The following is a 57671-nucleotide window of genomic DNA, read 5'->3' as shown; positions in this document are numbered from 1 at the left end:
CGAGCGGCGCCGTTGCCCCGGCCAGCACCGACAGGAGCACCAGGGCCACGAGCATCTCGAGGAGCGAGAAGCCCAGGACACGCCGCGCGCGCAGATCAGACCTCACTGAGCTCTCCCATCGCCTGGTAGAGCGGAGCGAAGATCGACAGGGCGATCGTCACGAGCGCGGCGCCCAGCGCGAGCAGCGCCACCATGTTGAAGACGGCGATCGCGCGTTCGACGATCGCCGGAACCTCCCGGTCGTAGTAGCTGGCCACCCGTTCGAGGGATTCGTCGAGACGTCCGGAGACCTCGCCCACCGACAGCATCCGCATCACCAGCGGCGGCAGGATGTCACTGCGACCGAGCGCGTCCGTCAGCGTGGCGCCTTGCTCGACCCGATCGCGGCCCCGCGCCAACGCGTCGCGGATCGCGCGGTTCGAGACCACGTCCTCGACCATCGCCAGGGCACGCAAGATCGGCATCCCCGATGCGAGGAGCGTCCCCAGATTGTGCGCGAAGCGCGACATATCGATCATCAACGCGAGCTTCCCGAGCAGGGGCAGGCGCAGCACGGTCTGGTCGAAGCGGTGGCGAATCACCGGATTCTTGAGCGCGAGCCACCCGCCGAAGCCCAGACCGGCGAGCCCCCCGAAGGCCAGCCACCAGTAGTCGCGAAAGAACGCGTGGAGGAAGACCAGCGCCCGCGTGGTGGGCGGCAGGGTCGCGCCGAGCTCGTCGAAGATCTTCAGGAACTGGGGCAGCACGAAGGCGCCCAGCACGAAACCGAGCCCGCAGATCCCGACGACCACGAGCGCGGGGTACATCGAGGCGACGCGGATCTGCCGCGCCAGGTCCTCGCGCCACTCCAGGTGCTTCGCGAGGTCGTGAAGGACGCGGTCCAGCGTTCCGCTCTCTTCGCCCGCGCGCACGAGACCCACCATCAGCTCGGGGAACTCGGCGGGGTGCTCGGCGAGTGAGGCCGAGAGGGTCTCGCCCGATTCGACCCGACGCGCGACGTCGGCGATCACCGTCTGCATCGGGTGATCGCCTTCCGAGAGATCGCGCAGCCCCTGGATCAGCGGGATCCCCGACTCGGAGACGATCGCGAGGTGGTAACAGAAGTCGATCAGGGCGCGCGTCGACGAACCCCGCCCTTCTCGCGCGGGTTTGTGAGTCGCCCGGATCAGCAGGAGATCGCTGTCGGCGAGCATCCGGTCGAGGGAGAGCTCGTCGGGCGCGAACTCGACGCCCCTCACCACGGCCCCTCCGGCACCGCGCGCTTCGAACTGGTACCGCGGCATCTCAGTACTCCGCCGTCACGCGAGCGACTTCTTCGAGGGGAAGTCGCCCGGCCAGGGCACTTCGCTGGGCCTGTTCGCGGAAGGTCACGAGACCCTCGCTCGACGCCACGCTCTCGAGTTCGTCGATGCGGCCGCCCGCGCCGATCACCGCAGCGACCGCAGGCGTCACGCGCAGCACCTCGAAGAGGGCCTCGCGTCCGCGCATGCCGGTTTCGTGGCAGCGATCACAGCCGGCGCCGCGCACGAAGGTGCCGGGCGTTCCCACCGGGATGCCGGCCGCCTCGAGCTCGTGCTCCTGGGGGACGTACTCCTCCTTGCAGTGACCGCAAACCAGGCGCACCAGACGCTGGGCGCTCACCGCCGCCAGACAGCTCGCGATCATGAACGGCGCGACGCCGATGTCGACGAGTCGCGACACGCTGCGCAGCGAGTCGTTGGTGTGGATCGTGGAGAGCACGAGGTGACCCGTCAGCGAGGCGCGGAACGCCATCTGGCAGGTCTCCTGGTCGCGCATCTCGCCGACCAGGATCACGTCCGGGTCGTGGCGCAGGATCGCCCGCAGACCCGACGCGAAGGTGAGCCCCGCCTTTTCGTTGATCTGGCACTGGGCCGACAGGGGCAGCTCGTACTCGACCGGATCTTCGAGGGTGACCACCTTCCGCGTCGCGGTATCCATCGCGCGCAGCAGCGCATAGAGCGTGGTCGTCTTGCCGCTGCCCGTAGGGCCCGCGGCGAGCACGAGTCCGTTCGGCCGTCGCGTCGCTTCCGTGAGCGTCTCCACCTGGGATTCGGACAGACCGATGTCGACGAGTCCGAGCTTCTGGCGGTTCCGATCGAGAATCCGGATCACCACGCTCTCGCCTTCGATGCACGGGAAGGTGGAGACACGCAGGTCGATCGAGCGGTTCTGATACGGGAAGCGGATCTTCCCGTCCTGGGGAAGCCGCTTCTCCGAGATGTCGAGGCCGGCCAGGATCTTGATCCGGGCGACGATGGGTTGGAGCAGGCTGGCCACCAGGGTCGGGCCCGGCACGAGCTCCCCGTCGATCCGGAAGCGCACGCGCACCACGTGGGTATCGGGCTCGAGATGGAGGTCGGTCGCCTCCTTCCGGAAGGAGATCGCGAGGATCTCCTCGACCAGGCCGATCACCCCGCCTTCGGAGGCCGCATCGTCGCTGTCATCGTGGTCGGCGGTCGCCCGCCGGATGGCGGCCTCGAGCGCCGACTCGTTGCGTGCACCACTCGAATAGACGCGGTCGAGGGCGCGCAGGATCTGGGAACGGCTCGCGGACGCCGACTCGACGTAGAGGTCGCTGGTCCGCTCGATCTCGTCGATCGCCATGATGTCGGCGGGATTCGCCATGGCGACGAGGAGCTTGTCCTTGTTCAGGCTGATCGGAACGAGGATGTGACGCCGCGCGACGCCCTCGGGAACACAGCGCACCGCCGCCGGCTCGAAGGTCACCCGCTCGAGGTCGTAGTGCTCGACCCCGTTCTGGGAAGCGACGGCCTGACTGATCGCCTCGTCGCTCGCGATCCCGAGATCGACCAGAATCTGGCCGAGCTTGCTCCCGGTCCGGGCCTGTTCGGCCAGAGCGATCTTGAGCTGGTCATCGGTGACCAACCCGGCCCCGACGAGGAGATCGCCGAGTCGCTGTGTCTTCTTCGGAGCCCCTTCTGCCACCGAAACGCACCACCCCTTCCGTACGCCGAGGGCTGGCGTTAGGAGCTGCATCGGCCATGAACCGGGCCCCCTGAACGCGACAGCGCTCGGTTTGCAACTCGAGATGCGCGCGGGTTGCGTCGTGCCGCCGTAGACGAGGGAAACGGCGAGAGACTCCCCGGGAAAGCGCGTACGCGTATGACGGTCGGGTGTAGATCTCGGCTCAATCCAGCTGGAGATGTCTCCGAAGGAAGCCCTGCAAGCAATCGTGCAGGATGGGGACATGGCGACAGAACCGTTGGCGAACTATCTCGACCGGGCTTCGGGCGATCTTCCGACCATTCCCAAGATCGCCTCGGAGGTGATCGAGGCGATCGAAGATCCGGAGGCGACCCTCGACGACGTGCGGGTCCTGATCGAACAGGACGCCGCCCTGTCGGCGCGAGTCCTCAAGGTGTCGAACTCGTCGCTCTACAGCTTCGCGACCGAGATCCGCGGCCTCGAGCAGGCGCTCTCGCTGCTGGGAAGCCGCACGGTCAAGAACCTGATCATGGCGTCGGCCATGCGCGCGGCGTACGCCGAGTTCGGAACGATGGAGCAGCTGCTCTGGACCCACTCGGCGGCGGCCGGGCCCGTGTGCTCCGCGCTGGCGAAGCAGGTCGGCGGCGTGGATCAGGACGAGGCGTTCACCGCGGGCCTCTTGCACGACATCGGCAAGGCCGCGCTCGCCAACAGTCACCGCGAAGAGTACGAGTCCGTCGTCACGCGGGTGCGCGAGGAGAACGCGCGGTTCTCGGTCGCCGAGCGCGAGCAGTTCGGTTTCGACCACACCGAGCTCGGGGCCGAGGTGGCACGGCGTTGGGAACTCCCCGAGAGCCTCGTCGCCGTGATCGCCCATCACCACGACCCGGAGCCGCCGGACGCCCCGGCCGCCGTGGTGCGGTTGACCGCACTGGTCAGCGTCACGACTGCCTGTCTGTCGCGGCTCGGCTCGGGCCGGCATACCCCCATCGAGGCGCTCGACCCCACCCAGATCTGGGGTTGGGAGGCACTCGCGCTCGATCCGGCACAGCTGGACGACATCCTCGCGATGTGTGAAGAGCGCATCGAGGCGTCCCAGTCGCTGTGTAGCTAGCGCCTCCCACGGATTCGCTTCGGGTGGTGCCCGCCTTCCGCTAGGCTGGGCGCCTTCGACACCTGCGGCGAGGCGTGCGCGATGGCGACAATCTTCTTGACTGGCGGCTCGGGCTTCATCGGCGGCGCCATCGCCGAGCGGCTGTCCCGCGAGCACCGCGTGATCGGACTGTCCCGCTCGGAGCGAAGCGACCGCAGCCTCGAAGCGCGCGGAGCCGAACCCTGCCGCGGCGATCTCGGCGATCCGGGCACGCTGCCCGAGCACGACGTCACGGTCCACTGCGCGGCCTATGTCGAGCCCTGGGGCTCTCGCGAGGATTTCTGGGAGGCGAACGTCGAGGGCACCACGCGGCTGCTCGCCGCCGCGTCCCGCGCCGGCGCGCGCCGCTTCGTGCACATGAGCACCGAGGCGGTGCTCTGGTACGGACAGGATCTCGTCGACGTCGACGAGACCCATCCCTACCCGGAACGCACGCCGATCCTCTACTCGGAAACCAAGGCAGAAGCCGAGCGCCGCGTGCTCGCCGCGAATACCGAGGCGTTCACGACCCTCGCACTGCGCCCGCGCTTCGTCTGGGGCCCCGGCGACACCACCCTCGTTCCATCGGTGAAGGAGATGGTCGAGAAGGGTGCGTTCACCTGGATCGACGGCGGGCAGGCCGAAACCTCCACCACCCACATCGCCAACCTCGTCCACGCCACAGAACTGGCGCTCGAACGCGGCGAAGGCGGCCGCGCCTACTTCGTGACCGACGGAGAGAACCACCGCTTCGCCGACTTCCTGCCGCGCCTGATGGCCACCGCGGGCGTCACGCTCCCGTCGCGGTCGGTTCCCGGTTGGCTCGTCGGTCCACTCGCCGCCGCGATCGAGTCGACCTGGCGCATCCTGGGCCTCTCCTCGGAACCTCCGCTCACCCGACACGCCGCCGGACTCCTCCGCTGCACCTGCACCCTGCGCGACGAGCGCGCCCGCAACGAGCTCGGCTACACGCCGGTCGTCGCCGTCGACGAGGCCCTCGAACAACTCGGAGCGAAGGAAGGAGCGCGATCCTGATGCGTGCCTGGCGTACCCATTCTTGGGGGCAACCCGAAGCGGTGTTGCAATGCGACGACATTCCCGTGCCCGATCCGGGACCGGGGGAACTGCTGGTCCGGACCCAGGCGCTCCCGCTCAACCTGAACGACATGGAGCGGATCACCGGCGGCAACATGATGGTGACGCCCGAGCTCCCGCTGGTGCCGGGAATGGAGGTCCAGGGCATCGTCGAGCGCGGAGGCGAGGGCGTCGAAGACTGGGCCGGCCGCCGCGTCGTCGCGATGACGAAGCAGGCGACCGGGGGCTGGGCCGAGTTCGCGATCTGCCCCGCCGTGTCCGCCTTCGATGTGCCCGACGCGATCGAAGGACCCGAGGCCGGCGCCTTCTTCTTCCCGTTCCACCTGGCGGGTCTCGGGCTCTGGGACCGCGCCGAGCTGCAGGCCGGCGAGACCGTCTTGATCCACGCGGCCGCCGGGGGGACGGGCGCGGCTGCCGTGCAGATCGCGAGGCAGGCGGGTGCCCGGGTGATCGCCACGGTGGGATCCGAGGCGAAGGCCGCGTTCGCAAAGCGCCTCGGTGCCGACGTGACCGTGCGTTACCGCGAGGAGGACTTCACCGAGGTCGTGCTCGCCGAAACGGCCGGACGCGGTGTCGACGTCGTCTTCGACGGCGTGGGCGAGGCCGTCCTGGATGGTTCGATGAAGAGTCTCGCCTACCACGGGCGCTACGTGATGATCGGGTTCGCCTCGGACAAGTCGGTCGCCGACGCCCCCTCCCTCGTGCCCCGGCGCATCGCCACCGGGAACTTCCGACTCTGCGGTGTCCTGCTCGCGTATGCGCCCGAGCCGCTGATCCCCGTGATGAAGAAAGGCATGGGTTGGAACTTCTGCCCGCGCTCGGTCGGAGACGGCATCCACGCGCGCATCCTCGAGGGGTTCGCGGCGGGCCAGCTCAACCCGGTACTCGGCAGGACCGCGGACTTCGACGCGATCCCGCGCGAGATCCAGGCCCTCTTCGACCGCGAGACGATGGGGCGCACCGTAGCCTGCTGGACCTAGGGACGTCCCCGGGCCGCCCGGGCCCGGAGATGCACATCGCTGCCCCCGGAGTTGCGCGCGGCTGAGCGACAGTTGCGGTTCGCTGTAGTGCGCGTGGGGTTCGCCCCCGCGGTGTACTGAAGAGCGCATTCGGGGCCACCGATAACTTGGATGCCCGCGTCGAGTCCGTCTCGGCGACGTGGCGTTCTTCCCCCTACCCCCGGACCGCCATTGCCCTCGGCCTCCCCTTCCCCGCCGCGCGTCCTGGCTCGCGCCTGCGCCCTGCTCGCCTGCGTGGCGCTCACCGCCCCCGCGTGCGCGGACGAGTGGCCCCGCTCGACCCCCGCCCAGCTCGAGCTGGACGCGCAGGGGCTCGATGCGCTGGTCCGCGATCTGCGCGAAGGCCGTCTCCCCTACGTTCGTTCGCTGCTGGTCGCGCGGCACGGCCGTCTCGCCGTCGAGGAATACGCGGCTGGGGTCTCGCCGGACGATCTCCAACACCTCCAATCGGTCACGAAGACGGTGACCTCGGCGCTGATCGGGATCGCCGTCGAACGTGGGCTCCTCTCCCTCGACGAATCCGTCGTGGACGTCCTCGAACCCTTCCACCCGACGCTCCGCTTCGACGATGCGCGCAAGCGCAGCATCACGATCGAGCATCTTCTGACGATGCGTAGCGGCACCGGCTACCACGAGCGGGGCTTCGACTCGCCCCACTCGCGACTCAACCAAATGGCCTCGGGCTGGCCCCGCTATTACCTCGACCTGCCGATGCTTCGCGATCCGGGCACCCACTTCCAGTACGACAGTGGCGGCGTGATTCTCTTGTCGAGCATTCTGCACGCGCGCAGCGGCCTGCACGCCGATGCGTTCGCCGAGAAGTACCTGTTCGGCCCGCTCGGGATCTCAAACGTGCGCTGGTTTCGCAACCGCGAGGGGCACCCGCACACGGGTGGAGGACTCTGGATGCGCCCCCGCGACGTCGCGAAGGTCGGCCAGCTCTACCTCCAAGGGGGCCGTTGGGAGGGTCGCCAGGTCGTCCCGGCTTCCTGGGTCGCGCGTTCCACGTCTCGCCAGGTCCGCCTCGAGCGCCCGACCGAGAGCGCATCCGGCTACGGCTACCTGTGGTGGATCCGATCCCTGGCGCCCGGCGACGCGCCGAACGGCGATGGCGTGATCTCCGCCGAGGGCTTCCAGGGCCAATACCTCTTCCTCGTCCCGAGCATGGATCTCGTCGTGGTGGTGACCTCGAAGGCGCCGGTCCCCGAACAGGATCGTCCGATCGAGTTCCTGTACACGCACATCCTCGGTCAGGGCTCGGTTCCCGCCGCTCCGGCTCCCTGAACGCGCTAGCCATCCGGTGTCGGCGCCAGCCCTGAGCTAGCCTGGCCGGCCTCGGAGGACCCGTGTCGAAAGAAGCCACCCGTGAGACCGTGGAACGCATGTGGGCCGCCCTGGGCCGCATGGACTGGGCGGAGATGAAGTCCTGTCTGCATCCCGAGATCTTCTACCAGGACGTTCCCACCGACGATCCGGGCGCGCGTGGCCCCGAGAACGTCGAGAAGCGGCTGCGCATCGCCTTCGATCACCTCGAACGGCAGGACCAGGTGTTGCACCACCTCGCCATCGATGGCGACGTCGTGTTCCTGGATCACACCGAAACCTGGACCTTCAAGACGGGCGAGACCGCGGCCCACAAGTTCGTGACGCTCCACGAGATGCGGGACGGCAAGATCTCGCTGTGGAGCGACTACTGGGACGTGAACAAGTTCGTGAGCCAGTACCCCCAGTGGTTTCTCGAGGTCATGGCAAAGCACAGCGCTTCCGACTTCGGGAACTGAACCGGGGTGGACCGCCTCACCGACCGCCGGGTGCTGGTCGTCGGTGCCTCGTCGGGACTGGGTCTCGCCGCGGCCCAGGCGATCGCGGCCGAGGGTGCGCACACCTGCTTTGCTGCACGCCGTCGTGACCGGATCGAGGCCGCGGCGCGGGCCGCCGGCGAGAAGCACCTCGCCGTCGTGTGCGACGTGCGCGACGAATCGTCCTGTCGCGCCGCCGTCGCGCGGACCGTCGAGGCCTTCGGGCGCCTCGACGCCGTGGTCTACGCGCCGGGGATCTCGTCCTTCTGTCCGATCGAGGAGATCGACGCCGCGACCTGGCGCGAAGTCCTCGACACCAATCTGATCGGTGCGTCCCTCGTCCTGAACTCGGCCATCGCCCACCTCGACGCGAGTGCGGGCAAAGCCGTCGTTATGTCCTCGATCGTGATCGACGATCGACCGCCACGACCCGAGCAGGCCACCTACGTCGTGAGCAAGGTGGCCCTCGAGACCCTCGTCCAGGCCTGGCAGGGCGAGCACCGACGCGTGTCGTTCACGACGATGGCGATCGGCGACGCGCTGAGCGAGTTCGGCGTCGGGCTCGACCCGGCGAAGCTCGCTCACATCGTCGAGCGCTGGAGCGCCGAGGGCTACATGTACGGGCGCATGATGGACGCCGAGAGCGTCGCCGCGGAAGTCGTGAACGCGCTCGCGTCGCGTGAGACGATCCGCCGGATCGCCATCACGCCGCGCTACCAGGAGAGCGAGTCCGCCGAGTAGCGCTCAGCCGGCGCGCAGCGCGCGGATCGCTTCGCGCGCGGCAGCGTCCTGGGCCGGATCCTCGGGAACCGGGAACAGGATGCGCTCGCAGGTGCCGCCGTACTGCGCGAGCACGCGATCGGCGATCTCGGCGTACGTTGCCGTCGGCACGAACGCTTCGACCACCTCCTCGGGCAGCACGCCATCCATCTCCGCCCAGCGCCCTTCGCGCGTGTAGTCGCGCAGGGTTTCGCCGACCGCCTTCCAGCCGTGGTGCTCGAGGGCCGGCCAGTACGCCGGCGTGCTCAAGGTGAAGACCAGCGTCTCGCGCGCCTTCCGACGTTCGCGCGCCACCGTATCGGCGTCCGGACCCGTCGCGATCAAGGGACCCGCCGCGATCTCGACGCGCTCGGCGCGGCCCGCGCGCTTCTGACCTTCGTCGAGCCGCGGGCGCATCACCTCGCGCAGGTAGCGCGCCTCGCTGTTGGTCGGGTGGGTCTGAATCGCGTCAGCGACCTCCCCCGCGGTGCGCGTCATGACCGGACCGACCGCACCGAGCAGGATCGCCGGCGGCCCACTCGGCAGGGGACCGGGGTTGAAGAAGGGCTGCAGCCGGTCGAGTCGATAGCTCTCGCTCTCGAATTGCAGGGGCGCGCCGTTCTGGAACGCGTCGAAGCAGGCGCGGACCGCCCCGACGAAGTCGCGCATGCGCGCGGCCGGCGCGCTCCACGGCATGCCGAAGCGCCCCTGGATGTTCGCCTTGATCTGGGTGCCGAGGCCGAGTTCGAAGCGCCCGCCGGAGCAGGCGTGGAGATCCCACGCGCCCTGGGCCACGAGCATCGGGCTGCGTGCGAAGGCCACGAGCACACCGGTCCCGATCTGGAGCGACTCGGTGGCCAGGAGCGCCGCATGACTGGCGAGCAGGCCATCGTGCCGTGCCTCGGGCACCGAGAGTCGATCGTATCCGAGGGCCTCGACGCGGCGGGCGTGGGCCGCGACGTCGGCCAGCGGCACGTCGGCACCCATCGTCGCAGTCACGTGCATGTGCGGAACTCCGTGAGCAGCCCATCCGATGCGGGACCGAGCGAGCTAGAAGAACAGACCGAGCGTGGGATAGCGGATCTCGGCCAGGTCGAGCACCACTTCGCGACGCGCGATCCGGTAGTCACTTTCGGCGTCGGCCACCAGCACGTCGCGGCGCTGACCGGCGTAGAGGAAGTCGGCGCTCCCTGGGCGGGTGTAATAGAGATGGAAGGCGCTCACGATCGAGAGCCGATCGCCTTCGCGTCCGAGGATCTCGACGTTTCCGACCAGCCGGCGCGTGCGCGCGGGCGGGTTCTCGGACCAGGCGTTGGGCTTGTAGCTGCGTTCGACGCGAAGCATCAGGTAGGGCAGCGTCTCGTCGCGGATCGGGAGCCCATCCGACTCGATGCCCTCGAGCTCGCGTTCCACCGAGAGCATCGACTCCTGCCCCTGCTCCGCGTTGTCGACCAGCGGGTTGCCGCGCCCCGGCACCACGTAGCGGATGTCCGGTGCGCACAGGGCGAGCCACTTCTGGTACTCGCGCCCGTCGAGGAGCCGGGCTTCCCGGTAGTACCACTGCTCCACGCGCAGCTGGAGCTCGGGGGTGACACCCTCAGCCGGCATCGCGGTCTCGCTCGGCTTCGCGATCTCGTTCGGCCTCGAGCAGGGCGTCCCGCCAGCGCAGGAAGAAGTGGCGCGCGTAGAACTCGTTCGCCGTCACGCTCACGAGCCCGGGCAGCTCGGGGTGGGGTTTCTCCTCGCCGAGGCCGAGCCCGTAGTAGTACGGCCGGTCCTCCGCGAAGTCGATGCGACTGCCGACGTACTGCTGCATCCAGGCCTCCGAGTCCTCCTGTTCGAGGATGCCGCCGGCGCCGAAGAACGCCGTGTGGTTGCCGCGCAGGATCTTCTTGAAGGCCTCGGGCGCGTCGGCCGGAACCACCGACCACGACCAGTACTCGACCCGCCCCGGTCCACGCGGGTGGGACACCTTGAAGGCCGTGTTCGACCACAGGAACGAGAGGTTGGGAAACACGCCGTAGGTCAGGCCCTTCATGCGCGCGCGCGCCGGGCCGACGCGCTCGGCGGCGCGCGCCTGGATCTCGCGCAGGTAGTCGTGCACCTCGGGTGCCAGCAGGGAGGCCATGCCCTCGAAGCCCCAGGCCACACTCTCGACCGGCGCGTCCTCGGGCATCCAGCGGAAGGTGGCCCCGTGTCCGGGCTCGGCAACGGCGCTGACGCCGCGCTCGAAGACCTCGGCGTTGGCCTCGGGCGGAATCACGGCGGCGTGGAGGAACGGCCCGTGATTGACGTCGCCGAGCTGGTTCTCGACCGGGAGCTTCCAGTTCGCGTCGATCACCCAGCGCTGGGGCGAGCCCACGAACTCGACGCCCTCCGCGAAGCGTCCGAAGAAGGCGTCGAGGTACCAGCGCATGTCGCCGAGGTAGTCCGCCAGCGACACCACCTCGGGGTCGAAACACCCGAACCACATCCCGTTCCAGCTCTCGAGACGCGGCACGGCCTTCAACCCGAGGGTGCTCTTGTCCGGCGCGTGCTGCAGATGTCGCGCCTGGGGAATCGCCTGGAGCTTGCCTTCGATCGAGTACGTCCAGTTGTGGTAGGGGCAGATGAACTTCGCCGTGTTCCCCCGATCGGCGCGACACACGGGCAGCCCCCGATGCGTGCAGCTGTTCACGTGGGCGTGCACGCGTCCATCGCGCCCGCGCACGACGATCACCGGGGTTTCGCACATGTAGGCCTGGACGAAGTCGCCCGGCTCGGGGATCTGGGAGTCGTGGGCGAGGAAGAGCCAGCTCTTCCCGAAGATCGCCACCTTCTCGAGCGCGTAGAGGTCGGGATCACTCCAGGCGCTGCGCTGGATCAGGGTGGCATCGGCGTTGACGACGTCGGCGACTCGCGGGGCCATGCGCCTCCTCCTCCAGGAACTCCGTCGGGCACGGAGAGCGGCGTCGCCCTCGGGCGACCCCATAAAAATTATCATGTGATAATATTTTGGACAAGGAGGCTTCGTGGCCCGCGGAACCCGAGACCCCGGCCCCCCGCCCTCACGACGCGGGACCAAGGGCGAGCGCACCCGCACGCGGATCCTCGACGCCGCCGAGGCGGGCTTTGCCGAACGCGGCTTCGACGGTGTTTCGCTGCGCGAGATCGCGGCGGAAGCCGGGATCCGCGAGCCCGGCCTCTACAACTACTTCGCGGGGAAGCGCGCGCTCTACGCCGCCGTGCTCGACCGCGCCCTGCAGCCGATGGCCGACGCCCTCGAAGCCGCGCACACCATCCCGGCCGCCAGCCTGCCCGGGCGCATGATGGACCTGCTCGCCGAACATCCCCGTCTCCCCGCGTTCTTCCAGCAGGCGCTCCAGGGCCAGGCCGGAGAGGCGGCGCCGCTGGTCGATGCCTGGCTCGATCGGCTCTTCGCCCAGGGGCTGGCGGCTGCGCCCCCCGCCGGTGCCTCGGGCGAGGACCGCAGCGAGGCGGCGATCCGGGTCCTCGCCATGTTCCATCTGGTCACGGGGTACTTCCTGTCCGAGCGCGCCTTCTCCCGCATGGCCGAGGGGCGTCTGCTCGATCCGGAGAACCTCGCGCGCCAGAAGAAGCTGCTCGCGCGGGTCGCGCGGGCGATGGGTCGAGGAGGCGCCTAGATTCCCCGGCGGCGCACGCGCGCCACGAGGAGGCGCCATGCTCTCGAAGTTCGACGACTACCCGATCCACCAGACCACCCACCCGATCGCCGTGCCCGCCACCAGCGATCGCAACGCCTACGACCGCTACTGGTTCAACGGCTATGACCGGGACGGTGCCTTCTACATCGGCATCGGCGCCGCGCTCTATCCCAACCTGGGGATCATGGACGGCGGCCTCTCGCTCGTGATCGACGGAGAGCAGCACGCCTTCCACTGCTCGCGCCGCGCTCCCCAGCAGCGGGACGAGATCGACATCGGGCCCTTCCGCATCGAGATCCTGGAGCCGATGAAATCGCTGCGGATCGTCGTCGACGACAACGAGACCGGGATCGCAGGCGAGCTGCTCTGGATCCCGCGCACGGCGAACTTCGCCGAGGGACATCAGCGCAACCTCGCCCCGAACCGCACCCACATGGAAGCCACGCGTTTCAACCAGTTCGGCTTCTGGCAGGGCGAGCTCCGCTACGAAGGCAAGACCCTCCGCGTCGATCCGTCGACGACCTACGGGACGAAGGACCGCAGCTGGGGCATTCGCCCGGTCGGCGACCGCGATCCGGGCGGGGCGCCGCCGAACCAGATGCCGCAGGTGTTCTTCCTATGGGCGCCGCTGCACTGGCCCGACCGCTGCACCCACGCGGGCGTGTTCGAGAACGGCTACGGCATCTGCTGGCACTGGGACGGGATGGTCCTGCCCACCTACGCCGACCCGGCACGGATTCCGGGGATCGAGGATCCCGACGCCCTGCCCTTGCGCGCCGTCACCCACGACATCGAGTACCTGCCCGGCACGCGCCGCGCGCGACGCGCCGTGGTCACCAAGACCGAGGTCAGCGGCGCGGTGAACGAGATCGAGCTCGAGGCAGTGCTGCCCTTCCGCATGAAGGGCATCGGCTACTCCCACCCCGAATGGGGCCACGGACAGTGGAAGGGCGAGCTCGCCGTCGGCGGCGAGAAGTGGAAGCTCGACGACATCGACGAGATGGCCCTCGAGAACCAGCACATCCAGCAGGTCGTGCGCGCCCGCTGCGGTGGCCAGGAAGGCATCGGCGTCCTCGAACAGATCTGCCTGGGGCCCCACGAGCGCTACGGCTTCAAGGAGTTCCTCGACCCGGCCCGCTAGCCGGCACGAAGCGATGCGCGTTCCCGACCTTCCGCTCTACGACGAGCCCCAGGCGATCCCCACCGATTGGGTCGCAGCGGTCCTGCGTCACGCGGGCTTCGACGTGGAGCTGCGCGGTTTCACGTATACCCCGGTCGGGACCGGCCAGATGGCCGACAACTACCGGCTCCAGCTCGACTACGCCGCGGCCGTGCCCGGCGCGCCGACCACTCTCGTGGTGAAGGTGCCCGCCTCGAACCCCACCAGTCGGCAGTCGGGCGCGTCGGGCGCCTACCTCACCGAGGTCAACTTCTACCAACAGCTCGCCTCCCAGCTCGCGATCCGCACGCCGCGCTGCCTGCACGCCGACATCAGCCCCGAGAACGACGGCTTCGTGTTGGTGCTCGAAGACCTGGCGCCGTGTGAGCAGGGCGACCAGATCCGCGGCGCCTCGGTCGCCGAGGCCGAGATCGCGCTGCGCAACCTCGCCGGGCTCCATGCGCCGAGCTGGGCGGGGGGCGCGCTCGAGAACGCCGACTGGGTCGGTTCGGCCAGCCCCGAGGTCGCGGCGATGATGTCCCAGATCCTCATCGCGAGTACCGAGACCTTCATCGAGCGGTACGCCGACCGCATGCACCCGGACGACGCGCCCGTCCTGCGTCGCTTCGCCGCCGGATGCGAACGCTGGCTCCTCGATTCGCCGGGCCGCCGCGCGCTGGTCCACGGGGACTACCGGCTCGACAACCTCCTCTTCGCCACGGACGCGGGCGGCGCGCCGGTCGCCACCGTCGACTGGCAGACCGTGGCCTGGGGCTCGCCGGGCCGCGACGTCGCGTATTTCCTGGGCAACAGCTTCCCCCCGGAGCTGCGTCGCACCCACGAGGGTGCTTTGCTGGCAGCCTACCGGGACGAACTCGCGAAGCTGGGCGTCGGGGGCTACGACGCCGACGCCTGCCTCGAGGACTACCGGCACGGCCTCTTTCAGGGACCCCTGGTCACCGTGCTGGGCTCGATTGCGGTGGAGCCCACCGAGCGCGGGAACGACATGTTCATGGCGATGTGTTCTCGCGCCTGCCAGGCGATCCGCGACCACGAGAGCGACGCGCTGCTGGCCTAGCGCGCCCGACCCGGTCCGGGGTGATCGAGCCTGCCCGGCGCCCCACGCCGCGCCGTCTTTGCCTATTCTTGGCCGCCTCGCAGGCGCGCGCCCCGTCTCGTCATCCGCCTTTCTCCCCTTCCACCCTTCCAACCCTCGCCGACGAAGGACACCATGAGCCAACCCAGCGCGAAGATCATCTACACCTTCACCGACGAAGCCCCCGCCCTCGCCACGTTCTCGTTCCTGCCGATCATCCAGACTTTTGCCGGGGTCTGCGGGGTCGCGGTCGAGACGCGCGACATCTCGCTCGCCGGACGCCTGCTCGCGGTGTTCCCCGAGCGCATGACCGACACCCAGCGCCAGAGCGACGACCTCGCCGAGCTGGGCGCGCTCACCCAGCACCCGGAAGCCAACATCATCAAGCTGCCGAACATCAGTGCGTCGGTGCCCCAGATGAAGGCCGCGATCCGCGAGCTGCAGGAGAAGGGCTACGACCTGCCCGACTATCCGGACGACCCGAGCTCACCGGAAGAGGAAGAGATCCGCGCCCGCTACGACAAGGTGAAGGGCAGCGCCGTGAACCCCGTGCTGCGCGAGGGCAACTCGGACCGACGCGCGCCGGCCTCGGTGAAGAGCTACGCGCGCAAGCACCCGCACTCGATGGGCGCCTGGTCCGCCGACTCGAGAACCCACGTCGCGCACATGAGCGGCGGCGATTTCCGTTCGAACGAACGTTCGACGACGATCGCGAAGGCCGGGAACCTGCGCATCGAGCACGTGGCGACCGACGGCACGACCACGGTGCTGAAGGACGCGGTGCCCGTGCAGGCGGGCGAGGTGGTCGATTCCACCTTCATGAGTGCACGCGCCTTGCGGGAGTTCCTCGAGGCCCAGGTCGAAGACGCGAAGCAACAGGGCATCCTGTTCTCGCTGCACATGAAGGCGACGATGATGAAGGTCTCGGACCCGATCATCTTCGGCCACTGTGTCGAGGTCTTCTACGCCGACGTCTTCGAGAAGCACGGCGCACTTCTCCAGGAACTCGGCGCCAACCCGAACAACGGGCTGGGCAACGTCCTGGCCGCGCTCGAAGGCGCTACGCCCGAACAGCGCGCCGCCGTCGAAGCCGACATCGAGGCGGTCTACGCCAAGCGCCCCGGCCTCGCGATGGTCGATTCGGACCGCGGCATCACCAACCTGCACGTGCCGAGCGACATCATCATCGACGCCTCGATGCCGGCGATGATCCGCACTTCCGGGCAGATGTGGGACTCGGCGGGCGAGCAGCAGGACGCGAAGGCGGTGATCCCGGACAGCAGCTACGCCGGCATCTACCAGGCCACCATCGACTTCTGCAAGCAGCACGGCGCCTTCGATCCGTCCACGATGGGTTCGGTCCCCAACGTCGGGCTGATGGCCCAGAAGGCCGAGGAGTACGGCTCGCACGACAAGACCTTCGAGCTGGCCGCGGCCGGCACGGTTCGCGTGGTCGACGAGAGTGGCAACGCGCTGCTCGAGCACAGCGTCGAAGCGGGCGACATCTGGCGCATGTGCCAGGTGAAGGACCTGCCGATCCAAGACTGGGTCAAGCTCGCGGTCAGCCGCGCACGGGCCACCGGCGCCCCGGCCGTCTTCTGGCTCGACGAGACGCGCGCCCACGACGCCGAGCTGATCCCCAAGGTGAAGCGCTACCTCGAGGATCACGACACCAGCGGCCTGACCGTGGAGATCCTCGCGCCGGTGGACGCCGCGCGGTACTCGCTCGAGCGCATCCGCGAGGGCAAGGACACCATCTCGGTCACCGGCAACGTGCTGCGCGACTACCTCACCGACCTCTTCCCGATCCTCGAGCTCGGCACCAGCGCGAAGATGCTCTCGATCGTCCCGCTGATGAACGGGGGCGGCCTCTTCGAGACCGGCGCCGGCGGTTCGGCACCGAAGCACGTTCAGCAGTTCCAGAAGGAGAACCACCTGCGGTGGGACTCGCTCGGCGAGTTCCTGGCGCTGGCGGTCAGCCTCGAACACCTGGCCGACGCTACGGGCAACCCGGGTGCGCGCATCATGGGCACCGCCCTGGACGCCGCCACCGGGAAGCTGCTCGACAACGCGAAGTCGCCGTCGCGGAAGGTCAACGAACTCGACAACCGCGGCAGCCAGTTCTACCTCGCGCTCTACTGGGCCCAGGCGCTCGCCGCCCAGACCGAGGATGCCGACCTCGCGGCGCGCTTCGCGCCGCTGGCGAAGCGCCTGGCCGCCGACGAGGCCGCTATCGTCGAGGAGCTGAACGCCGTGCAGGGGCCGCCGATGGACGTCGGTGGCTACTACATGCCCGATCCCGAGCGCGCCTCAGGCGCCATGCGACCCAGCGCGCGCTTCAATGCCGCACTCGATTCGCTCGGCTGAGCGAAGCCCGACCGCGAACCTCCACCACTGCGCCCACCAGGAGACCCCCATGACCCTCCCCAGCGAGTACCGCCGCATCGTGTCACGCGTGGGTGCCGACGGCACCCTCACGCTCTCGATCGACACCCAGCCGCTCCCCGAACCGCGGGAGCACGAAGTGCTGATCCGCGTCGAGGCATCGCCGATCAATCCGTCGGACCTCGGCGTGCTGCTCACCGGCGCCGACAAGGAAAGCCTGCGCGCCACCGGCAGCGCCGACGCGCCCGAGGTCCAGGCCGACATCCCCGCCGCGATGCTGCGAGGCCTGGGCGGTCGCACGGACAAGGCCATCGGCGTGGGCAACGAAGGGGCGGGCGAGGTCGTGGCGGCCGGGTCGTCGGAGGCCGCCCAGGGGCTGATCGGAAAGACGGTCGGCGCCTTCGGCGGGGAGATGTACGGCGAGTACCGCTGCCTGCCGGCCGCGCAGTGCATTCCGCTCGCCGAGGGCACCACGGCCGCCGAGGGCGCGTCGTGTTTCGTGAACCCGCTCACCGCCCTCGGCATGGTCGAGACCATGCGCCGCGAGGGGCACACCGCTCTCGTGCACACCGCTGCCGCCTCGAACCTCGGCCAGATGCTCCAGAAGATCTGCATCGCCGACGGCATCGACCTGGTGAACATCGTGCGGCGCCCGGAGCAGGCCGAACTCCTGCGCGGCCTGGGTGCGAAGTACGTCTGCGACTCGAGCCGTGACTCGTTCATGAAGGATCTCGTGGACGCCCTCGCCGACACCGGCGCCACCCTGGCGTTCGACGCCACGGGCGGCGGGACGCTGACGAGTCAGATCCTCACCGCGATGGAAGGCGCGCTGAACCGAAACGCGACCGGCCACTCCCAGTACGGCTCGACCACCCACAAGCAGGTCTACGTCTACGGGGGTCTCGACACGAGCGAGACGCGGCTCAGCCGCGGGTTCGGGATGGCCTGGGGGATCGGCGGCTGGCTGCTCCCGAACTTCCTGGCGAAGATCGGCGCGGACGCGATGCCGCTCTACGCGCGCGTCGCCACCGAGATCAAGACCACCTTCGCGAGCCACTACACGAAGCGGGTCTCGCTGCGCGAGGCCCTCGACGTGGACGTGATGCGCGCCTACGGGCGCCAGGCCACGGGCGAGAAGGTGCTGATCGAACCCAACCGGTTCTGATCCGCCGGGGCGCGATCCCTCAGGCGCGAACCAGCTTGAAGTCCCGTCGCGTCAGGCGACACGGGATCGTGGCGTCGAGCCAGTCGGGCGCACCGACCCGGCCGAGCAGGTCGCGGACGGACTGCTGCGCATCGGCGTCCAGCCCCTGGAAGTGATCCCAGGGGCGCTGCCACATCCACTGCTCGAAGGGGAAGATCGCGCGCTCGCCGCGCACCGGTGTGCCTTCGGCTGCGCCGAGCGCGAACCCGTGCATGCCGATGGCGCGGGGGACCTCGCTGGCGCCCGGGTTCGCCGCCGCCCAGTCGCCCAGCGCGGCGACGGTCGCGTCGAGGACCGGTCGCTGCTCGCGCAACATGCGCTCGATGACGGGGAGGAGCGTCGCCGGGACTTCGTCGCGGGGGAGGAAGGTTCCGGCCTTCGGCTTCGGGTCCATCATCCGCTTCACCCAGGCCACCACCCGCGGCGCGAGGCGTTCCATCAGCGCTCCGGAAGCCGGGTCATGGTATTGGTGCGCGTAGAGAGGACCGATCAGGCCGTAGTCGCCGATCGAGGGCCGCGATCCGAACAGGAACTCGTGCTCGGCGAAGTGCGCGTCGAGTTCACCGAGCAGCGCCTCGTAGCTCGCCTCGATCGCAGGGATCGTGGTGGCGTCGACCCCGAGCACCGGCAGCGAGCCGCGGAACGGCTTGCAGGTCTTCTCGCCGATCTCCCGCTGGGTCGCCGCGTCGGCGTCGGGTGCCGAGAGCGCTCCGAACTGGGGAATGATCCAGTCGGTGTTGTGGTTCCAGCGGTAGTGCATCGCCGGAAGCTTCAGCCACTCGTCGCCGTACACCTCGAGCAGCAACGCGACGCTTCGCTGACGCGGACCCTCGGGAAACACGGGCGCCTCGGGAAACACCGTCTCCAGGTGGTCGATGATGTCGCTGGTGTCCTGCAGGGTCTCGTCGTCGGGCGTCACCAGGATCGGAATCACCGGCCAGCCCACGCGGGGCAGGATCACGTCCCGGTACTCGTTGCGGCCCGACGCGACCTCCTCGAACGGAATCTCCTTGTAGCGAAGGTAGGCGCGGGCCTTTCCCGAGTAGTAGGAGATCTCGGCTCCGTAGAGCGTATAGGTTCCCAACGCGGCCTCCGTGTGTGGCAGACGGGCGGATCCTAGAGCATCGCGCCATCGGTGTCGGCGGAGCCGAGCGAATGTGGCAACACGCTCAGTACTGGATGACGGGCGCCTTGTGGAGCCAGGTGTCGCTCTCGAGCATGCCGAGCATCGCGTGCGCGCAGTCGGCGAAGCTGATGTGGGAGAAACCGCTGAAGGCCTCGAAACCCAGGCGGTAGTCGGCACGCTTCGCGCCCCGCCGCATCTGAAGAGGTCGCACGCCCACCCAGTCGATCTCGCGGTGGCGTCGCAAGAGGTCCCACTGATGGGCCTTGTCCCGATGGCGCAGCCCCATGAAGACTCGCGCGAAGAGCTCGACGAAGCGCGCCCCGATCGTCACGCGATCCTCGGGTACCAGCGTGCTCCCCCCGCCGCACCAGACCAGTCGATGCACGCCCATGCGCGGCATCGTCGCGATCAGATGGCGGGTCACGGTGGTACAGAGATCCTCCGGAGAGTGGCGATCGACGCCGATCGCGAACAGCACGGCCTCCACGCCCTCGGACAGGGCCGCTTCGACGTTCGCCTCTTCGAGCGCATCGCCCTCGACGACGCGCACCCGCGAGAGCCAGGCCTCGGGCAGCTTCTCCGGCGCGCGCGCCAGCACCGACACCTTGTGCCCGGATTCGAGGGATTGCTTCACGCACTCGTGGCCGAGGGATCCCGTCGCGCCGAAGACCGCTACGTGCATGACGCTCACTCTCGTCCCTGGCCCGCACCCTCGCAAGCCCGACGCGCGCAATCGCGCTTCGGGCTCACGCCAACTGGAGCCTCGGAGCGTCGAAAAGTGCACGCGAATCGAGCAGTTGCGAATCGCCCGGGGTGCGTGAAGTGCTTCACGCGGGGCGGCTGCGTCGCGGGCTACCGAAGCCCTCGGACGGGACTTCCCAAGCGAGGACACCACATGAAACGCTTCACGCTTCTCTTCGCCTCCCTGGGCCTCTTGGCGTTCGCCGCCCAGGGAGAGCAACACTTCTACGTCACCTCGGTCGAAGACAAACGCATCGACGTGTTCCGGCTCTCCGACGGATCCGCGGTGACCGACTGGAGAACCAACGGCGACCCCGTCGACATCCGCTTCGCCAGGCGGGCGGTCGCCGGTGTCTCGCGCGACTTCCTCTACGTGGCGGCCGAGGACGAGGCGACGATCCAGCTACCCGACAATCAGGGTGCGCGCGTCGACCTCAAGTTCACACCGAAGGGCATTCTCTCCCACGCCGTCGTGCCGATGGGGCAACGACTCTTCGTGCTTCAGACCAGCAACACGTCGGGCGGTTCGGTCCTGGCCGAGCTCGACCTGCAGGATCCGACGATCCACACCTGCATCGTGAACCTCACGAAGGACTGCTTCTGCTCGAGCGTGGCCTTGCACACCCTGCCGGTGCAGGACGCCCTCTACGCCGACTACAGCGCGCGGGCCGACCGCATCTACGTCGTCGCCGACAACGGGGAAGTCGCCGAGTTCGACCCGAACTCGGGGAACGCGAGTCTGGTCCACTTCGGTGGCGCGCCGCTGCCGAGCAACCCGGGCGGTCTGACCGCGGGACCCGACGGCACGATCGCCATCAGCGGCGAAGACGGGGGCCAGGTGATCCTGACCACGCTCGACCCGGGCAACGGCAACAAGATCGAGACCGTGCCGCTGCCCTTCTCCGAGGCCGGCGGAGTCGCGTTCGAGCCGCGCCGGCACCGCGACGGCTACCCGATCTGGGTCGGGGACGCGAGCCGTTCCCAGGCGGTGCGCTACCGCAACGATCAGCTCGAAGCGCCGGTCTCCACGGGCGGCAGCGGAGCCAACCCGCTCGACCTGGCGGTCGGGCACCGCGGTGCTGTGGTGACGGCAAACGAGGCCGACAGCGCGTCGATCGTGCGCAGCGGCGCCTCGCCGATCGTGAGCACGACCCACCCGCTCCCGACGGCGGTCACCCTCGGGCCCGTCTTCGAGGGCCCGGGGATCGACACGGATCCCTATGAAGTGTTCTGGGTCTACCGGGATCTCCACCAGCCGATCGGCAACCGGGTCGTCGTGGTGCAGAACATCGGCGACACCGATCTCAGCGTGTCCGCCCTCTCGATCTCGGGCTTCGATCGCGCGAACTTCGCGATCGTCGCGGACGCCTGTTCGGGAAACACGCTGCCACCGGGCGACCGTTGCACGATCGATCTCGGGTTCCGGGCAGGAGCGCCGGTGGGCGGGATTCGTCTGAAGACCCACACCTATCGGGCGAGCCTGACCATCGCTTCGAACGCCCCCTCGGTCTCGCTGCCCCTGGTGGGCGAGCACTGGACCGCGGGGATCTCCCGCAAGATCAGCGTCAAGTTCGTGCGGCCGAAGGTGAGCTTCGAGTTCGGCGACGGCGACTGAGCCGCGAGCCGCCGAGGAGAACTCCTCGGGCCCACCCCTCCTCGTCTCGAACGCGACACGGAGGGGTGGGCAGCGCCTTTCGCTTGGAGCCCGAGGAGCGCGGCGTGTACGCTGCCCCCCCATGTCGCACCCCGACGACCGATTCCACCCGGCGCCCGACGACGACCCGTTCTGGACCGAGACCTGCTGGTTCACCTTCGCCGTTCCCGAGCGCAAGCTCTCGGGCCAGCTCTACCCGTTCTTGCGGCGCAACCAGGGCGTCACGTCCAGCGCCTGCTTCCTGTGGGACGACACGGGCTCCGAACTCTGGGACTGCCTCTACGCGAAGAACCTCTGGCACGTCCCCCTCGCAGACGACGCGCGCCTCGAAGCCCTCTCCCTGCCGAGCGGGCTGCATTACGAGTGCCTCGAGGACCTGAAGCGCTATCGACTGCGCTACCTCGACCCGGACGAGAAGCGCGTCGAGATCGACCTCCACTTCGACGCACTGCAACCGCCGAACTACCTGGCGGAGTCCCACCTCGATCAGCCGGGTCGCTACACCGGGACGATCCGAATCGACGACGAGAGCGTGCCCGTCGACGCCTTCGGGTTTCGGGACCGCTCCTGGGGATCGCGCTCTCAGATCGGCGACACGCTGTCGAACTCGGGAGCACCGCGTGGGGGCTACAGCTACGCCACCGCCTCGGAGGGCGACGGGTTTCACGCCATCACCATGGCGTTCGAAGCCGACGCCTGCATCCCGATCCACGGCTACCTCGTGCGCGATGGGGAGTACGCGAAGCTGGTGCCGGGCAAGGGCGGTCGCGACGTGCTCGAGCGCGCGGAACGCGATGCCCCGACGCGCGTGCGCCTGCGGGGCGAAGACGAACTCGGCCGCGCCTTCGAGGCCGAAGGCCGCTGTGTGAACAAGATCGGCGTGCACCTCAACCCCAACCTGTTCACCTGGAACTGTCTGACCGAGTGGGAATGGGACGGCGGTCGCGGCTGGGGCGAGGACCACGACAACTGGAGCGCACCCGCGGCCACCCGCTTCTTCCGCGCGCTGCGGGCGGGACGATGAGCCTGCCGAGCGACGACGAGCTGCGTCCGCTCTTCGCAGCCTGGCTCGCGAAGCGCTGGCCCGACGTGGGCGATCTCCGGGTGCACGCGTTCGAGAACCCGAAGTCGGGTTTCTCCGCCCGGACGATCTTCGTCCCGATCGAGTACACCCGCGGCGGCGCGCCCCACGCCGAGCGGGTGGTGCTGCGGCTCGAGAATCCGGAGCCCGCCATCTATCCCCAGCAGGCGCCCGGTCTCGACGTCGAGATCGACATCCAATATCGCGTGATGGAGGCCCTCGCGCAGACCGACTGCGCGCCTCTCGCGGGCTTGATCGGCTACGAGGCGGACGCGTCCGTCCTCGGGACCCCCTTCTTTGCGATGGAGTACATCGGGGGCGACGTCACGATCGAGAACCCGCCCTACACCCAGCAGGGGTTCTTCTTCGACGCGAGCCCCGACGCACGCAGGCGGATGATCACCGAGGGCCTGCGCATCCTCGCCAGGGTCCACACCCTCGACCCCACCGAAGCCGGCCTCGGCTGGCTCGCCCACCCGGCGCACCCGCCCGGGATCGAGCGCCAGCTCGACCTCTGGGAGGCCTTCGGCCGAAGCGAACTCCGGGATCGCACCCTGCCCGTCTTCGACGAGGGGGTGGCCTGGCTGCGGGAGCGCCTGCCAAGGGGCCTCGAGAACCGTTTCAGTTGGGGCGATGCGCGGCTCGGGAACATCATCTTCCGCGACGCCCGTCCCGTCTGCATCACCGACTTCGAGAACAGCGCGATCGCGCCCGCCGAGTTCGACCTCGGCTGGTGGTTGATGTTCGATCGGACCATGCACGAGAGCGTGGGGACCGCGCGCCTCGAGGGCGAGCCGACCCGCGGAGAACAACGCGACCTCTATTGCGGGTTCGCAGGCCGCGACCTCGGCGACACCCACTTCTACGAAGTGCTGGGCGGACTCCGCTACACGGCGATCGTCGTCCGCGTGATGAACCGGGCCGTGGAACGCGGAGTCGTGCCCGCCGATCACGAGATCTGGAAGCACAACCCCGCGGCAATGGCGCTGCGGGGGCTGCTCGACGAGGCCTAGCAGGCCCGCCGCCGACGGGTTGGCGCCGCGCGCGCGCGCATTGGCTATACCCCGCTCTCTGCGGGGGATCGATGATCAGGAGCACCCGACCATGTGGAACCGCGATGCGGTCGACGCCTTTCAGTTTGCCGGCCAGGACCTTCCCTGGCTCCTCTCGCATTGGGCCGAGCACAAGCCGGATCACCCGGTGCTCATCTGGGAGCCGCGCGACGGCGCCGAGCGTCGCTGGAGCTACGCCGAGTTCGTAGCGGAGGTCCGCGACGTCGCGGCCGGGCTCGCCGCCCGCGGCGTGACGAAGGGCGAGAAGGTCCTGATCCACTCGGACAACTGTCCCGAGATGGTGATCGCCTGGTACGCCTGTGCCTGGCTCGGGGCCGTCGGCGTCACGACCAACACACGGAGCGCCGGCGCCGAGATCGCGTACTTCGTGGAACACACGCGCTGCGTCGGCGCGATCACCCAGCCCCAGTACGCCGACCTCGTGGCGGAGAACGCCAAGGATCTGGGGTGGCTCGTGGTGACGGCGGACAACTCGGGCGAGGCGCCGAAGACGAAGGTCGAAGCGAACCACGAACCCTTCGCCGCACTTCAGGGAAATGGCGAGGGCCTCGCGCAGCGGCCCGCCGACCCGATGGCGCCGGCCGGCATCATGTTCACGTCGGGCACTACGTCGCGCCCGAAGGCCGTCGTCCACACCCACGCCAACGCGCTCTGGGCCAGCCGCATGGGTCCGATCAACGCCGACATCACCGGCGACGACACCTACCTCGTCTATCTCCCGTTCTTCCACGTCAACGCGCAGAGCTGGTCGTTCTGGAGCACGCTCGGTGCAGGCGGGACGATCGTCCTCCAGCCGAAGTTCTCGGCGAGCCGGTTCTGGGAAGTCGTCGTGAAGCACGACGTCACCCATATCTCGCTGATCCCCTTCGTCTTCAAGGCGATTGCGAACCAGCCCGTCCCCGAGCACAAGCTGAAGGTCGGGATCTTCGGCTTGATCATGCCCGCGCTCGAGAGCTGGTTGAAGCTGCGGATCCTCGCCTCCTGGGGCATGACCGAGACGGTGATCCACGCCACCCGCAACGACTATTTCCAGACCTACCCGGACGGATCGATGGGCAAGCCGACGCCCGGGTACGAGTTCATGATCGTCGACCCGGAGACCGAGACGCCCTGCCCGCCCGGCGAGATCGGCGAGCTCTGGGTGCGCGGACGCCGCGGTGTCCAGCTCTTCCTCGAGTACTACGACAACGAAGAAGCCATGAGCAAGTCGTTCACCGAGGACGGTTGGTTCAAGACGGGCGACCGCGTCGTCCTCGGGGAAGCGGGCAACTTCTTCTACAAGGACCGCGACAAGGACGCGCTGAAGGTCGGCGGCGAGAACGTGTCTGCCCGCGAGGTGGAGGACTGCTGCCGCGAAGTCGGCGGAGTCGCCGACATCGCCGTCGTCGGCCGCCAACACGAGATGCTCGACCAGGTTCCGGTGGTGTTCGTGATCCAGGCGCCGGGCGCGCCGGAGCCCGAAGCACACGCGCAGGCGCTTCTCGAGCACTGCCGGTCGAAGCTCGCCGACTTCAAGGTGCCGCGCGCGGTCTACTTCCGGGATTCGTTCCCGACGGCCACGCTCGAGAAGGTCGCGAAGAACCGGCTGCGGGAAGAAGCGGACCGTCTGCCCGCCCCCGAGTAGGGCGCGGCTAGGGTTCGTCGCCCCAGAGCAGGGCGTCGATCGCATTCGCGAGTCCGATCGGCGTGAGCGGGCTCGGCAGCCACGCGACCCGATCGAGCCCCTCGAGTTCGCCCGTGTCTGTCCGCTTTCGGGCGTCCTCGCCTGCGATCAGGATCGGGAGGTCGGGGGCGACGCGCCGCACGTCGGCGACCTCGCGGCGCAGCGCTTCGGGACTGCGCCCCGCACCGCCCAGCAGCACGAGATCGGCCGGCTTCGCCTCGTTGCGTAGGCGCGCAATGCCCACGCGGAGCGAGTCGGCCTCCAGCGTGCGATGGCCAAGGCCCCGGACGGCCTGCTTCAGGACCGAGCGCCGGGCGACGTCCGGGTGAATCAGCAGCAGCCGCGCTCCTTCCGGCTGGGCCTCGGCGCGCTTGCCGCCTCGGCGCTCGAAGGCGGGCAGGTAGATACGGAAGAGACTGCCCTGACCTTCGACGCTCGAGACGTGAATCCCACCGGCGTGGGCGCGCACGATGCCGATCACGGCCGCCAGACCCAGCCCCCGCCCCGGCTCGTGGGTGCTGTAGAACGGATCGAAGATCCGGGGCTGCGACTCGCCCGGGATGCCGTGGCCGTTGTCGCGCACCTCCACCCAGGCATAGAGCCCGGGCAAACGCTCCTCGGCCGGTTGCAGTTCCACGACGTCGGCCTCGGACAGGAACGAGGCTCCGGTCCGCACCAGCACACGGCCACCGGGAACCGCACTCGCCTCCGCCGCGTTCCACACCACGTTCATCAGCGCCTGATGGAGCTGAGTCGGGTCGGCCTGGATCGCAGGGAGGTCGCGGCAGAGATCGAAACGCAGGCGCGCGCCGCCCGGAATCGAGCTCTGCATCAGCGGGTAGAGTTCCTCGACGTGCTCCGAGAGATCGAGAGCTTCGCGTACGGCGGCCGCCGACCCCGTGTACGCCAGGAGCTGCTGGGTCAACGTACGCGAGCGCAGCAGTGCATCTTCCACGCGCTGCAGACGGCTATCGACGTCCGGATTCGTCGACTCCCGCTGCGCCAACTCCGTCTCGACGAGGGCCACGGCGAGGAGGTTGTTGAAGTCATGGGCCACGCCCGCGGCCATCAGGGCGAGTCCCTCGTCCTTCTGTGCCGATCGCAGCCGTTCCTCGAGCGCCAGTCGGTCGGTGATGTCGCGTGAGAACGTCAGGATGCCCGTGTTCCCATCGGCGATGGGCACCGGTGCCGCCGCCACCTCGATCCATCGCTTCTCCCCACCGATCTCGACCTGAAACGTATGCACCTCGTCCGAACCGGCGCGCCAGCGCTCCAGCGCGTCGCGTCCCGCCGCACGCGAGCCCTGCGCGAGCGCCGGGATGGGAGAGCGCCCCATCAGGTTCCCGGTCTCGACCGGGTAGATCTCCGAGAAGCGGGGATTCACGTAGAGGGTCCGGTCGTCCTCGTCGAGCAACGCGATCACATCGCGCGCGTTCTCCGCGAAGCCCCGCCAACGCGCTTCGCTGTCGCGCAGTTCCTGTTCGCGACGGTCCCGCTCCTCACGCAGTCGTCCGAACTCATGAAGGTGGACGCGTCGCGCCGAACGCAACACCCCGGCCGCGACGAGGGCGACCCCGAGGTGGAGCGCGGCGAGGTCCCAACCGGGTTTGGCGGCGGGGCTCCAGAAACCGGCGGCGAAGGCCACCCCGATGCTCCCGAGGATCACCGCGAGATCGCGCCGCTCGAAGAAAAAGTAGGCACTCGCGATCGCCATCACCCCGAGGAACGGGGTCCAACCGGGTTCCCCGGTCGCCCAGCACAACCATCCCGTGGCCAGTGCGTTGACGAGTCCGGCGGCGAGGATCCAGCGACGGACGTGCTGCTCCCCCTCCCGGCGGGTCCGCGCGGAGATCGCCGCAACGACCGCGGCGAGAGCCACGAATCCACAGCCGGCCGCAGCGGCCGGGTAGGCGTTGCGCCCGAGATGCGCGCCATGGAATACAGCGAGCCCGCCGTAGACACCCGCCAGCGCGAGCAAGGCGTAGGGCAGAGAACGCCAGAGCGCGAAGGGCACCACGTCGCGCGCGCCCCCACGCACTTCGGTGTCTCCGCTCTCCCCGTGGTGATCCACCACTGCGAAGCGCTCCCGTCCCGGAGACTCTCCGAAGCCGACAAAGCCGCGTCGGCAGGCCCCCGCGCGCGTTCCTCAGACCCGGGCCCAGCAGACAGGCCCTTCATCCCCTTGACAGCATACTGTGGACAGGGGCGCGGAGCGTTCCGAATCGTCGACGCACCGTCAACGTCGCTTGCGGGGGCATGCCCCACGACTGCGGGTCACGCAGGCGTGCGAATCCGTTCGACCAATGCGCGCACTTCGTCGGGCGGTGCCGGGGTGAGGTGGCTGACCACGAGCGCCACCGCGACGTTCAAACCCGCTGCAAGTGCGCCGATGCCCTCGGGCGAAATGCCGAACCACCAGTGCTCGGCGGTGTTCGGGAGCCAGGGTTCCATCACGACGCCCTTGAAGGCGATGATGTAGCCGATGGTGAACAACAACCCGGTGACCATGCCCGCGATCGCGCCGTACTTGTTGACGCGCATGCTGAAGATCCCGAGCAGGATGGCCGGGAACAGCGAAGCCGCGGCGAGCCCGAACGCGAGTGCCACCACCTGGGCGACGAATCCGGGTGGGTCGTAGCCGAGGTATCCCGCGAGCAGCACCGCCACGGCCGCGCTGGCCCGCCCGGCCATGAGTTCCTGGCGTTCGCTGATCGAGCGCGCGAAGACGCCCTTCAGTAGATCGTGGGAGATCGCCGCCGAGATCACGAGCAACAGGCCCGCCGCGGTCGACAGCGCGGCGGCGATCCCGCCCGCCGCCACCAGCGCGATCACCCAGTCCGGCAATCCGGCGATCTCGGGCGTCGCCAGGACCATGATGTCCCGGTCCACCTCGAGTTCGTTGCCACGCCAGCCGAAGCTTGCGGCGCGCGGGGCGAACGCGGGGTTCGCGTCGTCGTAGTACTGGATGCGACCGTCCCCGTTCTTGTCCTCGAAGCGCAGAAGGCCCGTCGTCTCCCAGGTCTTGAACCAGTCGGGCCGCTCGCCGTAGGGCAGATTGCTCTCGGCGACGCCCACCGGCCCGGTCTGGATCGTCTGGGTCAGGTTCATCCGGGCCAGGGCGCCCACCGCCGGCGCGGTCGTATACAGGATGGCGATGAAGAGCAGCGCGTAGCCGGCCGAAGACCGTGCGTCGCGCACCCGCGGCACGGTGAAGAAGCGCACGATCACGTGGGGCAGACCGGCCGTGCCGATCATCAACGCCAGCGTGATGAAGAAGACGTCGACGCGACTCTTCGTACCCGAGGTATAGGCCGCGAAGCCGAGCTCGGTGACGATCTGGTCGAGCCTGGCGAGCAGAGAACCGCTGCCATCGCTGAGTTCGCTCCCCATCGCGAGCTGGGGAAGCGCCACACCGGTCACCTGGAGCGAGATGAACACCGCCGGAACCGTGTAGGCGAAGATCAAGACGCAGTACTGAGCGACCTGCGTGTAGGTGATGCCCTTCATCCCGCCGAGCACGGCATAGAAGAAGACGATCGCCATCCCGATCACGAGACCGGTGGTGATGTCGACGCTCAGGAAGCGCGAGAACACGATCCCGACACCGCGCATCTGGCCGGCCACGTAGGTGAAGGAGATGAGGATCAGGCACACGACCGCCACGACGCGGGCCGCCTGGGACACGTAGCGGTCGCCGATGAACTCGGGGACGGTGAACTTTCCGAACTTGCGCAGGTAGGGAGCGAGCAGCAGGGCCAACAGGACGTAGCCGCCGGTCCAGCCCATCAGGTAGACGGATCCGTCGTACCCGAGGAAGGCGATCAAACCCGCCATCGAGATGAAGGAGGCGGCCGACATCCAATCGGCAGCCGTCGCCATCCCATTCGCGACCGGGTGGACGTGCTTTCCGGCGACGTAGAACTCGCCCGTGCTCGACGCTTTCGATGCGAAGGCGATCCCGACGTAGAGCACGAAGGTCGCCCCGACCACCAGGTAGGTGAGGGTCTGGAGGTCCATTCAGTCTTCGCTCACTCCGTGGGCGGCGTCGATCGCCGTCATGCGTCGGGCGTAGAAGAAGATCAGGGCGACGAAGACGTAGATGCTGCCCTGCTGGGCGAACCAGAAGCCGAGACGGAAGCCACCGATCTCGATGCGGTTGAGGGCGTCGAGCCAGAGCACACCGCAGCCGAAGGACACCGCGAACCAGATGACGAGGCATACCGCCACCAGGCGCAGATTGTCTTGCCAGTAGGTTCGCTGACTCACTGGACCTCCCACGTGAAGAACACCGATCGAAGGACCACACGACGACGATCGACGAAACCGGGCACACACTGCCAGAAACGCGAACGCGCCGGCCCACGTCGTGTGGACCGGCGCATTCTAACGGAGCTTCGTTCGTCTGGGGCTACTTGCGAGCGGTGTAGTAGTAGTTCATCACGTCGTGGGGCAGGTTTCGCACGTCGACCTCGCGGAACCCCGCTTCGTTCAGCATCCGGACCGCCGTCTCGGCACCCCACATGGCGCCCAGCCCCATCCCGTCGTTCGCCAGGGACACGGTCATGCAGTGCATGCACGAGATCGTGTAGAGGAGCGGCGCCGCGGGGTGGTCCACGTCCTGATCGACGCGACTCGAACCGGCGATGTCCTGCATCAGGAACACGCCCTCCGGCCGCAGCGCTCGGGCGATTCCGGCCAGGACGCGGTCGGGACGGGCCTGGTCGTGGATCGCATCGAAGGCGGTGATCAGGTCGAAGCGCTCCTCGTCTTCGAGGGCGGCGGCGTCCTGGCGGTGGAAGGAGATGTTGTCGAGACCCTGTTCCTTCGCCGCCTGATTCGCGATCGCAACGCCCTCTTCCGAGAAGTCGTAGCCGCGGAAGCGGCTCTTCGGGAAGGTGGAGGCCAGGTGGTTCAACGCGCGGCCGCTCCCGCAGCCGACGTCGAGCACGTCGATCCCCGAGTCGAGCGCCTCGACGAGGCCCGGAACCAGGGGCAGGATCGCGTCGGTCAGCACGGCCACGACCGTCTGATCACTCTCCTCGGCCATCACCGCGTGGAAACGCTCGAAGGAGCCGTAAGGAACGCCACCACCGCGCTGGAACACCTCGACGATCTCGTCCTCGACGGACCCGAGCAGGGGAATCCACTGGCAGGTCACCGCCATGTTCCCCGGACGCGCCTCGCGGGTGAGCGACGCCGCGTGCTCGGGAGGCAGGAAGTAGCGGTCGCTGGCCGCCTCGTATTCGACGACTTCGCCGGTCACCATCGCGCCGAGCCACTCGCGGACGTAGCGCTCGCTCAGCCCGGCCGCCCGAGCGATCTCGGCGCTCGTCGCGGCGGTCATCCGCGACATGACGTCGAAGAGTCCGGTGCGGTGGCCGATCGACATCATCAGGACGACGGCACTGCTGTTGAGGTCGTCGAGGACGCGCTGCCCGAAGGCTTCGGCACGCGCTGCGTTCAAGGTGGCTTCTTCTCGGGGTTCCATCGGGTTCTCCTGGGAATCGGGTGTCGTGATGGGGTCGATTCGGGCGTCGGGCTGCGAACTCGCGTTCCGTCAGGCCGCGACTTCGCGCTCGGGCTGCGAACGCTTGCCACGCAGCGACGGGAAGAACATCGGCGTCGTCTCCCGCCATTGTCGGTAGTCCGAGCCCAGCTGGCGCAGCAGGTCACGCTCCTCGAAGACGATCGCGACGAGGATGTACGACGTCGTGCCGATCGCCATCAGGAGGTGCCCCCAGGTCATGTCCGGAGTCGCCCAGAAGGTGATGAACCAGCCCACGTAGAGCGGGTGCCGCACGTACTTGTAGAGCGAAGGCGTCACGAAGTTCTTGTCGCTGTACTCGGTGCCGCGGAAGTAGAGCCAGGACTGGCGCAACCCGAACAGATCGAAGTGGTCGATCAGGAAGGTCGAGTACAGAACCAGCAGCACGCCGGTGCAGAACAGACCCGTGATCAGATCGCGCGCGATCGGATGCTCCACGCTGAAGATCACGCCGGGGAGCGGCTGCCAGGCGGCGAAGAGCAGGATCATTGCCAGGGAAGAAGCCAGCACGTAGGTCGAACGCTCGACGGGCTGGGGCACGTAGCGGGTCCACCAGCGCTTGAAGTCGATGCGCGCCATCACGCTGTGCTGCAGAGCGAAGACGCCGAGCAGCGCGAAGTTCACGGCGAGGGCTCCGAGGACGGATCCGGGTGCGCCCGAGTCGATCGTCTTCGGAACGACCGCGTTCGCCAGGAACCCGATCGCGTACAGGAAGGTGGCGAAGAAGATGGCGTAGCTCGTGGTGCCGTAGAGCAGAACGGCGAATCGCTTCATGGTGTGTCCTCCGATGCGGTGTGCCGAAATGGCGAGCCTGAACATCGGGGAGGTCCGCGCCGCGCACTTGACCGATTCATGACCGATTCCTGATCTCGGCCAACCCTCGAAAAACCGATCAAAAACGACCCCTTGGAGCAAGCCCTCCGGCGCTATCCTGGGTCGCGGTCGAGGTTTCGGGATCCCTGCAGGCGCCGGCGACCCGGACGGACGAGAGCGGTGGGCATGCGTTTCCGGTTTGGCGTCTACGAGCTGGACGAGACGGCGGGCGAGCTACGGCGCGCCGGCGAACCCGTTTCGATCCAGCCCAAACCGCTCGAGCTGCTGACCCTGCTGGTCCGGGAGCGTTCCCGGGTCGTCCCGCTCGACGAACTGATGGAGCGTCTCTGGCCCGACACGATCGTCTCGCCGGGCTCCTTGAACCGTGCGGTGAGTCAGGCGCGCCGCGCCATCGGCGACACCGGTAGGGGACAGAGCCTGAAGAGCTTCGCCCGGCGCGGCTACCGCTTCGTGGCCGAGGCGGCCGAGGTCGACGACGAAGAGACGAGCCAGGAGGCGCGCGCTGCCACGCCGACGGCTGGTGCCGCCCCGCCCGACGACTTCGTGGGCCGCGAGACCCCGCTAGCCGAACTCCGGGCGAGCCGCGACGCCACTCTCCAAGGGGAAACCCGCATCGTGCTGCTGACGGGTCGGGCCGGCGTCGGCAAGACTCGGCTCACCGAGGTGTTCGGGGACGAAGCGCGCCGATCCGGCTTTCACGTCGTGCTCGGGCGCTGCCGCGATCGCGGCAGCACGCCGGCGTTCTGGCTGTGGGCCCAGGTGTTGCGCGGCCTCATCGAAGACACCGACCTGGCGGCCGAGTTCGAGGCCCGCGCTCGCTCGGGGGAACTCGAGGCGCTCCTGCCGGTCCTGCACGAGTTCGCTCCCGAACTGGCCGCGCGACTCCCGCCGGCGCAGCAGGACGTGGCCAGCGCCCTGGACGAACGGCAGCGCTTTCGTTTCTTCGACGCGGCCCAACGCGCGCTGCGCGCCTGCGCGAAACGCAGACCGATCCTGATCGTGCTCGAAGACCTCCAATGGGCGGGTCAGGCTTCTCTGCGCCTGCTCGAACACCTTTCCGTCGAGTTGGACCAGGTTCCCCTCTTCGTACTCGCGACCGTGCGCGACGAGCCCCGCGACCGCGATCACCCGACGAACCGCGCCGTCGCCTCGTTGCGGCGGCACCCCCGCGCACGCGAGATCGCGCTCGACGGACTCTCCCGCGCCGAGGTGGGGGCGATGCTCGCCCACGCGGCAGGCGGACCGGTGGCCGTGGATGTCGTCTCCGAGCTGTACGGACGCACCGAGGGGCTTCCGCTCTTCGTGGGGGAAGCGATTCGGCTGCTCAGCGAACGCGGCGATCTCGCCCGCCCCGAACGTCTGCTGCGACGCGGAATCGCCCTGCCACCGCGCGCAGTCGACTTGATTCGACGCAGCATCGACGCCGTCTCCGCGGAGTGCCGCGCGCTGCTGGGCGCAGGTGCCGTGCTGGGACGCGAGTTCCCGTTGGGCGCGGTGGTGGCCGTCGCCGGGTCGACGGATCGCCTCGAAGCCCTCGAGCATCTCGACGAAGCAGTCGCCGCCGGGATCCTGCAGACCGCACCGGAGAGCGCGGCCAGCTATCGCTTCGCTCACGCCCTGTTCCAGGAATCGCTCTACAGCGAGCTCTCCCCGAGCCAACGCGCGCGGATGCACCGCGCCGCCGCAGACCGGCTCGAGCAGCAGCACGCCGAGGCGCTCGAGCCCGTGCTTTCCGAGCTCGCCCACCACCATCACCACGGCATCGCCGTGGGTGATCCGGAACGCGCGCACGACGTCGCGCTCCGCGCGGCTCTCCAGGCCGAGCGACTCCTCGCCTGGGAGCAGGCCGCCACGCACTACGAACAGGCCGTCCGCAGCCTCGACCACTTCGAGGTGGCGAACCCGCGCGGTCGGATCACGGCCCTGCTCGCTCTCGGCGCGGCCCAGCGTCTCTCGGGCAACCGGGAGCAGCGCATCGAGGCCTACGACGAGGCCCTGCGGGTCTCGCGCGCGATCGACGACCCGGCGCTGCTCACCAAGGCGGCGATCGGACTCTGCGATGTGTCCGAGTGGTCTTCCCGCGTGCCCGAGAGCGCCGAAGCCGCGCTGCGCGACGCCCTCGCTCGCGTCGATCCGAGCGACCTCGCGGCTCGCGCGCGTCTCACGGGACGCCTCGCCTACCTCTCGGTACGCGACCGCCCGCGCGCCGAGCCCCTCGGCCGCGAAGCCGTTGCGATCGCCCGCGAGTCGGCGGACGCCGAGGCCCTGCAAGAGTGCCTGTACGTGCTCCACTACATCATCTCCGGCCCCGACGATCTGGCCGAACGCGGGCGGCTGATCGGTGACCTGGCGGTGGCCGCCCGGGACGCGCGCAACCCGGACACGGGGGTGATCGCGGTGCTCGATGTCGCCTGCGACGACCTGATGCAAGGCCAGCGTGCGACCGCACTCGAGCGCCGCGCCGAAGCCGAAGCGCTCGCGGGACCCCAGCCCTCCCCGACTTCCACCTGGCATCTGCGCGTCTGGGATGCCGGCATGGCGCTCCTCGAGGGCGCCCTCGAACGCGCCGAACGACTCGCCTCGGAAGCGCTCACCCTCGGCCAGCGACTCGGCCACCCGTTCGCGAAGGCGAGCTACCGCGGACAGCTCTGTGTGCTCGCGCGCGAGCGGGGCGACTACCACGTCGTCGTCGAGAACCTCGGCCACACGCTCGACGACGCGCGGCTCGGCGCCACCCACTGGAGCATTGCGGTGGTGGGGCGTGCGGCCGGGGCGTCGGGGAACAACGCGCGAGCCGTCGCGCTGCTCGATCGCCTCGGGCAGTCGCGCTTCCTCGAGATCGACCGCGGCATTCGCTGGAACGCGACCATGGCCGAGTCCTCGATGCTCGCTGCAGAGCTCGGGTCGGTTCCGCACGCGCAGCACCTCTTGCCCCTGCTCGAGTCCGCACCCGGGCAACACGGTCTGCTCCCGATGGTGCTCAGCTACGGCGGCCCGCTCTCCCGCTGCCGCGCGGCGCTCCAGGCCCTGCTCGGCTACGTGGACGACGCCCTCGCGTCCTACGAAGAAGCGCTCGAGGACAGCGCCGCCGTGGGTGCCCGGCCCTTCGAGGTGTGGGCCCAGCTCGAAGCAGCCCCGCTGCGGGCGCGCGCGGGAGATGCGCGCGGCGCCGCGGCGACCCTGCGCGACACCGAGGCGCTCGCCGGGGAGCTCGGCATGCTGCCCGCCCAACGCGCGGCGGCCGCCGAGCGCCAGCGACTCGAGCGGCCCAGCGCCCGCTAGACGCGCCAGCGGCTCCGCCAGGCGTTGTCTTTTGGCAACACCGTGAACCGCGGAACCAAAGCGGGTGAATCGCGCAAGCGGTTCGGCCGATGGGTCGTGACGTGGGTCTCATCGCGGATTTCTTCGGTTCCAGCGCCGCTTGGCTCCAGCTCTGCTTCGGCGTTGCCGCCATGTTGGGTGCCCTGCACCTGTGGATGGCGCGCCGCGCTTGCGATGCCAACTGCTGGATCGCGGTCTGGTCCGTGCTCTCGTGTGGGTTCGTCGCCGCCCGCGGCGTCCAGCTCACCACGGCCGATCCTGCCGCCGCGCTTCTGGCGGGGAAGCTGTGTTTCGCGACCGGGCCGTTTCTCGTCTGGGCGTTGATCGGCTTCGGGCGCGCCCTGCATCCGGACACGGCGAGTTCGCGGAGCCAGACCTGGCTTGCCGTCGGCAGCGTCGGCTGGGCGGTGGCGATCCTGGCCACTCCCTGGTTCGTGTCACCCGAGGTCACCACACGACTCGACTTCTTCGGTCGCGAACACCTCTCGGTCCACGCACGTCCGCCCGCGCTGCTCCTCGGCGTCTACATCGCCGGCGCGGCGCTCTGGGGCGCGCGACGCCTGCGTCGTCACGCGGGGCTCGACGCAGGAGAGCGCCGGGTGTTGCGGGTGGGCTTCGTGGCGTATGCGGTGCTCGGAGTCGCGGCCGTCCTGACCTCCGCCGGTTGGTTGCGGATCCCCGCAATGGCCGAGTACGGGCCAGTGCTCGTGGCCGTCTGCCTGAGCTACCTGCTGGTGCAGCGACAGCTCCGAGTCGAGCAGCGGCTCGAGGCGCATCTGGATCGCGAACGCCACGAACTCGCCGCGAGCGAGGGCCGCTACCGCGACGTGTTGTTCCACGCGCCACTCGGCGTGTTGGTGTGCGATGCCGAGGGTGCGATCGGCACCCTCAACCCGCAGATGGCCCAGATGCTCGAAACCGTCGGCGCCCCCCGCGAAGGACGCATCTTCGACGAACCGGTGCTCGTCGCGATGGGTCTGGGCGACACGGTCTCCGCAGCGCTCGAGAGCGAGGCCCCCCACCGCGTCGAGCATCGACACGCGGCGGGCCCACGGGACGAGGCCGTCTGGCAGGTGACGGCCGTGCGACTGGACGATGCCATCGAGGGATCGCCCGGCGTACTCGTCCTCGCCGACGACATCACCCACCGCGCCCAGCTCCAACGCCAGCTCGAGCAGGCCCAGAAGATGGACTCGATCGGCCAGCTCGCGGCAGGCATCGCCCACGAGATCAACAATCCGATGGCCTTCGTGCGCGCCAACCTCGCGTCGATGCGCAGCCGGAGCGAAGAGTTGCACAAGGCGGCGCATGCCTCCCACATGCAGCACGACGCGCTGTGCGAGCTCGAAACCCTGATCGAGGAGTCCGCCGAAGGAGTCGAGCGCACCATTGCGATCGTGCGCGACATGCGCGACTTCGCGCACGGCGGCGCCGAAGAAGCGCCGTGTTGCGACATTGCAGCGGTCCTCGATGCGTGTGTTCGCGTCGCGAAGGTGTCGGGACGGGGAAGCGCCGAGGTCACGACCGAGGTCACCCGGGACCTTCTGGTCGAAGCGGCTGCCGGGCCGATGCGCCAGGTCTTCCTGAACCTGCTGGTGAACGCACTCCAGGCCGCAGGACGCGCAGGCAAGATCTGGGTCGAGGCGGAGCGCCGCGGCGAGTCGGTCCGGGTGCGGGTCCTCGACGACGGCCCGGGCGTCCCGCCCGAACTGCGTCCGCGAGTCTTCGACCCGTTCTTCACCACGAAGCCCGTCGGCGAAGGCACGGGCCTGGGCCTCTACATCTCGTACCAGATCGTGGCCAGCTTCGGCGGCAACGTTGGCGTCTACGCGCGTCCGGGCGGAGGCGCGTGCTTCGAGGTCGAGCTGCCCGCCGCGCGTTGAGCGCGCGAACGTTCCCGAAGCGGGCGCGAATCGCCATCGCGTTGTCACGCCCGACCCGTAGGGTGGTCGCGTCAGGCGGCGCTTCGCGGCCCCATCCCCGTCGAACGCAGCGTCGTGTCGCCTGGCGGCGACGCCGCTCTCGAGCGGCCACGCAACGAACCGAACGCAGGCGGGGGTTGCCTGGCAGCCCCCGCCCCCCTCGGTGCGCTAGGCGTCGATCTTGCTCTGACCGCCGGTCGACCAGGCGCTCGCCGTCAGCTTCAGGCCGGGCACATCCTTGCGCGACTGGATCTGTTCGAAGGTCCGGTGGTAACCGGTGAAGGTGATCTTCCAAACGCCGTCGATCTTCTCGTAGTGATCCTCGTAGAACGCCGCGCCCTGAATGGTGATCTCGAAGCCCGTTTCGATGACCGTGTCCTCCAGGGCCCAGACCCCCTTCGCGGTCGTCGGACTGGTGAGCTCGATCTCGGGATGGTGCACGCGATGGCTGCTGTGGAAGGTCTCGGCTCCCATCGACTTCGAGAGCCACTCGCAGATCGCGTCGCGGCCTTCGTAGGCGTACTTGCCGCCGCTGTAGGCACAGCGGGCGTCGGGCGTGAAACAGTCGGGCAGCTCGCTCCAGAGCTTCTGGTCGACGCAGCGCATGTACTTGTACTTGAGCTGCTTGATGCGTTCGATGTCGACGAGGTCTTCGGGGGTCATGGTCTTCTCCAGGCAGGGTGCGCCGGGGCGCGGGTCAATGGAATGCGACGTCGCGCGCGAGTCGCGACGTCGGGGGCTGTTCGGGAAGCGGCTCCACCCAGAAGAAGGGCCGCGTGAATACGCTGCGGTCCCCGTTCGGCGCCCAGGTCGAGCCGAAGTTGTCGAAGGGCAGATCGTTGACGATCCCCTGGGCGAGATGGGGCGAATAGGGATTGTTGAAGAGGATGTCGCCCGGCTGCACGCGGTAGCGCTCCCCGTCGACGCCGTAGATCACCGGGCCGCTCAGGATGTAGTAGAACTCGGGCACCAGGTGACTGTGCTCCACATACGTGGAGCGCGGGCCCCAGGCCGTCTGCGAAATGTTGAAGTCCCAGCGCCCATCGGCCCGGGTCGCTCGGAAGATCGCCTTGTGCTTGGTGATCTCGGCCATCCGGGTCACGACCGGGCCCAGGCTCGCGATGTCGCGCGAGAAGAAGAAGCCGCCCGACCGGAGGGTCTCGACGGTGAGCCAGGAGACCTCGCTCTCGTTTCGGAAACGCGGGACGTCCGGATAGGGATCGCGCCCGGGCCCGAGCGCGCGGCGGCGTTCTTCGAGCTGCACCGCGGCCTCGGCGAAGACGCTTCCCTCGGCCGCCGTCGCCGCGGGGCTCGCGGGCGACGCGACCGGAGCGGTCTCGTAGCGCGCATTCCAGAACGCATAGTCCGCAGGCATCGTGGCCTCGGTGGGTTGCACGTGTTGGTTCGCACCGGTGAGGTAGTAGCCCGCGTCGATGAAGGCTTGATCGCCGTCCGGCGCCCAGCGGATCCAGAGCCAGCGCAGGGGCTCGTCCCCAGTCGCCACCGCCCGGCGCACGTCGTAGGGGTTCAGCTTGACGGTCGTGCCCGGCGTGGCGGTTTGCGTCACCCCCTCGACGGTCATCTCGCCGCGGCCACCCACGACGATCCACACGCCGGGTGAGCCGCCGGCGTGGGCCGGCAGTGCTGCGCCCGGCCCGAGCATCCACTGGACGATCTTGATGTCCGGGTGATCGAAGGCGAGACGCACGCGCATCGAAGCTTCGAGGGCGGCTACGCCGGCGGCGTCCTCGCGCTGCAGGGCTCCCCAGTCGCCCGGCAGCACCCGCGACAGGGAGCTCCAACCGAACTGACGGGTGAAGTGGGCGGCCGGATAGCGGCCCGGCGGTGCGGGCAGGTTCGGATCCGCCAGGTCGCGTTCGCGGCGTGCGCGGAACTCCGCGTAGAGGCGCCGGTGGGGATCGTTCGGGTCGTCGATGTCGAAGTAGATGTCCGGGTCGATGTCGTCCGCGCGCAGCGTCGGGACCGGCGGCTCCTTCGCCGCAGCGGGAGCGGTCTCGGGATCGGCCGCTGTCGGCGCCACGTCGCTCGGTGTGGCGCAGGACAACAGGGTCGCCGCGAGCGCCGAGAGCATCGCCGGAGAGGAGCGTTCGGGTCGGCGCATCGTCAGTCGCGGTAAGAGGGATCTTCCCGGTCGAGCGCCGCGCAGAGCGCGGGCCACTCGAAGCGCCCCCAGTGCGCCATGTGCTTCGCCTGCTCGGGCACCTTGCGGATCACGTCGGGCGGCAGCGGCTGCAGGGGCGCGCCACAGGAGAGGGTCTGCACTTGCATCTGGCAGGCCTTCTCCAGGAAGAAGGCGTTCACGTAGGCCTGTGCGACGCTGCGACCACAGGCGAGCGTGCCGTGGTTGCGCAGGATCATCACCCAGCATTCACCCAGGTCGCGGACCAGACTCTCCCGCTCGGCGTCGTCGAGCGCGAGTCCTTCGTAGTCGTGGTAGGCGAGCACGTCCTGGAAGTAGAGCGCGCGCTGGTTGATCGGCAGGAGCCCTTCGCGCAGGGTCGACACCGCGGTGCCGGCGATCGAATGCATGTGCAGCACCGACGCGACGTCGCTGCGCGCTTCGAGGACGGCGGCGTGGATCGTGATCGCGGCGGGGTTGTGCGGAAACGGCGATTCGCTGAGCCGGTTCCCCTGGTAGTCGACCTTGATCAAGCTCGAGGCCGTGATCTGCGAGAAGAGCAGCCCGTAGGGATTGATCAGGAAGTGGTGCGGCTCCTCGGGAACCCTTGCCGAGATGTGGGTGGAGAGCAGATCGTCCCAACCCTCGCGCGCCACCAGACGGTAGGACGCGGCGAGATCGACGCGCGTCTGCCACTCTGCTTCGGACACGGCTTCGCGCAGCGAGGGAATCGTCGGCAGGTCGCGGCGCTCGGTCATGGCGGTCTCCTTTGGACCCATCGCGCCGGACCCAGCGCGGCGCGTCTGGAGGAGTGGCGCGTCTGGGTGCGACGCATCTGGGAGCGACGGAGCGCCCAGTATACGCCCGAAGGAGAGCGACATTGAAGCAACGCGGACTGCTGGTCTCCGAGCTCGTCGCGCGCGACTGCGCCGATGCGCTGGCCCGGCGCGCGCCCGACCTCGTCCCGGTGGTGGTACGCGGCGAGCTCGACGCCGAGGCCCTCGCGACGGTAGAAGCGGCATTCTTCAGTGGCGATCTCTACCCCGACCACATGGGTCCCTTCCTGCGCTGGGTTTCGAACGCGCCCGAGCTCCGTTGGCTCCACAGCTTCAGCGCCGGTGTCGACAACCCCTTCTTCCAGGGGCTGCTGAACCGCGGCGTCCGCGTCACCACGTCTTCCGGTGCGAACGCCCGGGCCGTTGCCCAGCTCGGTGCCCTCTTCTTGCTCGCCCTCGCCCGCGAGCTTCCCGCTCGGCTCGACGCCCAGCGTGCCCGGCGTTGGGAGCGAAGGCGCGTGCGCGACCTCGAGGACGCCCGCCTGGTCGTGCTCGGCATGGGTCCGATCGGGGCGGAGATCGCGCGCCTGGGCACGGCGCTCGGCATGAAGGCGCTCGGACTGCGACGCACGCCGCGCGGAGACGAACCCTGCCCGACCTGGCCCTTGGAGCGGCTGGACGAAGCGCTCGCCGGAGCCGACTTCCTCGCCCTGGCCCTCCCGCTCACGCCCGAGACGCGCGGGCTGCTCGGCCGCGACCGCCTCGCACGCCTGCCCCGCGGCGCCTGCCTCGTGAATGTCGGGCGAGGCGAGCTCATCGACGAGAGCGCCCTCGTCGAGGCGCTCCAGAGCGGGCAGCTCGCCGGCGCTGGCCTGGACGTCTTCGAGACCGAGCCCCTGCCCGAGACCAGCCCGCTGTGGAACCTCCCCAACGTGCTCGTGACCCCCCACGACGGGGGCTTCACGCCGGCCAGTCGTCGCCACGCGGTGACCCACTTCCTCGAGAACCTGTCGCGCTGGACCGAGGGGGCGCCCCTCGTGAACGAGGCAGCCGCCAGCGCGTCCGACACGGAGGATGGAAACGGAAGCGGGTAGGAACGAGACCCCTGGAAACTAGTTGCGCGAGCAACTATCCTGGGTGTGCGCCAGGAGCCCGACTTGCCCGCCCCCGACTTCGCCCAACAGCTCCAGCAGGACCTCGACGACATCGAGCACGGTGTCGCGGCGGCAGCCCCGGGCAGTGACAGCCGGTTGATCGCCCTCAGCAGTCGGCTCGCAGCCGTCGCGGGCCTGCACCGCGGGCTCCTCGAAGACGCCCTCGCCGAACTCGACATGACCCAGGTCGAGGAACAGGTGATCGGAATTCTGCGCGGTGGCGTCGCCGATACCCCCGGCGAGCTCGCCCGTCTCATGTGGCAGACCCGGGCCGGCATGACCCGCACCCTCGATCGACTCGAGCGTCGCGGGCTGGTGCGACGCGACGCCGACCCGGAGGATGGCCGCCGCGTCCGGATCCGACTCACCGCCAAGGGAGATCGCACCGCTGAGCGTCGACACGAGCTCGAAGCGGAAGCCCTCGAGAGTGCCTTCGGCGATGCGGAGAAGGCCGAGCTCGAGCGTCTCCGCCGCGCCCTCGACCGCGTGATCGAGCGCCTGGCCGCCGCGCGCTCGGCCCACGCGAACTGGACCCCCTGAACGAACGAAACCCCTGAAGCCCGTTTTCGCAAGCCACAGGAGCCATCGACATGCTCGACTTCGACCTCATCATCCGCAACGCCATGATCGTCGACGGCAGCGGGGCGCCGCCCTTCGAGGGCGAACTCGCCGCCAAGGATGGCCGCATCGCCGCGGTGGGCCCGCGCGGCAGCGTGACGGGAACCGCCGCACGCGAGATCGACGCCGAGGGCCGAACGCTCACGCCGGGCTTCGTCGATGTCCACACCCACTACGACGCCCAGATCACCTGGGATCCGAATCTCCTCCCGTCGGGCTACCACGGCGTCACCACTGCGGTGGTCGGCAACTGCGGCGTCGGCTTCGCGCCCGCGCATCCCGACAAGCACGATTGGTTGATCCAGCTGATGGAAGGCGTCGAGGACATCCCGGGCGCCGCCCTCTCCGAGGGCATCGAGTGGGAGTGGGAGACCTTCCCCGAGTACCTGGACGCGCTCGAGCGCACACCGATGGCGATGGACGTCGCCACCCAGGTGCCCCACAGCGCAGTGCGCGCCTACGTGATGGGCGAGCGCGGCGCGAAGAACGAACCGGCCACGCCCGAAGACATCACCGCGATGGCGCGCATCGTGAAGGAAGGCGTCGCCGCCGGCGCGCTCGGCTTCTCGACGTCGCGCACGATCGCCCACCGGGCCCTCGACGGGGAGCCGGTACCGGGCACCTTCGCGGCCGAGGACGAGCTCTTCGGCATCGGAAAGGTGCTGGGCGAACTGGGCACGGGCATCTTCGAAGTGGCGGGCGCGGGCGCGGCGGGCGAGGACATCGCCGCTCCGAAGAAGGAAGTCGACTGGATGCGGCGGCTGTCGGCCCACATTCAGCGGCCGGTGACCTTCGCGATGCTCCAGGTGGATTCGGCTCCGAACCTCTGGCGCGAGCTGCTCGATCTCTCGGTCGAAGCCGCTGGAGAAGGGGCGGAGATCTATCCCCAGGTCGCAGGGCGTCCCTTCGGAATGCTGATGGGGCTGCAAACCGAGCGACACGCCCTCGCGGCGAAGCCCAGCTACATGGCGATCGCGCACCTGCCCTTCGAAGAGCGGGTGGCGAAGCTGCGCGACCCCGAGGTGAAGGCGAAGATCCTGGGCGAGGACATCGTCGGCGAGCCCGGCTTCCACATGATCTGGGAGCAGTACGCCTCGCTCTTCCCGCTGGGCAACCCACTCGACTACGAGCCGTCCCCGGACCAGAGCATCGAAGCCCGGGCGAAGCGCGAAGGACGCGACCCGGCCGAGCTCCTCTACGACCTGATGCTCGAGGACGATGGCCGCGCGATCTTCCTGGTGCCGATCCTCAACTACAGCGATCGCAACTGCGATCACATCTACGAGATGATGCACCACCCCCGGGCCGTGCTCGGGTTGGGAGATGGCGGCGCGCACTGTGCGCTGATCTGCGACGCCAGCATCCCCACGTTCATGCTGAGCCACTGGGTGCGCGACCGGACGCGCGGCGAGCGTGTCCCGGTGGAGTTCGCGATCCGTCGCATGACCCGCGACACCGCCGAGCTCTACGGCTTGCAGGACCGCGGGCTTCTCGCGCCCGGCATGAAGGCCGACCTGAACCTGATCGACCTGGACGTGGTCGATCTCGAACTGCCCGAGGCCGTGGCCGACCTGCCCGCCGGCGGTCGTCGCCTGATGCAGCGCGCGCGCGGCTACGTCGCCACATTCGTCTCCGGCGTCGAGGTGATGCGCGACGGCGAGCCGACGGGCGCTACGCCGGGGCAGCTGATCCGCGGCGCCCAGGGCGCGCCGGCCTAGCGGCGCGCAGAATCGACCGAGGGATTCCATCTTGTCCGATCACGCGTCGCTCCGTATCGCCATCATCGGAGCCGGCCCCGCTGGGCTGGCCGCCGGTCACGAGCTGCTGGCTCAGGGCTTCACGAACTTCACGCTCTACGAGGCCACCGACGCCGTCGGCGGCACCTGGCACATCCACACCTACCCCGGCCTGGCGTGCGACGTCTGGGCCCACTCCTACACCTTCTCCTACCGGCCGAACCCGGACTGGAGCGCGAGCTTCGTGGAGCAGCCCGAGATCGAGGCCTACCTCCAGCAGTGTGCGCGTGAGTTCGGGCTCGAGCCCCATGTCCGGTTGAACACCCGCATCGCGGCGTGTCGCTACCAGTCGAACGGCCACTGGGAACTCGAGAGCGAGGCCGGGGAGCGTTTCGAAGCCGACGTCGTGATCAATGCGATGGGCAATCAGCACACACCGCTCTACCCCGACGTGCCCGGCCGCGAGAGCTTCGAAGGGGATCAGTTCCACGGCACCCGCTGGAACCACGACGTCCCCATCGACGGCAAGCGCATCGTGGTCGTCGGGTCTGCGGCCAGCGCCGTCCAGATCGTCCCCGAGATCGCGAAGCAGGCGGGACACCTGACCGTGCTCCAGCGGACGGCGAACTGGATCATGCCTCGCGGCCGCAAGCCCTACTCGGAGAACCAGCGGAAGTGGTTCCGGCGGGCGCCGGTGCTGATGCGTCTCACCCAGCGCTTCCAGCGCTTCCTGATGAGCTTCGTGCACGATGCCGCCACGCTCGGCCACAAGCGGATGGAAGACTTCGAGAAGCGCGCGCAGGGCTTCATCGACAAGGCCATCGAAGATCCGGAGCTGCGTCGCGCCCTCACCCCCGACAGCCGCTACGCCTGCAAGCGCGGATTGGTGTCCGACGACTTCTATCCGGCCCTCACCCAGGATCACGTGGAGCTGGTGCCCGAAGGGTTGGCCGCCGTCCGACCGACGGGCATCACGACCCAGAGCGGCCGCGAGATCGATGCCGACGTGATCATCTACTGCACCGGCTACCGCATCCTCGACTTCGATCGCATCGCGGTCGAGGGTCGGGACGGCGCGAGCCTCGCGGGCGTGATGGAGAAGGCGCCGGAAGCCCACAAGGGCATCGCCGCGCCGGGCTTCCCGAACTACTTCTTCGCCGTCGGCCCGAACGGGCTGGTACTCGACGTCCCGTACTTCGTGACCGTCGAGCGCAACATCCAGAGCATCGTCGAGCTGCTCCGCCAGAAGCAGGCGAACGGCGCCCGCGCGATCTCGGTGAAGCCCGACGTGCACCGCGCCTACAACGATTGGCTGCTCGAGCGCTTCCCCCGGTACTCCTGGGGCAACGCGAGCTGCAACAGCTACTACCGCAACGCTGAAGGGCGGGCGCCCTTCCTGTTCCCCGGGAAGTTCGCCGAGTACGCCGAGCTCCACGAGGCGGTGGGCCTCCACGAATACGACGCTCACTGAGGACGCGATCGCTCCACGAACGCGGGGAACTGGGATAGGCTGCCCGCAACCCCGGCACCACGTCGGGAGCGCCCGCCAGGAGTCTCGCCGTGAACCGTCCCGTGCTGCGATGCATGCTCGCCGCTCTCGCCCTCACCTCGAGCGTGGCCTGTAACGGCCCCTTCCTGCTGCTCCCGGGCGGCACGCTCCAGGGCGACGCCCAACCCGCCCCGGCGGACTGGGGGTTCGCGGGCGATGCCGGGATCTTCGAACTCGAGACGAACCCCTCCGAACCCTACTCGGTGAACCTGGCCTACACGGTGATCGATGGGCGTCTGCTCCTGAATGCGGGCGACACCGAGACCCAGTGGGTGCAGAACATGGACGCCGACCCGAACGTGCGACTCCGGCTCGACGGCACGCTCTACGAGGCCCACGCCGCGCGGATCGACGACGAGGCGCTGGTCGACGCGTTCTCCGACGCCTGGACGAACCAGTCGATGTTCCGCCGCGATCCCCGCGAGCTCGAACGGGTGTGGATCTACGAGCTGACCACGCGTCCCTGAGCGTGCGTCGACCGCGGGTGGGCGCCAGTGACCTGCGCTCGACGGGCGTGTTGCTCTAGACCAGCGCCTCGGGGTGGCGGGCCTCGAGCATGCGGCGCACGCCTTCCCGCCACGGGACTTCGCAGGGCCCGGCGAGCTTCGTCCGCAGCGTGGGATCGAGCCGGTACTGGTGGATGCCATCCGGCGACTCGATGCAGCGGGCGGTCTTCCCGACCTGCTCGGCGATGTACTCGCACATCTCGCGCAACGGCACGGGTTCGTCGCCGCCCCAGTTCACGATCGTCGCCGGAACCGACGCGGCCGCGAGCAGCCCCGGCACGTGGCGCGCGATGTCGTCCTCGTGGATCGGCGAACAGGTGGAATGCCCGGGCAGCAGCGGGATCGGCTGCTCCGCGATCACCTGATGCGCCAGCATCGCGGGCAGGCCCCCGTTGTCCCCATAGGCCGCGTTCATGCGGGCGATCGTCGTGGGGAGCGCGTGGTTGCGCGCGGCGAAGCGGGCCACCGCCTCCTGGCCGATCTTCGAGATGCAGTAGGTCGGGGCGTAGGGCTGATGACTCCCGCCCAGCGCTGCCGACTCGACTACCGGCGCGTCACCGTCCGCGGGTGACGCGTAGACGCCGCAGGTCGACATCATCAGGCACGCTTTCGCATTCGCGAAGCGGGCCATCACGTGTCCCGTTCCCTCGGCGTTGATGCGAAGCGCCGCATCGAAGTCGTCTCCGGGCAGGATCGCGGCCGCGAGATGCAGGACGTAGTCGAAGTCGTCGGGCAGGTCCTGCCAATCGGGCTCCGCCAGGTCGACCGCGCGGGTGGTGATGCCAACCTGATCACATCGCTCGCGCGTGCGCGCGTCGCTGAAGCGGGCGATCCCCCACACCTCGTTCTTCTCCGCCAGGCTTCGAGACAGGGGGAACGCGATCTGCCCTGCCGGCCCCGTCACGAGGATCTTCTGCCCTTCGAGTCCCATCGCTGCCTCCGACCAAGCTTGGACGATCCGCGCTGCGCAACTCCAGCCCGCGCGCGGAGAGTGCGGCAGCGTATCATGCGCCCATGAGCGCGCTTTCCCTCGACCCGGCCGGACTCCTCGACGAGGCGCGGCGTGTCACGGGCCTCGACGACTTCGGGGACCCGGCGTTTCGCGAACCCTTCGAACGCACCTGCCACGCACTCGCGAACGAGGCGAAGCTCAACGAGGTGGGCCTCGGCGCCCAGCGCCAACGCCTGATCGACGCCCTCGCCGCACGCGCGCTCGCCGAGCATTGGTTTCGGACCCACCCGGAGATCCTCGAAGAGCCCATCGACGATCCGCTCGTGATCGTGGGGTTGCCGCGCACGGGCACGACGATGCTGCACCGCGTGATCGCGGCCGACCCGAGCTTCGACGCCGCGCTCTGGTACGAGACCCGCTTTCCCTCTCCTCCCCGCGGCTGGGACTGGAAATCGCCCGACCCGCGCGTCGAACAAGGACGCGCAGAAGTCGCACAGACCCTCGAGTTCGTACCCGCGCTCGCGTCGGTTCATCCTTGGGATGCCTGTAAGCCCGACGAAGAGATCATGCTGATGGAACCCTCGTTCCTGATGCCGATGGCCGAGGCCTACGCGGACGTGCCCGAGTTCGGAGCCTGGAGACGCGAGCAGGATCCCACGCCGGCCTACGTCTACCTGAAGCGAATCCTGCAGCTGTTGCAGTGGCAGCACCGACGGATGGGGCGTGCCAAGGACCGCTGGGTGCTCAAGGCGCCCATCCACATGGGCCACATGCCCCAGCTCTTCGAGACCTTTCCCGGCGTCTCGGTGGTGCAAACCCACCGCGACCCGATCGAATCCGTACCTTCGATCTGCAGCATGACCCACTACATCTGGCAACTCGGATGCGACGATCCCGACCCGATCGCGGCCGGCGAGCAGTGGTCGCGCATCTTCCTCGACGGGATTCTCGCCTGCATGGAGTTCCGCGATCGCGGCCACGACGATCGCTTTCTCGACATCCAGTTCCTCGACACGGTCCGCGATCCGCTCGGCGTGGTAGCGCGCATCTACGCATTCCTGGACAAGCCGCTGACCGAGTTCGCGACCGATCAGATGCGACAATGGACCGAGGACAACGCGCGCGAGAAGCGCCCGCCCCACGAGTACACCCTCGAGAAGTTCGGGCTCAGCGAGGCCGGCATCGAGCGCGACTTCGGCGGCTACCGAGCGCGCTACGTCGAGGGACGCTGAGCCCACCCGTCCGCGCCGGCCGTTGGCGCTTCGCAACACCCCACCCTGTTTGGAGGACTGTCTCATGTTCCGTTCGCTCGCGTTCGCCCTGGCGCTCTGCTGTGCGCTTCCCCTGACTGCCGAAGAGGACCCCGCGCGCTTCGAGCAGCTCGAAAGCGTGCAGGCCTTCGACGGCCTGATGCGCACCGTCGCGGAGCTGCGCGCGACCGTCCTCGCCGATGCGCGGACCGAACGGGAAGTGGCCGAGGGCATGCGCTTCATCCTGCGAACCCTCGCCATGTCCCAGGACGTCAGCGGCGACGGATTCCCGCAGGCGCCCCACTTCGCGCGAATGGATACCCGCCGCCGCAAGATCGGCGGGGACAACCCGGATGCCGAGTACGACAACGTCGTGTGGAACGGGAACTTCGACTACAAGATCACGGGGCACCGGGGTGGCGTCGACCACCTCTCGTTCCAGTTCCTGTCGGTGCAGCCCGGCGGGCGCCAGAAGTCGATCGGGTACCTGAACGAGCGCACCATCGCGACCGACGAAGAGGGGCGCTTCACGATCTGGCTGACCCGAGAGAAGCCCGAGGGCGCCGAGAACTGGATCCCGGGTGGGCCCGAGGCCGGCGCAGGTACCCTGCTGGTGCGGCAGTACCTCGGTTCGCGCGACGAGCCGCTCGCGGAGTACGACATCGAGGTGGTGGGGCGTGCTCCCTTCGCCCCCCTGCCGCCGTCCACGGACCAGGAGATCGCGCGCGCGATTCAGTTCACGGGGCATGCGCTGAAGGGGATCGGACTCCTTCACCGATACGTCTCGCCTGCGCTCGGAGAAGATCCGAACGGCTTCAAGCTCCGCAACAGTGACGACTTCGGCGCCGACATCAGCAGCTCGGACAACCTCTACGTGATCGGCACCTACGACTTCGGTCCGGACGAAGCGCTGCTGATCGAAGTCGAGCCGCTCGCAGACACGCGGTTCTGGAACCTCGCGATCGAGAACCCCTGGCACGAGTCGGTCGACTACCGCAAGCGCAAGACCTCGCGCACCCACGAGGACGTCGTGGTAGACGCGGATGGGAAGGTTCGCTTCCTCCTGGCGCACGCGCGCAGCGACCACCCGAACTACCTCGAGACCGCCGGGCACCAGCGCGGCTTCATGACCTTCCGCTGGGTTGGCGAGCGCGACGCGCAGCCGCCGCTCCCGACGGTGGAGCGGCTGTCCATCGCCGACGCGATCGAGCGAGGAAAGAAGCTTCAGAACGCACGCTGACCGGGGACCGCCTCCCGAACGTTTCAACTCGAAACGCACGGCTCCGTAGTTCCACGCAGGAGCGCGTCCTGGCTCGGGTTTCGCGCCCAAGCGCGGGCACCTGCCGGCCGATAGCGCACGCATGGAGGTGCGGAAGCTCCAGCTACGCCGGCGTGTCCACGAGATTTTGGACGTGGCGCAGCCCGACGACACGGCAAGCCGTGTGGCCGACTTCGCGCTGATGGCGCTGGTCGCGCTCAACGTCATCGCGGTCGTGATGGAGTCGGTGGATGCGGCGATGGAGCGCTATGCGCTCGTCTTCTTCGTCTTCGAGCTGTTGAGCGTTTCGGTCTTCAGCGCCGAGTACCTCTTGCGCATCTGGAGCGTCGCGGACTCGCGCAACCCGCGCTTCGCGCACCTGAGCCCGAACCAGCGGCGGCTCCGCTGGGCGTTCTCACCGCTGGCCCTGGCGGACCTGCTGGCGATCCTGCCCTTCTACCTCCAGGCCTTCGTCGCGATCGACCTGCGCTTCCTGCGCACCCTGCGCCTGCTGCGGGTGCTGAAGCTCACGCGCTACTCGCCGGCCATGGGCATGATCCTCGACGTGCTCCGGCACGAGCGGCACTCGTTCAGTACCGCTTTCTTCCTCATGTGCACGCTGCTGATCCTGGTGGCGGCCGGAATCCATCTCGCCGAGCACCAGGCCCAGCCCGAGGCCTTCGGGTCGATTCCCGCCGCGATGTGGTGGTCCGTCGTCACGCTGACGACGGTGGGCTACGGCGACGTCACGCCGGTCACGACGCTGGGGAAGATCTTCGCCGCGTCGGTGTCGATCGTCGGCGTCTGCCTCGTCGCCCTGCCCACCAGTATCATGGCCTCGGGCTTCGCCAACGCGCATCGGAGACGCCAGGAACGCCTCGAGAGCCACGCCGACATCGCGGTGGCCGATGGCTACCTGAGCCCCGAAGAGTCCCGCGACTTCATGGACCTCGCCGAGCGGTTGGGAGTCGAGCCGGACTCGGCGATCACGATGGTCGAGGCCGCCTGGCAGCGTCGCGAGACGCGAAGCCTCCCCGACGCCTGCCCCCATTGCGGGAAACGCCCCGGCGAGTAGGCCGCGCGCCTCAGGTCGCCCCGCCGCGGCGCACGCTGGGGTGGTAGGATGCGGCGTGGCCGCCCTTTCCCTCGACACTCTCGACATCCACAGCAAGGACCTCTACGTCGAACGCGGCTATCCGTGGCGGGAGTGGGACTTGCTGCGGCGCGAGGCGCCCGTGTTCTGGTACGAGCGCGAGGGCATCGCCCCGTTCTGGGCGATCACACGGCACGCGGACATCCTCACGATCTCGAAGCACGCCGAGGTGTTCGTCAACAGCCGACGCCTGCGCCTCCAGACGATCGCCGAGGACGAGCTCCAGTTCGGCTCTCAGCGGGGTCGCGCCGAGGCGCGGGGCTGGGATCCGGACGAGCCCCCCGACTTCATCTTCATGGACGACCCGCGCCACCGGGACTTTCGCCTGCTCTCGGCGCGTCGCTTCACGCCGGCTGCCCTGCGCAAGCTCGAGGTGCACTTCGATGCCCTCGCCCAGAAGTTCGCCGGGGAGTTCTCGGGCGAACTCGAAGCCGCCGCCGCCGCGGGGAAGACGTGCGACTTCGTGCGCGGTTTCGCCCAGAAGCTACCGCTGTCTGCGATCGGCGAGATGATGGGGCTCCCGACAGGCGATTGGATGCGCCTCAAGACCCTCACCAACGTCCTGATCGGCGCGCCGGAACCCGAGTTCTTTCACGACGGTGAGGATCGCAACCTCGGCGTCCTGCGCGCCTTCGACGAGATCACCGAGTACATGATCGATCTCGTGCGCGATCGGCGCGCGAAGGGACCGGGGGGCGACGACCTCTCGACCTTGATCGTTCATTCGGAGATCGATGGCAAACCGCTGACCGAGCAGCAGCTCCAGGGCTACCTGTTCGTGATTCTCGCCGCGGGCAACGAGACCACCCAGAACGCCCTGAGTGGCGGCGTCCACGCGCTGCTCGAGCACCCGGACCAGCGGGCCCTTCTGTGCAGCGACCCTCGACACGTCAACGGCGCCGCCGAAGAGATCCTGCGTTGGACCTCGCCCGTCGTGCAGTTCGCGCGCACCGCCGTGCGCGACTTCGAGCTCTCGGGCACCACGATCCGCGCCGGCGAGGACGTGGGCATGTGGTACCCCTCGGCGAACCGCGACGAGGCGGTCTTCGAAGACCCCTACCGCTTCGACATCACGCGGCAGCCGAACCGCCACCTCGCGTTCGGCGGCTTCGGAGCCCACTTCTGTCTCGGGGCGAACCTCGCGCGATGGGAGCTGCGCGCCGCCCTGCGCGCGCTGATACCGCTGCTGCCGCGATTCGAGAGCGCCGGCCCCCCCGAGCGGGTGCCGAACCTCCACGTCTCCGCGATCCACCGGATGCCGGTAAGCGCGGCGTAGCCCCCCGAGCCACTGCCCCGGAGCACGCGCCTCGAAACCGCCTCAGTCGAAGACGATGACCTGACGCGCGGCCGAACCCTTGCGCATGGCGTCGAGGGCCGAGTTCACATCGTCGAGGCCGATGCGCGAAGAGATCATCTCGTCGAGCTTCAGGCGCCCATCCAGATAGAAATCGATGTAGCGCGGCATGTCGACGCGGAACTGGTTCGATCCCATGAACGAACCCGTCACGTTCTTCTCCTGGAGGGTCAGATCGGCGGCGGAGATCGGCACCATCTCGGTGATCGGCACCACACCGACGAGCACCGTGGTGCCGCCGCGACCGGTCATGCCGATCGCCTGCTGGACGGTGGGCACCAGGCCGATGCACTCGAACACGAAGTCGGCGCCGCCACCGGTGAGGGCCTGCACGGCCGCGACCGGATCGCCCTCGCTCGCATCCACGCACTCGGTTGCGCCCATCGACTGAGCCAACTCGAACTTCCACGACTGGGCGTCGACGGCGATGATCTTGCCCGCGCCGCCGATGCGCGCGCCCTGCAGCGCTGCCAGGCCGACACCGCCGCAGCCGACGATCACGACCGTGGCACCGGCCGGGATGTTCACGGTCTTGAGCGCCGCGCCCAGGCCCGTGGTGACGCCGCAGCCGATCAGGCAGGCGCGGTCGAGGGGCATGTCATCGCGGATCTTCACCAGGGAACGCTCGGGGCAGAGCATCTTCTCGGCGAACGAGGAGAGGTCGCCGAGCTGACCGACGGCCTCGCCTTCCTTCGTAGTGATGCGCGGCTTGCCCTCGAACCCGCGGGTCGGCGCGTAGGTCGACAAGCAGAGATAGGGTCGGCCACCGGTGCAGAAGTCGCAGATACCACACCAGCGGTTCAGACAACCGATCACGTGGTCGCCCACGGCCACTTCGGTGACTCCGTCGCCCACCGCCTCGACGACCCCGGACGGCTCGTGGCCGAGGATCGCCGGGGGCGGCAGCGGAATGCCGCCCTCGACCATGTGGAGGTCGCTGTGGCAGATGCCCGAAGCAGCGGTCTTCACCAGCACTTCGCCGGGCGCGGGCTCGTCGACGACGAGATCTTCGATCGAGAGCGGTTCGTTGTTGACCCGCATGACGGCGGCTTTCATGACATGTCTCCGTGCACCGTCGAACCGTTTGCGGCGACGTGCGATCGAGTGGGAACCAGGCGCCGGACGCGTCAGCCCGGAAGCTTTTCGAAGGTCGGGATGTCCGTGGGAACGTGGTGGTAGGGCTGCTTGTCGCAGGTGTAGATCGCCATCTGGGGACCACCGAAAGCAGCCGGGTCATCGAGCGTTCCCACCTTGACCATCACCATGCCGCCCGGCGGACGACTGACCACCTGGGTGCCGCAGCTCGGGCAGAACTCGCGGACCACACCGTTGTCGAGGTCCTTGCGCTGGAAACCCTTGAGTTCGCCCTTCGTGACCTTGAAGGCGGCGTCCATCACGCCCATCACGAGCAGGGAATCTCCACCGGTGGCGTACTGACACTCCCGGCAGAAGCATTGGCCCTTCATCGCGGGCTCACCCTCGATCTCGTAGCGCACTTCCTTGCAGTAGCAGCCGCCCTGATAGCTCATCCGAAGTCCTCCGGTGGGTTGGGTTTCGGAGCCGGCAATCTAACACGAGCGAGGGGGCCAAGACATCGATTCGGGTCGCCCTCGGGCCGTGACAGCGCGCTAGGCTGAGCGCGCGCAGCACGAGTCGTCTCCGAGAAGCCGAACATGCCCCTGCCTGCCCCTGCGACCGCGGAACCCCTCGCCCTGCGTCGGGCCTACCTCGAGGATGATCGCGCCCAGGTACGGGCATTGCTGGTGGGGATGGGCGCGCTCGCGTTGATCTACGTGCCCCTCGAGTGGCACCTCTACCGCGACCAGGCCTTCTTCCTCCCGTTGATGGCCGTGCGTTCGATGATCATCACGCTCATGGGAGCGCTGCTCCTGTGGACCTCACGCGTGGACACGCCCGCGGATCTGGATCGCATCATGGCGGTGCAGCTGGCGGGCGGCGTGGCCCTGGTGATCGCGATCAACGTGCTCTACCGCACCCATTTCGGCGTCGATCTCCTGCTGATCATGGCGATCTACATCGCGCTACCGGCGCGCCTGCTCTACCAGGCGCTCGGTGCGGGTGCGCTCTCGCTCGCCGACGTCGCGATCGATCAGTTCGTGATGGCCCCCGACCCGAACGACGCCGTCGCGACCCATCTGTTCGCGAACGCCCTCGGGATCGGGCTGCGACTCCGCCAGCTGCGCCTGCGCCGCAGTCTCTACGAGTCCGCGCAGAGCGAACGCGAGAGCCGGGTCGAGCTCGAGCAGGCCCTCAACGCGGTGCAGCAGCTATCCGGACTCCTCCCGATCTGTGCCGTTTGCAAGAAGATCCGCGACGAGGCCGAGGTGTGGCACCCGCTCGAGTCCTACATCGACACCCACAGCGACGCCCAGTTCACCCACTGCTACTGCCCCGACTGTGCGAAGCGCCTCACCGAGGGCACCGAAGCCGGCTGAGCGAAGGCGCGATCGGCTAGGGCAGCTGCGCGTGGAAGGAGACGTCGACGCGCTCGCGGATCGCGAGCGGGTTCCACCATTGGTCGGGCTCGCCGATCCCGAAGTCGAGGCGGTCGAGCGCCACCTCCCCTCGCACTTCGAAGGGGTCGGGCTGCACCACGACGAAGCTCCCATCGAGGGTCTTCTTCACCCCGTGGAGGTCGAGATCGATCTTCACCGCGTAGACCGGCTCGCCTGCCGCGTTGGTGCCGTTCGGGGTCGCGCTGTGGAGTCTCGCGGTGGCCGACGGAAAGCGCTCGACGTCGAAGAAATCCGGCGTCCGCAGATGGTCGTCGCGGTCCTCGATGCCCGTGTCGACGCTGGCCAGATCGACGCGCACCACCACCTCGCCGCCGGCGAGGTCCGCCGGATCGACCGACGCCCGGGCGACCTCCCAGCGGTGGAAGGTGCCGTTGGCGGTGGAAACGCCGTTCTTCGCGACGAAGGTCAGCGCCTGTTCGGTGTCGGCCCCGGCCGAACCGACCCACATCCCTGCGGTCAGCACGAGGGCGAGCCCCGCTGCCCCCATCCAAGCCATCGTCCGTCGCATGGTGCCTCCTCGTCGTCCGGTACGACCGGGCGGGCGCGCGAGGACTCTAGCCCCGACCGCTGGCGCCCGCGCGCGACGCCCGGCACAGTCGCGGCTTCCCCACGAACCAGGAGCCGCCCGTGTCCCCTTCCCCCGAAGCTGCCGAGGTCCAACGCACCGTCGACTGGGTCGCGATCCGCCGACTGCACAGCCGCTACGCCGACGTGATCAACCGCCGCGCCTGGCCCGAGCTCGCGGATCTCTTCCTGCCCGACGCGGTGGTGCGCGTCGAAATGCCCCGTCAGGACCCGATCGACTCCACCGGCCCCGAGGCGCTGGGGGGGTTCATCGAGAGCGCGGTGGCGCGCTTCGACCTCTTCCAGTTCGTCGTCCTCGAAGCGCGGATCGAGTGGCCGCCCGAGCTGCCCGACGGCGAGGCGATGGGACGGATCTACATGGTCGAGCTGCGCCTCGACAAGAAGACCGGCCAGGAAACCAAGGCCTTCGGTCTCTATCAGGATCGCTACCGGAAGACCGCCGACGGCTGGCGCTTCGCGGCCCGCCGCTTCCAGCCCACGGCCTGGAGCGGGCGCGACCTCTCCACCCTGCCCCTCCCCGCCCTCGACTTCTGACGCCCCGGAGCGCCAACGCTTGAGCCGGCGTCCGGGGTCGGGTACCCACCTGGACATGGGGGTGATCGCGACGCTCACCGAGGCGCGCGCCGTACTGAGCGACGTCTTCGGCTACGAGGACTTTCGACCGGGTCAGGACGAGGCCGTCGCTCTGGCGGTGTCGGGACGAGACGCCATCGTGCTGCTCCCCACCGGGCTGGGGAAGTCCCTCTGCTATCAGGTGCCGGCGTTGGCGGCCCAGCGTCGCGGGCTCGGCACGACGGTGGTGGTGTCTCCCTTGATCGCGCTGATGCAGGACCAGGTGGGCGCCCTGCGTGCGCGCGGCGTCGCAGCCGCCGCACTGCACAGCGCGCAGGAAGACGAGGAACAGCGTCAGGCCGTCAAGGCCTACCTGCGCGGCGAACTCGCGCTGCTCTACGTCTCACCCGAACGCGCGGCGCGCGAGAGCTTTCGGCGCATGCTGGGGCGAACACCGACGGCGCTCCTCGCCGTCGACGAAGCCCACTGCGTGAGCCAATGGGGACACGACTTTCGTCCCGACTACCTGCGCCTCCACGAACTCCGCAGCCTCGCCCCCTGTCCCTGGATCGCGCTGACCGCGACGGCCACCCGCGACGTCCTCGCCGAGATCGAGAGCGGCCTCTCTCTCACCGAACCGAAGATCGTGTCCGGTGACTTCACCCGGGAGAACCTCGGGCTCTCCGTGCACCCCCTGCGCACCCAGGCCGAGCGACAACGGACGCTCGAAGAAGCGCTCACCGACGCGGGGCTGCGCAGCCGGCGCGGCGGCGGACGCGCGATCGTCTACTGCGCGACGCGGAAGACGACGGAGACCGTTGCGAAGACGCTGCGGGATCAGGGCTACCCCGTCGGGTACTACCACGCCGGGCGCACCCAGCTGGCGCGCGAACGGGCACAGCGCGCCTTCGAAGCCGGGCGCACCCGCATCCTCGTCGCGACCAACGCCTTCGGCATGGGCATCGACCTGCCGGACATCCGCCTGATCGTGCACTTCCAGTCTCCAGGCAGCCTCGAGGCCTACTACCAGGAAGCCGGCCGGGCCGGGCGCGATGGAGCCCCCGCCGAGTGCCTGCTCTTCTTCGGCGCCTCGGACCTCCAGACCCAGCGACGGCTCGCGTCGGGCGACAATGCCACCCAGCGCGCGCGTACCGAGCGCGCGCTCGCCGCACTCGAGGGCTACACGCGCGGCAGCCGCTGTCGGCAGGCCGTGATCTCGGAGCACTTCACCGGAGAGCGCGACGAGCGACGCTGTGAACGCTGCGACGTGTGTCGTGAGGACGTCGCCCGACCGAACGAGTCCACGGCGAAGCCGCGCGTCGAAGTCGAACCCCTTTCCGCCGAGGAGGACGCCGTCATCCTGGCCGCCGTCGACCGGCTGTCGCGTCCGGTCGGCAAGGGCAACCTCGCGCGCGCCCTGCGTGGCAGCAAGGCGAAGAGTCTCTCGCGCGGCGGTCTCCTCTCGATGCCCGAGTACGGCAACCTCGCCCATCACAGTGAGGCGTCGATCGTCGCCGCGATCACGCGGCTCCTCGACGACGGGCGCCTGAAGCGCACGGGCCAGAAGTACCCCACGGTCTGGCTCCCCGGAAAGCCGATCCGAGGCGCCGCAGGCGAGCGCGACGATGCGCCGCGCCGTCAGCGGGTGACGAAGAAGCGCGGCTCGCTGCAAGGGGGCGGCGACATCGCCCGCGCCCTCGACCGCTACCGCCGCCGAACCGCACGCCAGCTGAAATGGAAGACCTACATGGTGTTCCAGAAGCGCACGATCGTGGCGATCGAACGCCAACGCCCGCGCAGCCGCGCCGCGCTAGAAGGGATCCCCGGACTCGGCCCGGCGAAGATCGAGCGCTTCGGCGACGACATCCTGGCGGTCGTCCGCGAATTCGACGATGGCGGGCGCTAGAGCCGCGCGAGGCCGCGCTCCAGGTCCGCCCGAAGATCCTCCAGCGCCTCGATCCCGACCGAGAGCCGCACCAGGCCGTCGGAGATCCCGACCTTCTCGCGCTCGGCGCGCGGGATGCTCGCATGGGTCATGCTGGCCGGGTGGTCCACCAGGGACTCGACGCCGCCGAGACTCTCGGCCAACGCGAAGAGCTCGAGATGGGACACGAAGGCCGACGTCTCTTCGAGCGTGGCGTCGAGTTCGAAGCTCACGATGCCCGAGCCGCCGCGCATCTGTCGCCGGGCGAGATCGACCTGGGGGTGGGAGTCGAGGAACGGGTGGCGCACCCAGCGCACCCGGGACACCGACTCGAGCCAGGTCGCGAGCGCGAGCGCGTTCTCGTGATGGCGCTCCATCCGCAGCGCG

50 protein-coding genes (2 of these 50 cut by a window edge) are annotated in these 57671 nt (G+C 68.9%); 29 read left to right on the top strand and 21 right to left on the bottom strand.

All coding sequences use genetic code 11. The features are described 5' to 3' along the window. The 3 genes in view from AAF430_11785 to AAF430_11775 are tightly spaced (at most 1 nt apart) and all read right to left on the bottom strand, a layout consistent with a single transcriptional unit that may run on beyond the window. Positions 1–106 carry the start of a prepilin-type N-terminal cleavage/methylation domain-containing protein gene (locus tag AAF430_11785; protein ID MEM7410908.1) on the bottom strand. The gene continues 695 nt to the left of window position 1, outside the view, so the window shows 106 of its 801 coding nt (coding positions 1–106); its start codon is at positions 104–106; the stop codon falls past the left edge of the window. Then, a complete protein-coding gene (locus tag AAF430_11780; GenBank protein MEM7410907.1) occupies positions 96–1283 on the bottom strand; it encodes a type II secretion system F family protein in 1188 nt (395 codons plus the stop codon). Before AAF430_11780 ends, AAF430_11785 begins: the two co-directional genes overlap by 11 nt. Before the next feature lies 1 nt (position 1284). Next, positions 1285–2967, bottom strand: a complete 1683-nt coding sequence (locus AAF430_11775) for an ATPase, T2SS/T4P/T4SS family (GenBank protein ID MEM7410906.1) — start codon at positions 2965–2967, stop codon at positions 1285–1287. 262 nt (positions 2968–3229) lie between these two features. Here AAF430_11775 and AAF430_11770 point away from each other — a divergent pair, with 262 nt between their 5' ends. The 6 genes from AAF430_11770 (at position 3230) to AAF430_11745 (ending at position 8753) form a co-directional block, all read left to right on the top strand. After that, positions 3230–4081, top strand: a complete 852-nt coding sequence (locus AAF430_11770; protein ID MEM7410905.1) for an HDOD domain-containing protein — start codon at positions 3230–3232, stop codon at positions 4079–4081. Between the two features lie 81 nt (positions 4082–4162). Then, on the top strand, positions 4163–5134 hold the full coding sequence (locus tag AAF430_11765) for an NAD-dependent epimerase/dehydratase family protein (GenBank protein ID MEM7410904.1): 972 nt from the start codon (positions 4163–4165) through the stop codon (positions 5132–5134). Next, positions 5134–6174, top strand: coding sequence for a zinc-binding dehydrogenase (locus AAF430_11760; GenBank protein MEM7410903.1), 1041 nt, complete (start codon positions 5134–5136; stop codon positions 6172–6174). The genes AAF430_11765 and AAF430_11760 overlap by 1 nt, the downstream gene beginning before the upstream one ends. Positions 6175–6447: 273 nt before the next feature. Further along, entirely contained in the window at positions 6448–7497 is a 1050-nt protein-coding gene (locus AAF430_11755; protein ID MEM7410902.1) for a serine hydrolase, read from the top strand. Positions 7498–7559: 62 nt separating this feature from the next. Further along, positions 7560–7994, top strand: a complete 435-nt coding sequence (locus AAF430_11750; GenBank protein ID MEM7410901.1) for a nuclear transport factor 2 family protein — start codon at positions 7560–7562, stop codon at positions 7992–7994. Between the two features lie 6 nt (positions 7995–8000). Beyond that, positions 8001–8753, top strand: a complete 753-nt coding sequence (locus AAF430_11745) for an SDR family oxidoreductase (GenBank protein MEM7410900.1) — start codon at positions 8001–8003, stop codon at positions 8751–8753. Positions 8754–8756: 3 nt separating this feature from the next. On the opposite strand, the gene AAF430_11740 is transcribed toward AAF430_11745, so the two are convergent. From AAF430_11740 to AAF430_11730, 3 genes are read right to left on the bottom strand one after another with little or no spacing between them, the layout of a single operon-like run. Further along, the gene (locus tag AAF430_11740; GenBank protein MEM7410899.1) at positions 8757–9776 is read right to left on the bottom strand and encodes a TIGR03617 family F420-dependent LLM class oxidoreductase; all 1020 of its coding nucleotides are present in this window, start codon (positions 9774–9776) and stop codon (positions 8757–8759) included. 45 nt (positions 9777–9821) lie between these two features. Then, complete coding sequence (locus AAF430_11735) at positions 9822–10379, bottom strand: aromatic-ring-hydroxylating dioxygenase subunit beta (GenBank protein MEM7410898.1); 558 nt, start codon at positions 10377–10379, stop codon at positions 9822–9824. Further along, positions 10369–11679, bottom strand: coding sequence for a Rieske 2Fe-2S domain-containing protein (locus AAF430_11730; protein ID MEM7410897.1), 1311 nt, complete (start codon positions 11677–11679; stop codon positions 10369–10371). The genes AAF430_11735 and AAF430_11730 overlap by 11 nt, the downstream gene beginning before the upstream one ends. Positions 11680–11782: 103 nt before the next feature. On the opposite strand from AAF430_11730, the gene AAF430_11725 reads away from it, so the two are divergent. The 5 genes from AAF430_11725 to AAF430_11705 all read left to right on the top strand — a co-directional run bounded on the left by AAF430_11725 (position 11783) and on the right by AAF430_11705 (position 18241). Further along, positions 11783–12415 (top strand): helix-turn-helix domain-containing protein, encoded by a 633-nt coding sequence (locus AAF430_11725; protein MEM7410896.1) that lies wholly within the window; start codon positions 11783–11785, stop codon positions 12413–12415. Between the two features lie 37 nt (positions 12416–12452). Next, positions 12453–13577, top strand: a complete 1125-nt coding sequence (locus AAF430_11720) for a hypothetical protein (protein MEM7410895.1) — start codon at positions 12453–12455, stop codon at positions 13575–13577. Positions 13578–13590: 13 nt separating this feature from the next. Further along, positions 13591–14673, top strand: a complete 1083-nt coding sequence (locus AAF430_11715) for a phosphotransferase (GenBank protein MEM7410894.1) — start codon at positions 13591–13593, stop codon at positions 14671–14673. Between the two features lie 153 nt (positions 14674–14826). Then, a complete protein-coding gene (locus tag AAF430_11710; protein MEM7410893.1) occupies positions 14827–17058 on the top strand; it encodes an NADP-dependent isocitrate dehydrogenase in 2232 nt (743 codons plus the stop codon). A 49-nt stretch (positions 17059–17107) separates the two neighbouring features. Further along, positions 17108–18241 carry a zinc-binding dehydrogenase gene (locus AAF430_11705; GenBank protein ID MEM7410892.1) on the top strand — a complete coding sequence of 378 codons (1134 nt, stop codon included), beginning with the start codon at positions 17108–17110 and terminating at the stop codon, positions 18239–18241. A 19-nt stretch (positions 18242–18260) separates the two neighbouring features. Here AAF430_11705 and AAF430_11700 read toward each other — a convergent pair whose 3' ends face one another. Beyond that, a complete protein-coding gene (locus AAF430_11700) occupies positions 18261–19364 on the bottom strand; it encodes a glutathione S-transferase (protein ID MEM7410891.1) in 1104 nt (367 codons plus the stop codon). Positions 19365–19449: 85 nt separating this feature from the next. Continuing rightward, complete coding sequence (locus AAF430_11695) at positions 19450–20088, bottom strand: NAD(P)H-binding protein (GenBank protein ID MEM7410890.1); 639 nt, start codon at positions 20086–20088, stop codon at positions 19450–19452. A gap of 213 nt (positions 20089–20301) precedes the next feature. Between AAF430_11695 and AAF430_11690 the strand changes: the two genes are divergently transcribed. From AAF430_11690 to AAF430_11675, 4 genes are all read left to right on the top strand, one after another. Further along, a complete protein-coding gene (locus AAF430_11690) occupies positions 20302–21762 on the top strand; it encodes a hypothetical protein (GenBank protein ID MEM7410889.1) in 1461 nt (486 codons plus the stop codon). A 121-nt stretch (positions 21763–21883) separates the two neighbouring features. Then, positions 21884–22825, top strand: a complete 942-nt coding sequence (locus AAF430_11685; GenBank protein ID MEM7410888.1) for a hypothetical protein — start codon at positions 21884–21886, stop codon at positions 22823–22825. Beyond that, positions 22822–23895, top strand: coding sequence for a phosphotransferase family protein (locus AAF430_11680; GenBank protein ID MEM7410887.1), 1074 nt, complete (start codon positions 22822–22824; stop codon positions 23893–23895). Before AAF430_11685 ends, AAF430_11680 begins: the two co-directional genes overlap by 4 nt. A gap of 91 nt (positions 23896–23986) precedes the next feature. Next, positions 23987–25579, top strand: coding sequence for an AMP-binding protein (locus tag AAF430_11675; protein MEM7410886.1), 1593 nt, complete (start codon positions 23987–23989; stop codon positions 25577–25579). 7 nt (positions 25580–25586) lie between these two features. Here the strand turns inward: AAF430_11675 and AAF430_11670 are convergent, their stop codons facing one another. The 5 genes from AAF430_11670 to mddA form a co-directional block, all read right to left on the bottom strand. Continuing rightward, positions 25587–27689 (bottom strand): ATP-binding protein, encoded by a 2103-nt coding sequence (locus AAF430_11670; protein MEM7410885.1) that lies wholly within the window; start codon positions 27687–27689, stop codon positions 25587–25589. A 203-nt stretch (positions 27690–27892) separates the two neighbouring features. Then, positions 27893–29635 carry a sodium:solute symporter family protein gene (locus AAF430_11665; GenBank protein MEM7410884.1) on the bottom strand — a complete coding sequence of 581 codons (1743 nt, stop codon included), beginning with the start codon at positions 29633–29635 and terminating at the stop codon, positions 27893–27895. Next, a complete protein-coding gene (locus AAF430_11660; GenBank protein MEM7410883.1) occupies positions 29636–29884 on the bottom strand; it encodes a DUF4212 domain-containing protein in 249 nt (82 codons plus the stop codon). A 142-nt stretch (positions 29885–30026) separates the two neighbouring features. After that, positions 30027–31106, bottom strand: a complete 1080-nt coding sequence (locus AAF430_11655; GenBank protein MEM7410882.1) for a class I SAM-dependent methyltransferase — start codon at positions 31104–31106, stop codon at positions 30027–30029. Between the two features lie 69 nt (positions 31107–31175). Then, positions 31176–31937, bottom strand: a complete 762-nt coding sequence (gene mddA, locus AAF430_11650) for a methanethiol S-methyltransferase (GenBank protein MEM7410881.1) — start codon at positions 31935–31937, stop codon at positions 31176–31178. A gap of 225 nt (positions 31938–32162) precedes the next feature. On the opposite strand from mddA, the gene AAF430_11645 reads away from it, so the two are divergent. Further along, positions 32163–35279, top strand: coding sequence for an AAA family ATPase (locus tag AAF430_11645; protein ID MEM7410880.1), 3117 nt, complete (start codon positions 32163–32165; stop codon positions 35277–35279). 89 nt (positions 35280–35368) lie between these two features. After that, positions 35369–37201, top strand: a complete 1833-nt coding sequence (locus AAF430_11640) for an ATP-binding protein (GenBank protein ID MEM7410879.1) — start codon at positions 35369–35371, stop codon at positions 37199–37201. 207 nt (positions 37202–37408) lie between these two features. Here AAF430_11640 and AAF430_11635 read toward each other — a convergent pair whose 3' ends face one another. The 3 genes from AAF430_11635 to AAF430_11625 are packed head-to-tail and all read right to left on the bottom strand — an operon-like array spanning position 37409 to position 40138. Then, positions 37409–37903: a nuclear transport factor 2 family protein gene (locus AAF430_11635; GenBank protein ID MEM7410878.1), complete on the bottom strand. Its 495-nt coding sequence runs from the start codon at positions 37901–37903 to the stop codon at positions 37409–37411. A gap of 34 nt (positions 37904–37937) precedes the next feature. Continuing rightward, positions 37938–39362, bottom strand: a complete 1425-nt coding sequence (locus AAF430_11630; protein MEM7410877.1) for a cupin domain-containing protein — start codon at positions 39360–39362, stop codon at positions 37938–37940. A 2-nt stretch (positions 39363–39364) separates the two neighbouring features. Further along, positions 39365–40138, bottom strand: coding sequence for a class II aldolase/adducin family protein (locus tag AAF430_11625; protein ID MEM7410876.1), 774 nt, complete (start codon positions 40136–40138; stop codon positions 39365–39367). Between the two features lie 122 nt (positions 40139–40260). On the opposite strand from AAF430_11625, the gene AAF430_11620 reads away from it, so the two are divergent. The 5 genes from AAF430_11620 to AAF430_11600 all read left to right on the top strand — a co-directional run bounded on the left by AAF430_11620 (position 40261) and on the right by AAF430_11600 (position 45680). Continuing rightward, positions 40261–41250, top strand: coding sequence for a D-2-hydroxyacid dehydrogenase (locus tag AAF430_11620; protein MEM7410875.1), 990 nt, complete (start codon positions 40261–40263; stop codon positions 41248–41250). Between the two features lie 63 nt (positions 41251–41313). Beyond that, entirely contained in the window at positions 41314–41850 is a 537-nt protein-coding gene (locus AAF430_11615; GenBank protein ID MEM7410874.1) for a MarR family winged helix-turn-helix transcriptional regulator, read from the top strand. A 50-nt stretch (positions 41851–41900) separates the two neighbouring features. Continuing rightward, positions 41901–43646 (top strand): amidohydrolase family protein, encoded by a 1746-nt coding sequence (locus AAF430_11610; GenBank protein ID MEM7410873.1) that lies wholly within the window; start codon positions 41901–41903, stop codon positions 43644–43646. 31 nt (positions 43647–43677) lie between these two features. Further along, a complete protein-coding gene (locus AAF430_11605; protein MEM7410872.1) occupies positions 43678–45135 on the top strand; it encodes an NAD(P)/FAD-dependent oxidoreductase in 1458 nt (485 codons plus the stop codon). Between the two features lie 89 nt (positions 45136–45224). Then, on the top strand, positions 45225–45680 hold the full coding sequence (locus AAF430_11600; protein ID MEM7410871.1) for a hypothetical protein: 456 nt from the start codon (positions 45225–45227) through the stop codon (positions 45678–45680). 55 nt (positions 45681–45735) lie between these two features. On the opposite strand, the gene AAF430_11595 is transcribed toward AAF430_11600, so the two are convergent. Next, a complete protein-coding gene (locus AAF430_11595) occupies positions 45736–46650 on the bottom strand; it encodes an NAD(P)-dependent oxidoreductase (protein ID MEM7410870.1) in 915 nt (304 codons plus the stop codon). Positions 46651–46733: 83 nt separating this feature from the next. Between AAF430_11595 and AAF430_11590 the strand changes: the two genes are divergently transcribed. The 4 genes from AAF430_11590 (at position 46734) to AAF430_11575 (ending at position 51608) form a co-directional block, all read left to right on the top strand. Further along, positions 46734–47903 (top strand): sulfotransferase, encoded by a 1170-nt coding sequence (locus AAF430_11590; protein MEM7410869.1) that lies wholly within the window; start codon positions 46734–46736, stop codon positions 47901–47903. Between the two features lie 64 nt (positions 47904–47967). Beyond that, complete coding sequence (locus AAF430_11585) at positions 47968–49161, top strand: DUF1214 domain-containing protein (GenBank protein ID MEM7410868.1); 1194 nt, start codon at positions 47968–47970, stop codon at positions 49159–49161. 172 nt (positions 49162–49333) lie between these two features. Then, positions 49334–50254 carry a potassium channel family protein gene (locus AAF430_11580; protein MEM7410867.1) on the top strand — a complete coding sequence of 307 codons (921 nt, stop codon included), beginning with the start codon at positions 49334–49336 and terminating at the stop codon, positions 50252–50254. Positions 50255–50309: 55 nt separating this feature from the next. Continuing rightward, positions 50310–51608: a cytochrome P450 gene (locus tag AAF430_11575; protein ID MEM7410866.1), complete on the top strand. Its 1299-nt coding sequence runs from the start codon at positions 50310–50312 to the stop codon at positions 51606–51608. Between the two features lie 42 nt (positions 51609–51650). Here AAF430_11575 and AAF430_11570 read toward each other — a convergent pair whose 3' ends face one another. Beyond that, positions 51651–52742 (bottom strand): Zn-dependent alcohol dehydrogenase, encoded by a 1092-nt coding sequence (locus tag AAF430_11570; protein ID MEM7410865.1) that lies wholly within the window; start codon positions 52740–52742, stop codon positions 51651–51653. Between the two features lie 71 nt (positions 52743–52813). Further along, positions 52814–53215, bottom strand: a complete 402-nt coding sequence (locus AAF430_11565; GenBank protein ID MEM7410864.1) for a GFA family protein — start codon at positions 53213–53215, stop codon at positions 52814–52816. Between the two features lie 144 nt (positions 53216–53359). On the opposite strand from AAF430_11565, the gene AAF430_11560 reads away from it, so the two are divergent. Further along, on the top strand, positions 53360–54142 hold the full coding sequence (locus AAF430_11560; GenBank protein MEM7410863.1) for a hypothetical protein: 783 nt from the start codon (positions 53360–53362) through the stop codon (positions 54140–54142). Positions 54143–54158: 16 nt separating this feature from the next. On the opposite strand, the gene AAF430_11555 is transcribed toward AAF430_11560, so the two are convergent. Further along, the gene (locus AAF430_11555) at positions 54159–54731 is read right to left on the bottom strand and encodes a YceI family protein (GenBank protein MEM7410862.1); all 573 of its coding nucleotides are present in this window, start codon (positions 54729–54731) and stop codon (positions 54159–54161) included. A 119-nt stretch (positions 54732–54850) separates the two neighbouring features. Between AAF430_11555 and AAF430_11550 the strand changes: the two genes are divergently transcribed. Next, on the top strand, positions 54851–55342 hold the full coding sequence (locus AAF430_11550) for a nuclear transport factor 2 family protein (protein MEM7410861.1): 492 nt from the start codon (positions 54851–54853) through the stop codon (positions 55340–55342). Positions 55343–55361: 19 nt separating this feature from the next. Beyond that, on the top strand, positions 55362–57266 hold the full coding sequence (locus AAF430_11545) for an ATP-dependent DNA helicase RecQ (protein ID MEM7410860.1): 1905 nt from the start codon (positions 55362–55364) through the stop codon (positions 57264–57266). Here the strand turns inward: AAF430_11545 and AAF430_11540 are convergent. Continuing rightward, on the bottom strand, positions 57263–57671 hold the end of the coding sequence (locus tag AAF430_11540) for a PLP-dependent aspartate aminotransferase family protein (GenBank protein ID MEM7410859.1). 755 nt of this gene lie beyond the right edge of the window; only the last 409 of its 1164 coding nucleotides appear in the window; its start codon lies beyond the right edge, outside the window; the stop codon is at positions 57263–57265. The genes AAF430_11545 and AAF430_11540 overlap by 4 nt on opposite strands.

The organism is Myxococcota bacterium, from assembly GCA_039030075.1.
Lineage (GTDB): Bacteria > Myxococcota_A > UBA9160 > UBA9160 > SMWR01 > JAHEJV01.
This window is presented reverse-complemented; position numbering and strand designations above follow the sequence as displayed.

Bases quoted from the DNA above. Each gene is read 5' to 3' on its own strand.
- AAF430_11780 (MEM7410907.1), bottom strand. From the start codon at position 1,283: ATGCCGCGGTACCAGTTCGAAGCGCGCGGTGCCGGAGGGGCCGTGGTG.
- AAF430_11770 (MEM7410905.1), top strand. From the start codon at position 3,230: ATGGCGACAGAACCGTTGGCGAACTATCTCGACCGGGCTTCGGGCGAT.
- AAF430_11765 (MEM7410904.1), top strand. From the start codon at position 4,163: ATGGCGACAATCTTCTTGACTGGCGGCTCGGGCTTCATCGGCGGCGCC.
- AAF430_11760 (MEM7410903.1), top strand. From the start codon at position 5,134: ATGCGTGCCTGGCGTACCCATTCTTGGGGGCAACCCGAAGCGGTGTTG.
- AAF430_11740 (MEM7410899.1), bottom strand. From the start codon at position 9,776: ATGCACGTGACTGCGACGATGGGTGCCGACGTGCCGCTGGCCGACGTC.
- AAF430_11735 (MEM7410898.1), bottom strand. From the start codon at position 10,379: ATGCCGGCTGAGGGTGTCACCCCCGAGCTCCAGCTGCGCGTGGAGCAG.
- AAF430_11730 (MEM7410897.1), bottom strand. From the start codon at position 11,679: ATGGCCCCGCGAGTCGCCGACGTCGTCAACGCCGATGCCACCCTGATC.
- AAF430_11720 (MEM7410895.1), top strand. From the start codon at position 12,453: ATGCTCTCGAAGTTCGACGACTACCCGATCCACCAGACCACCCACCCG.
- AAF430_11715 (MEM7410894.1), top strand. From the start codon at position 13,591: ATGCGCGTTCCCGACCTTCCGCTCTACGACGAGCCCCAGGCGATCCCC.
- AAF430_11710 (MEM7410893.1), top strand. From the start codon at position 14,827: ATGAGCCAACCCAGCGCGAAGATCATCTACACCTTCACCGACGAAGCC.
- AAF430_11705 (MEM7410892.1), top strand. From the start codon at position 17,108: ATGACCCTCCCCAGCGAGTACCGCCGCATCGTGTCACGCGTGGGTGCC.
- AAF430_11695 (MEM7410890.1), bottom strand. From the start codon at position 20,088: ATGCACGTAGCGGTCTTCGGCGCGACGGGATCCCTCGGCCACGAGTGC.
- AAF430_11690 (MEM7410889.1), top strand. From the start codon at position 20,302: ATGAAACGCTTCACGCTTCTCTTCGCCTCCCTGGGCCTCTTGGCGTTC.
- AAF430_11685 (MEM7410888.1), top strand. From the start codon at position 21,884: ATGTCGCACCCCGACGACCGATTCCACCCGGCGCCCGACGACGACCCG.
- AAF430_11680 (MEM7410887.1), top strand. From the start codon at position 22,822: ATGAGCCTGCCGAGCGACGACGAGCTGCGTCCGCTCTTCGCAGCCTGG.
- AAF430_11675 (MEM7410886.1), top strand. From the start codon at position 23,987: ATGTGGAACCGCGATGCGGTCGACGCCTTTCAGTTTGCCGGCCAGGAC.
- AAF430_11665 (MEM7410884.1), bottom strand. From the start codon at position 29,635: ATGGACCTCCAGACCCTCACCTACCTGGTGGTCGGGGCGACCTTCGTG.
- AAF430_11655 (MEM7410882.1), bottom strand. From the start codon at position 31,106: ATGGAACCCCGAGAAGAAGCCACCTTGAACGCAGCGCGTGCCGAAGCC.
- mddA (MEM7410881.1), bottom strand. From the start codon at position 31,937: ATGAAGCGATTCGCCGTTCTGCTCTACGGCACCACGAGCTACGCCATC.
- AAF430_11645 (MEM7410880.1), top strand. From the start codon at position 32,163: ATGCGTTTCCGGTTTGGCGTCTACGAGCTGGACGAGACGGCGGGCGAG.
- AAF430_11640 (MEM7410879.1), top strand. From the start codon at position 35,369: ATGGGTCGTGACGTGGGTCTCATCGCGGATTTCTTCGGTTCCAGCGCC.
- AAF430_11635 (MEM7410878.1), bottom strand. From the start codon at position 37,903: ATGACCCCCGAAGACCTCGTCGACATCGAACGCATCAAGCAGCTCAAG.
- AAF430_11630 (MEM7410877.1), bottom strand. From the start codon at position 39,362: ATGCGCCGACCCGAACGCTCCTCTCCGGCGATGCTCTCGGCGCTCGCG.
- AAF430_11625 (MEM7410876.1), bottom strand. From the start codon at position 40,138: ATGACCGAGCGCCGCGACCTGCCGACGATTCCCTCGCTGCGCGAAGCC.
- AAF430_11610 (MEM7410873.1), top strand. From the start codon at position 41,901: ATGCTCGACTTCGACCTCATCATCCGCAACGCCATGATCGTCGACGGC.
- AAF430_11595 (MEM7410870.1), bottom strand. From the start codon at position 46,650: ATGGGACTCGAAGGGCAGAAGATCCTCGTGACGGGGCCGGCAGGGCAG.
- AAF430_11590 (MEM7410869.1), top strand. From the start codon at position 46,734: ATGAGCGCGCTTTCCCTCGACCCGGCCGGACTCCTCGACGAGGCGCGG.
- AAF430_11585 (MEM7410868.1), top strand. From the start codon at position 47,968: ATGTTCCGTTCGCTCGCGTTCGCCCTGGCGCTCTGCTGTGCGCTTCCC.
- AAF430_11570 (MEM7410865.1), bottom strand. From the start codon at position 52,742: ATGAAAGCCGCCGTCATGCGGGTCAACAACGAACCGCTCTCGATCGAA.
- AAF430_11565 (MEM7410864.1), bottom strand. From the start codon at position 53,215: ATGAGCTATCAGGGCGGCTGCTACTGCAAGGAAGTGCGCTACGAGATC.
- AAF430_11560 (MEM7410863.1), top strand. From the start codon at position 53,360: ATGCCCCTGCCTGCCCCTGCGACCGCGGAACCCCTCGCCCTGCGTCGG.
- AAF430_11555 (MEM7410862.1), bottom strand. From the start codon at position 54,731: ATGCGACGGACGATGGCTTGGATGGGGGCAGCGGGGCTCGCCCTCGTG.